At 70.4% G+C, this 57,671-nt stretch carries 53 protein-coding genes and 1 pseudogene (2 of these 54 cut by a window edge); 29 read left to right on the forward strand and 25 right to left on the reverse strand.

The features are described 5' to 3' along the window. Together MMF94_RS08710 and MMF94_RS08715 are read left to right on the forward strand one after the other, a co-directional pair. A protein-coding gene (locus tag MMF94_RS08710) for a PhoX family protein (RefSeq protein ID WP_241036021.1) crosses the window boundary here: on the forward strand, positions 1–184 show its final stretch. The gene continues 1,880 nt to the left of window position 1, outside the view; the window shows 184 of its 2,064 coding nt (coding positions 1,881–2,064); its start codon lies beyond the left edge, outside the window; it ends in the stop codon at positions 182–184. 845 nt (positions 185–1,029) lie between these two features. Beyond that, a complete protein-coding gene (locus tag MMF94_RS08715; RefSeq protein ID WP_241035795.1) occupies positions 1,030–2,145 on the forward strand; it encodes a sodium-dependent bicarbonate transport family permease in 1,116 nt (371 codons plus the stop codon). 126 nt (positions 2,146–2,271) lie between these two features. Here MMF94_RS08715 and MMF94_RS08720 read toward each other — a convergent pair whose 3' ends face one another. The 6 genes and pseudogenes from MMF94_RS08720 to MMF94_RS08740 form a co-directional block, all read right to left on the reverse strand. Then, positions 2,272–3,093: a VldE C-terminal domain-containing protein gene (locus MMF94_RS08720; RefSeq protein ID WP_241035796.1), complete on the reverse strand. Its 822-nt coding sequence runs from the start codon at positions 3,091–3,093 to the stop codon at positions 2,272–2,274. A gap of 202 nt (positions 3,094–3,295) precedes the next feature. Then, entirely contained in the window at positions 3,296–4,063 is a 768-nt protein-coding gene (locus tag MMF94_RS08725) for a VldE C-terminal domain-containing protein (RefSeq protein WP_241035797.1), read from the reverse strand. A gap of 278 nt (positions 4,064–4,341) precedes the next feature. Next, entirely contained in the window at positions 4,342–4,728 is a 387-nt protein-coding gene (locus tag MMF94_RS08730) for a VOC family protein (protein ID WP_277398687.1), read from the reverse strand. Continuing rightward, positions 4,708–4,971: pseudogene (locus MMF94_RS43285) on the reverse strand (VOC family protein); the annotation flags it as partial. The gene MMF94_RS08730 and the pseudogene MMF94_RS43285, both read right to left, overlap by 21 nt. 72 nt (positions 4,972–5,043) lie before the next feature. Continuing rightward, a complete protein-coding gene (locus tag MMF94_RS08735) occupies positions 5,044–5,796 on the reverse strand; it encodes a carbonic anhydrase family protein (protein WP_241035798.1) in 753 nt (250 codons plus the stop codon). Between the two features lie 122 nt (positions 5,797–5,918). Then, a complete protein-coding gene (locus tag MMF94_RS08740; protein WP_241035799.1) occupies positions 5,919–6,893 on the reverse strand; it encodes an AraC family transcriptional regulator in 975 nt (324 codons plus the stop codon). A gap of 144 nt (positions 6,894–7,037) precedes the next feature. Between MMF94_RS08740 and MMF94_RS08745 the strand changes: the two genes are divergently transcribed. The 11 genes from MMF94_RS08745 to MMF94_RS08790 all read left to right on the forward strand — a co-directional run bounded on the left by MMF94_RS08745 (position 7,038) and on the right by MMF94_RS08790 (position 17,051). Further along, positions 7,038–7,922, forward strand: a complete 885-nt coding sequence (locus MMF94_RS08745) for an NAD(P)H-binding protein (RefSeq protein WP_241035800.1) — start codon at positions 7,038–7,040, stop codon at positions 7,920–7,922. Beyond that, a complete protein-coding gene (locus MMF94_RS08750; protein ID WP_241035801.1) occupies positions 7,919–8,395 on the forward strand; it encodes an anthrone oxygenase family protein in 477 nt (158 codons plus the stop codon). The genes MMF94_RS08745 and MMF94_RS08750 overlap by 4 nt, the downstream gene beginning before the upstream one ends. Before the next feature lie 156 nt (positions 8,396–8,551). Further along, positions 8,552–9,724, forward strand: a complete 1,173-nt coding sequence (locus MMF94_RS08755) for an acyl-CoA dehydrogenase family protein (RefSeq protein ID WP_241035802.1) — start codon at positions 8,552–8,554, stop codon at positions 9,722–9,724. Between the two features lie 89 nt (positions 9,725–9,813). Then, entirely contained in the window at positions 9,814–10,590 is a 777-nt protein-coding gene (locus MMF94_RS08760) for a S1 family peptidase (RefSeq protein ID WP_241035803.1), read from the forward strand. 486 nt (positions 10,591–11,076) lie between these two features. Then, positions 11,077–11,610: a hypothetical protein gene (locus MMF94_RS08765; protein ID WP_241035804.1), complete on the forward strand. Its 534-nt coding sequence runs from the start codon at positions 11,077–11,079 to the stop codon at positions 11,608–11,610. Beyond that, a complete protein-coding gene (locus MMF94_RS08770; protein WP_241035805.1) occupies positions 11,607–12,116 on the forward strand; it encodes a hypothetical protein in 510 nt (169 codons plus the stop codon). Before MMF94_RS08765 ends, MMF94_RS08770 begins: the two co-directional genes overlap by 4 nt. Before the next feature lie 353 nt (positions 12,117–12,469). Next, positions 12,470–12,604: a hypothetical protein gene (locus MMF94_RS43290; RefSeq protein ID WP_277398679.1), complete on the forward strand. Its 135-nt coding sequence runs from the start codon at positions 12,470–12,472 to the stop codon at positions 12,602–12,604. An 81-nt stretch (positions 12,605–12,685) separates the two neighbouring features. Beyond that, positions 12,686–13,855 carry a sensor histidine kinase gene (locus MMF94_RS08775; protein ID WP_241035806.1) on the forward strand — a complete coding sequence of 390 codons (1,170 nt, stop codon included), beginning with the start codon at positions 12,686–12,688 and terminating at the stop codon, positions 13,853–13,855. Then, positions 13,852–14,529, forward strand: coding sequence for a response regulator transcription factor (locus MMF94_RS08780; RefSeq protein ID WP_241035807.1), 678 nt, complete (start codon positions 13,852–13,854; stop codon positions 14,527–14,529). Before MMF94_RS08775 ends, MMF94_RS08780 begins: the two co-directional genes overlap by 4 nt. A 57-nt stretch (positions 14,530–14,586) precedes the next feature. Beyond that, positions 14,587–15,459: an alpha/beta fold hydrolase gene (locus tag MMF94_RS08785; protein WP_241035808.1), complete on the forward strand. Its 873-nt coding sequence runs from the start codon at positions 14,587–14,589 to the stop codon at positions 15,457–15,459. Between the two features lie 173 nt (positions 15,460–15,632). Continuing rightward, a complete protein-coding gene (locus MMF94_RS08790) occupies positions 15,633–17,051 on the forward strand; it encodes an MFS transporter (RefSeq protein WP_241035809.1) in 1,419 nt (472 codons plus the stop codon). Positions 17,052–17,067: 16 nt separating this feature from the next. Here MMF94_RS08790 and nicT read toward each other — a convergent pair whose 3' ends face one another. From nicT to MMF94_RS08805, 3 genes are all read right to left on the reverse strand, one after another. Next, positions 17,068–18,201, reverse strand: coding sequence for a Nickel transporter NicT (gene nicT / locus MMF94_RS08795; protein ID WP_241035810.1), 1,134 nt, complete (start codon positions 18,199–18,201; stop codon positions 17,068–17,070). Positions 18,202–20,187: 1,986 nt separating this feature from the next. After that, positions 20,188–20,922 carry a CbtA family protein gene (locus MMF94_RS08800; RefSeq protein ID WP_241035811.1) on the reverse strand — a complete coding sequence of 245 codons (735 nt, stop codon included), beginning with the start codon at positions 20,920–20,922 and terminating at the stop codon, positions 20,188–20,190. A gap of 13 nt (positions 20,923–20,935) precedes the next feature. Then, a complete protein-coding gene (locus MMF94_RS08805; RefSeq protein ID WP_241035812.1) occupies positions 20,936–21,157 on the reverse strand; it encodes a CbtB domain-containing protein in 222 nt (73 codons plus the stop codon). A gap of 82 nt (positions 21,158–21,239) precedes the next feature. On the opposite strand from MMF94_RS08805, the gene MMF94_RS08810 reads away from it, so the two are divergent. Next, positions 21,240–21,821 (forward strand): histidine phosphatase family protein, encoded by a 582-nt coding sequence (locus tag MMF94_RS08810; protein WP_241035813.1) that lies wholly within the window; start codon positions 21,240–21,242, stop codon positions 21,819–21,821. Positions 21,822–21,876: 55 nt separating this feature from the next. Here MMF94_RS08810 and MMF94_RS08815 read toward each other — a convergent pair whose 3' ends face one another. Genes MMF94_RS08815 through MMF94_RS08825 form a run of 3 tightly spaced genes read right to left on the reverse strand, consistent with a single transcriptional unit; the run spans position 21,877 to position 23,959 of the window. After that, the gene (locus MMF94_RS08815; RefSeq protein WP_241035814.1) at positions 21,877–22,584 is read right to left on the reverse strand and encodes a DsbA family protein; all 708 of its coding nucleotides are present in this window, start codon (positions 22,582–22,584) and stop codon (positions 21,877–21,879) included. Continuing rightward, a complete protein-coding gene (locus MMF94_RS08820; RefSeq protein ID WP_241035815.1) occupies positions 22,584–23,105 on the reverse strand; it encodes a MauE/DoxX family redox-associated membrane protein in 522 nt (173 codons plus the stop codon). Before MMF94_RS08820 ends, MMF94_RS08815 begins: the two co-directional genes overlap by 1 nt. A gap of 5 nt (positions 23,106–23,110) precedes the next feature. Next, complete coding sequence (locus MMF94_RS08825) at positions 23,111–23,959, reverse strand: zf-HC2 domain-containing protein (protein WP_241035816.1); 849 nt, start codon at positions 23,957–23,959, stop codon at positions 23,111–23,113. Between the two features lie 65 nt (positions 23,960–24,024). Between MMF94_RS08825 and MMF94_RS08830 the strand changes: the two genes are divergently transcribed. After that, positions 24,025–24,591 carry a sigma-70 family RNA polymerase sigma factor gene (locus MMF94_RS08830; RefSeq protein WP_241035817.1) on the forward strand — a complete coding sequence of 189 codons (567 nt, stop codon included), beginning with the start codon at positions 24,025–24,027 and terminating at the stop codon, positions 24,589–24,591. A 49-nt stretch (positions 24,592–24,640) separates the two neighbouring features. Continuing rightward, positions 24,641–25,597 (forward strand): MerR family transcriptional regulator, encoded by a 957-nt coding sequence (locus MMF94_RS08835; protein WP_241035818.1) that lies wholly within the window; start codon positions 24,641–24,643, stop codon positions 25,595–25,597. A 113-nt stretch (positions 25,598–25,710) separates the two neighbouring features. Here the strand turns inward: MMF94_RS08835 and MMF94_RS08840 are convergent, their stop codons facing one another. Further along, positions 25,711–26,835, reverse strand: coding sequence for an inorganic phosphate transporter (locus tag MMF94_RS08840; RefSeq protein WP_241035819.1), 1,125 nt, complete (start codon positions 26,833–26,835; stop codon positions 25,711–25,713). 684 nt (positions 26,836–27,519) lie between these two features. Here MMF94_RS08840 and MMF94_RS08845 point away from each other — a divergent pair. Further along, complete coding sequence (locus MMF94_RS08845) at positions 27,520–28,905, forward strand: MFS transporter (protein WP_241035820.1); 1,386 nt, start codon at positions 27,520–27,522, stop codon at positions 28,903–28,905. A gap of 28 nt (positions 28,906–28,933) precedes the next feature. Here MMF94_RS08845 and MMF94_RS08850 read toward each other — a convergent pair whose 3' ends face one another. Together MMF94_RS08850 and MMF94_RS08855 are read right to left on the reverse strand one after the other, a co-directional pair. Further along, entirely contained in the window at positions 28,934–30,685 is a 1,752-nt protein-coding gene (locus MMF94_RS08850; protein ID WP_241035821.1) for a sulfatase-like hydrolase/transferase, read from the reverse strand. 27 nt (positions 30,686–30,712) lie between these two features. Beyond that, on the reverse strand, positions 30,713–31,459 hold the full coding sequence (locus MMF94_RS08855; RefSeq protein WP_241035822.1) for a CDP-alcohol phosphatidyltransferase family protein: 747 nt from the start codon (positions 31,457–31,459) through the stop codon (positions 30,713–30,715). A gap of 78 nt (positions 31,460–31,537) precedes the next feature. Here MMF94_RS08855 and MMF94_RS08860 point away from each other — a divergent pair, with 78 nt between their 5' ends. From MMF94_RS08860 to MMF94_RS08880, 5 genes are read left to right on the forward strand one after another with little or no spacing between them, the layout of a single operon-like run. Next, positions 31,538–32,509, forward strand: a complete 972-nt coding sequence (locus MMF94_RS08860; protein WP_241036023.1) for a zinc-dependent alcohol dehydrogenase — start codon at positions 31,538–31,540, stop codon at positions 32,507–32,509. Positions 32,510–32,530: 21 nt separating this feature from the next. Beyond that, entirely contained in the window at positions 32,531–32,929 is a 399-nt protein-coding gene (locus tag MMF94_RS08865; protein WP_241035823.1) for a 6-pyruvoyl trahydropterin synthase family protein, read from the forward strand. A 20-nt stretch (positions 32,930–32,949) separates the two neighbouring features. Continuing rightward, positions 32,950–34,032 (forward strand): glycosyltransferase family 4 protein, encoded by a 1,083-nt coding sequence (locus tag MMF94_RS08870; RefSeq protein ID WP_241036024.1) that lies wholly within the window; start codon positions 32,950–32,952, stop codon positions 34,030–34,032. A gap of 17 nt (positions 34,033–34,049) precedes the next feature. Continuing rightward, positions 34,050–34,886 (forward strand): class I SAM-dependent methyltransferase, encoded by an 837-nt coding sequence (locus MMF94_RS08875; RefSeq protein WP_241035824.1) that lies wholly within the window; start codon positions 34,050–34,052, stop codon positions 34,884–34,886. Further along, positions 34,886–36,511 (forward strand): histidine phosphatase family protein, encoded by a 1,626-nt coding sequence (locus MMF94_RS08880; RefSeq protein ID WP_241035825.1) that lies wholly within the window; start codon positions 34,886–34,888, stop codon positions 36,509–36,511. Before MMF94_RS08875 ends, MMF94_RS08880 begins: the two co-directional genes overlap by 1 nt. A gap of 4 nt (positions 36,512–36,515) precedes the next feature. On the opposite strand, the gene MMF94_RS08885 is transcribed toward MMF94_RS08880, so the two are convergent. Genes MMF94_RS08885 through MMF94_RS08895 form a run of 3 tightly spaced genes read right to left on the reverse strand, consistent with a single transcriptional unit; the run spans position 36,516 to position 38,819 of the window. Next, positions 36,516–37,295 carry an FkbM family methyltransferase gene (locus tag MMF94_RS08885; protein WP_241035826.1) on the reverse strand — a complete coding sequence of 260 codons (780 nt, stop codon included), beginning with the start codon at positions 37,293–37,295 and terminating at the stop codon, positions 36,516–36,518. A gap of 46 nt (positions 37,296–37,341) precedes the next feature. After that, complete coding sequence (locus MMF94_RS08890; RefSeq protein WP_241035827.1) at positions 37,342–37,800, reverse strand: DUF2231 domain-containing protein; 459 nt, start codon at positions 37,798–37,800, stop codon at positions 37,342–37,344. 44 nt (positions 37,801–37,844) lie between these two features. Next, entirely contained in the window at positions 37,845–38,819 is a 975-nt protein-coding gene (locus MMF94_RS08895; protein WP_241036025.1) for an NAD(P)-dependent alcohol dehydrogenase, read from the reverse strand. A gap of 141 nt (positions 38,820–38,960) precedes the next feature. Between MMF94_RS08895 and MMF94_RS08900 the strand changes: the two genes are divergently transcribed. Beyond that, positions 38,961–39,617: a TetR/AcrR family transcriptional regulator C-terminal domain-containing protein gene (locus tag MMF94_RS08900; RefSeq protein WP_241035828.1), complete on the forward strand. Its 657-nt coding sequence runs from the start codon at positions 38,961–38,963 to the stop codon at positions 39,615–39,617. A gap of 46 nt (positions 39,618–39,663) precedes the next feature. Here the strand turns inward: MMF94_RS08900 and MMF94_RS08905 are convergent, their stop codons facing one another. The 3 genes from MMF94_RS08905 to MMF94_RS08915 form a co-directional block, all read right to left on the reverse strand. Further along, a complete protein-coding gene (locus MMF94_RS08905; protein ID WP_241035829.1) occupies positions 39,664–41,151 on the reverse strand; it encodes a hypothetical protein in 1,488 nt (495 codons plus the stop codon). Between the two features lie 688 nt (positions 41,152–41,839). Further along, positions 41,840–42,694 carry a hypothetical protein gene (locus MMF94_RS08910; RefSeq protein WP_241035830.1) on the reverse strand — a complete coding sequence of 285 codons (855 nt, stop codon included), beginning with the start codon at positions 42,692–42,694 and terminating at the stop codon, positions 41,840–41,842. Positions 42,695–42,891: 197 nt separating this feature from the next. Then, entirely contained in the window at positions 42,892–47,325 is a 4,434-nt protein-coding gene (locus tag MMF94_RS08915; RefSeq protein ID WP_241035831.1) for a CHAT domain-containing protein, read from the reverse strand. 27 nt (positions 47,326–47,352) lie between these two features. Between MMF94_RS08915 and MMF94_RS08920 the strand changes: the two genes are divergently transcribed. From MMF94_RS08920 to MMF94_RS08940, 5 genes are all read left to right on the forward strand, one after another. After that, positions 47,353–47,691: a hypothetical protein gene (locus MMF94_RS08920; RefSeq protein WP_241035832.1), complete on the forward strand. Its 339-nt coding sequence runs from the start codon at positions 47,353–47,355 to the stop codon at positions 47,689–47,691. Then, positions 47,688–48,569: a hypothetical protein gene (locus tag MMF94_RS08925; protein ID WP_241035833.1), complete on the forward strand. Its 882-nt coding sequence runs from the start codon at positions 47,688–47,690 to the stop codon at positions 48,567–48,569. Before MMF94_RS08920 ends, MMF94_RS08925 begins: the two co-directional genes overlap by 4 nt. Before the next feature lie 178 nt (positions 48,570–48,747). After that, positions 48,748–50,217: a leucine-rich repeat domain-containing protein gene (locus MMF94_RS08930; RefSeq protein WP_241035834.1), complete on the forward strand. Its 1,470-nt coding sequence runs from the start codon at positions 48,748–48,750 to the stop codon at positions 50,215–50,217. A gap of 396 nt (positions 50,218–50,613) precedes the next feature. Then, positions 50,614–51,675, forward strand: coding sequence for a hypothetical protein (locus MMF94_RS08935; RefSeq protein ID WP_241035835.1), 1,062 nt, complete (start codon positions 50,614–50,616; stop codon positions 51,673–51,675). Beyond that, positions 51,672–52,235: a hypothetical protein gene (locus MMF94_RS08940; protein ID WP_241035836.1), complete on the forward strand. Its 564-nt coding sequence runs from the start codon at positions 51,672–51,674 to the stop codon at positions 52,233–52,235. The genes MMF94_RS08935 and MMF94_RS08940 overlap by 4 nt, the downstream gene beginning before the upstream one ends. A gap of 11 nt (positions 52,236–52,246) precedes the next feature. Here MMF94_RS08940 and rox read toward each other — a convergent pair whose 3' ends face one another. The 3 genes from rox to MMF94_RS08955 all read right to left on the reverse strand — a co-directional run bounded on the left by rox (position 52,247) and on the right by MMF94_RS08955 (position 55,546). Further along, a complete protein-coding gene (rox, locus tag MMF94_RS08945; RefSeq protein WP_241035837.1) occupies positions 52,247–53,674 on the reverse strand; it encodes a rifampin monooxygenase in 1,428 nt (475 codons plus the stop codon). Positions 53,675–53,936: 262 nt separating this feature from the next. Beyond that, a complete protein-coding gene (locus MMF94_RS08950) occupies positions 53,937–54,878 on the reverse strand; it encodes an LLM class F420-dependent oxidoreductase (RefSeq protein ID WP_241035838.1) in 942 nt (313 codons plus the stop codon). A 233-nt stretch (positions 54,879–55,111) separates the two neighbouring features. Then, positions 55,112–55,546, reverse strand: a complete 435-nt coding sequence (locus tag MMF94_RS08955; RefSeq protein WP_241035839.1) for a nuclear transport factor 2 family protein — start codon at positions 55,544–55,546, stop codon at positions 55,112–55,114. A gap of 435 nt (positions 55,547–55,981) precedes the next feature. On the opposite strand from MMF94_RS08955, the gene MMF94_RS08960 reads away from it, so the two are divergent. Then, on the forward strand, positions 55,982–56,881 hold the full coding sequence (locus MMF94_RS08960; RefSeq protein ID WP_241035840.1) for a universal stress protein: 900 nt from the start codon (positions 55,982–55,984) through the stop codon (positions 56,879–56,881). Between the two features lie 43 nt (positions 56,882–56,924). Here the strand turns inward: MMF94_RS08960 and MMF94_RS08965 are convergent, their stop codons facing one another. Continuing rightward, a protein-coding gene (locus MMF94_RS08965; protein ID WP_241035841.1) for a GMC family oxidoreductase crosses the window boundary here: on the reverse strand, positions 56,925–57,671 show its final stretch. It continues 864 nt past the right edge of the window; only the last 747 of its 1,611 coding nucleotides appear in the window; its start codon lies off the right edge, out of view; it ends in the stop codon at positions 56,925–56,927.

Below are 57,671 nucleotides of genomic sequence, written 5' to 3' on the forward strand. Positions count from 1 at the left end.
TGGCCCGGTCATCTACGACGAGTTCGTGCTGATCTCCGTGCAACACCCGGGCGATCTCGACGACGCGAGCCCGGAGTCGCCCAAGTCGGTGTTCCCCGACGGCCCTGGCACCCAGCCGCGGCCGTCGGTCGTGAACATCTGGAAGGGAGGCGACACGGGTGCACCCGGACGCATCGGGCAGTAATGGTCTTTCCGGGGAGCCGGACGCGTCCTCGTGCATTTCCACGGCTGTGCCGTCGTAGCCGAGCGACCTGACCGAGCGAGAACGGCACCCCCGGCGCTGATCGAGCGAATCCTTTGATAACAGCGGTGTGACGATTTTCACGCTCCTTGCGGGTGCGATTAGGTGATCGGTCGCAAAGTACTCCCTGGGTCGCCCGGTTTAGCCTTAATCTCATCGGTATGTAGGGCTCGGCGAGCTTTCGATGTAGTTGATCGGTCGATCGCGGCCCGGTGACGGCTGTTTGACAAATTGATCTTCCAATGGTGGGCTTGCAGGCCTTGGCAGATGTATCGCGCATGTGCAGCGATGATGATGTGGCCGCAATATTGGAGTGAGCATGGTGGATTCGGGTGGCTGGCCAACATTTCGGCAGAAACTGCTCGATCTGCGATCGTCCGTTGTGTGGCGGGCGTCCCCGACCGGAAGTGCGGCCTCGCTGTGCAGCCCGGCGCGGTCGGAGCTGACGGTCCGGATGGCGCGACTATTTTCAGCGGCGTCCGCAAGCGGAACTCAGCGCCCTTGCCCGCATGTCCGGAAAGAACAGGATGGCGCCCGCCGGATGCACGCGTCCTGGTCGCACTGAAAGCTCAGCGCCGTGGGTGTGGGTGGCCACCTCGGCGTGATGGTCGATTTCGAGAAGACCGCGACCCTGGCGAGATCGTTCCACCGGGGCCGCGATGTTCGGGCCGCCCTTGGTGTGCGGTGATTGTGGCGGGATCGACGCGGTCGTGAGCGGGGCGCGCGACCCGATGTTCGGTCTCCGGCGCTGACAGATCGTTGCCCAGTGACCCGTCGCAGGAGTTTGAATGCTTCATGAGTTCGGGCAGAACTTCATCCACAACTTGTTCACTCCGCTGCTGTTGTTCTTCTACTTCGGGTTCCTGATTCCTATCCTGAGGGTGCCTTTCGAGTTCCCCAGGGTGGTCTACCAGGCGCTGACCATGTACCTGCTGCTGGCCATCGGCTGGCAGGGTGGCGAGGAGCTCGCGCAGATCAGCCCGGCGGACCTCGGGCACATCGTCGGATTCGTGGTCGTGGGCTTCGTTCTGAATTTCGTGATCGGGATCATCGCCTACCTTCTACTCAAACCCGTGACCGCAATTCGGCTCATCGACAAGGCGACGATCGCCGGGTATTACGGGTCCGACTCGGCAGGGACCTTCGCCACCTGCGTCGGCGTGCTCACCAGTCTCGGCATCGCTTTCGACGCCTACATGCCGATCATGCTGGCTGTCATGGAGATTCCCGGCTGTCTGGTGGCGCTCTATCTGGTGGCGCGGCTGCGCGTCCGGGGATTGGACACCGCTGGCAACATGCCGGGTGAGCCCGAATACGCCCCGCTGGAGACCGTCAAGGTGGGGCCCGGTACGGCCGCGCGGTCGGAACTCGTGCACCACACTGCCGGGACCACGCTGAGGGAGGCTCTGCTCAATCCCGGGGTCTGCCTGCTGATCGGCGCCGTCATCGTCGGCTTCGTCAGCGGGCTGCAGGGCCAGAAGGTGATTCACGACTACAACACCTTCTTCGTTACGGCATTCCAGGGTGTACTCAGCGTATTCTTGCTCGAAATGGGTATGGCGGCCTCCCGCAAGCTGAAGGACCTGAAGTCGGCAGGCTACGGGTTCGTCGTGTTCGCCCTGGTGGTACCGAACCTCTTCGCGGTGCTGGGGATACTCGTCGCCCGCGCCTATTCCGTCGTCACCCACACCAACTTCCAGCCGGGAACCTACGTGTTGTTCGCGGTGCTGTGCGCTGCCGCGTCCTACATTGCTGTGCCGGCGGTGCAGCGAATGGCGATCCCCGAGGCGAGCCCGACGTTGCCGTTGGCGGCATCGCTGGGTCTGACGTTCACCTACAACGTCACCATCGGGATATCGCTCTACATCGAGATCGCCCGGGCCATCGGGCCGTACAGTCCGTAGCCAGATCGCGGAGCGACGGACGCGGTGCCTCGGCGTTCGACCCGCCGTCGGCACTTTCTGGCCCGGCGCGCTCTCCGGCGCCGCGATCAGCCTGCCGTCGTCCGGTGCTCCCGCCCGGCGGCGGTCCTACTTGCAGCGCTCGGCCACCGGGTCGCCGTCCGGCACGCGCTTCTCGAACGAGATGTGCACGTGGTCGAGGTGGTTCTCGGTGGCGCTGCCCCGGTCGGACATGTGCTCCCAGCCGTCGCCGTAGTTCACCCGCTGCTCCCAGATCACGTAGCTGATCCCCAGCTCTTCCTGGTTGCTGAGCGCACAGGCGGCGATCCGGTCGCCGCGCTCGCCGCGGACCATCAGGTCGAGGGCGAGGCCACGCGGGTGGTCCGAGACGCGGCCGCGCTGTCCCACACCGATGAGGCGTGGCTCGTCGTAGAGGCAACTGAGGAACGCGGCGGCGTCGCGCACCCACGGCTTCACCCGGCCCAGGCCGCCGAGGTCGGCGGCGCACTTCGCCCTGGCGGCTCGTTCCTCATCGGCCCGGCGCGCCACGTCGGCGAGTCCCGCGGCCTTGATGAGCTCGGAGACGTCCACCTGGGAGGGCTCGGGTTCGTCGGGTTCGCTCGTCACCGGGACGACGGCGCTGCGTGCGCGACTGATCGTGGTGCTGGGCTCGTCGCCTTGCTCCCCGTCGGCGGCGAGGAACACCACGGCCGACTCGTCGGCGGCGGCCGGGGCGGGGCCGGTGGCGATCGCGGCGGCCGGCATCACGACGGCGAGGGCGCCGCCCGCGGCAGCGGCGGCGGTCATGCCGTTGCGCACGGCGGCCTGGGTGGCTGCGCGGTGCCGCGCGCCGGAGCGGCGGGGCGATCCGGTCAGCGCACCGGGGAACGCGACCGTGGGTTCGGGTCGCGGGTGCGCGTACCGGCGACCGGGGGAGCGGTGCCGAGACACGACCTGCCTTTCGGGATCGTGCGACCCGGGCGGCGTCCGGCTGGGGATCCGGTGGATCGGGAAATCCATGTCCGCTGGGGAGCCAGGTCACTGCTGATCCGCGACTGACAGTAGCGAGTGATCACGCTCCGAAACGGAATTCTCACTCAACGTGAGACGGACGTGCTGGGGGATGCGGCGAGCGGGCGTGTCGGCGCGACGGTCAGCAGCCGCGGAGCCGACCGCCTCCGCCGGACCCGAACGAGATGTGCACGTGGTCGAAGTGGTTGGCGGTGACGCCGCCGCGGTCCTCCATCGGCTGCCAGCCGCTGCCGAAGTTGATCTGCTGCTCCCAGATCACGTACGAGATGCCGAGCGCGTCCTTATTCTTCAGGGCGCAGGAGGCCAGCGCGTCGCCCGTGGCGCGGTCGACCATGAAGTCCACCGCCTTCCCGCCCGGATGGTCGGACGTGCCGGCCCGGCCGGCCACGCCGTACATGGTCGGCTCGCCGAACCGGCAGCCCAGAGTCTCGGCCGCGGACCGGACGAAGGACTTCACGGCACCGAGCCCGGAGGTGTCCATGTCGCAGTCCGGCGAACCCGACGCGACGGTGGCGGCGATCTTCTCCGCGGCCGCCTGCTTCTCCCGGGCAGCGCGCTCCTCGGCGGCCGCCTGTTCGGCCGCCCGGGTGGCGAGCTGCTGCTCGATGAGCTGCACCGCCTTGACGAGCTCTTTCGCGTCGACCACGTCAGGGTCTGGTGGGACGGGCTCCATGGAGGAGCGCAGCACCACGTCCTCCCCGGTCTCGACGGGAATGGACAGCGCCACGGGCGCGGCGGCGGTGTCGACCACCACCGGAATCATGGACGCGGCCCCCACGAGGGAGAACGCGCCACCTGTGACGGCGACAACGGCGGTGCCCCGCCGCAGCGGGGTGGAGACAGAGCCTTGCGCGGCGTGTGCCGGCGCCTGACGGCCGAGGGCCGTCAAGTGCGGGCTCTGGTGCGCGCGCCGGCTCCGGGGGGAGCGATGCCGAGCCACGACTTGCCTCCGGATCGACGGCTCCGGGTGGACGTCCGGTCGGGGGGTCCGGCGGGTGGGGAGTCCCGTGTCCTGTTTGTGACCGTGCCGTCATCGATCCGAGAGGCAACGTAGGCAACCCGAGACGGACTTGGGCGTCGGCTCGCGGACGAATGGGTCGAATGTGTCCTCGGCAGCGACGAATGGTGCGAAACACTGCTTGTGGGGGACCTGGGCCGTTCGTCGCGTCAGGGAGCGAACACGCAGAATTCGTTGCCCTCGGGATCAGCGAGGACGTGCCAGCCGATGTCGCCGTCGGGCGGGCGCAGGAGGCGCGCACCGGCGGCGAGCAGCGCCTCGAGATCGTCGCTTGTCACGTCGATGTGCACGCGGTTCTTGGCGGTCTTCGCGTCGGGGCTCGGGTTGACCACGAGCCACTCGAAGGGCGCCCCGGGGACCTCGCCCAACGCCCAGCTGCTCCCGTCGTCGGAGGTGAGCCTGCCTCCGAGCAGCCGCGCCCACCACGTCGCCACGGCGCGAGGGTCGTTCGCGTCCAGGACCAGCTCGTAGAGCCGCTGGCCGGGTGGTTCGGCCCGGACGAACGCGCAGAACTCCCCGCCGCCCGGGGCGGCCATCACGGTCCACGGCAGCGTGTCGTCGAGCACCGAGGCGCCGAGCTCCACGAGCTCGGCGACGGATCCGGTGTGGATGTCCAGGTGCAGACGGTTCTTCGCGGTCTTCGGTTCGGGGACCGCGCCGATCCACACCGTCTGCTGGGGGTCCGCGCCCGAGAGGCGCACCACCGAATCGCTGTGCGGGTGGCTCTCGAGTCGCAGAGCCGCCGACCAGAACCGGCCCGCTCGCCCGAGATCCCCGGTGTCGAGGGAGAGATCCTTTAGGCGGCGAGCGGGCCGGTGGTCATCGTCGAACGATAAGGCTCCGACCGGAGGTCAGCGCTGCTTGCGGTAGTGCACGGTCCGGTCGTTCAGCGGCTGCAACTCACGCGCGTTGCCCTTGGGGAAGAGCTCCTCGAGGCCCTCGACGGACGAGTCCGTGACCGCACGGTGCTGGCGCAGCACCAGCCAGGACACGCCCTCGGTGTAGGGGGCGGTGGTCAGGGAGCCGTCGTAGCGGAACGTGGAGAGGTCGTCGGGGAACGCCCTGCTGAGATCGACGCTGACCTCGACCTCCTTGCCGCACTCTTCGGGGAGTGTGTGCAGCACGGCGTCCTGCAGCGTGCCGCCGCGTCCGCCGCCAGTGAGGAACAGGCCGACGACGAGTGTCTCCCCCTTTGGTCCACGGTGGACGAAGTGCTGCTCGATCGGGAAGTGGTGGTCATCCAGCACGTGCTCGGAGGGCGTGTGGAAGTGGAACTGCAGCAGTTCGTAGCGCACGCCGTCGAGGTGCACCGCCGCGGTACCGGCCGGCACCTCCGCCTCCACCGTCTCCTCCGGACCGCGGGTGGTGCAGCCTGCCGGGTCGTCGGCGTCGCGGCTGATGTAGTGGACGCGCAGGTCGACGTGATCCGGGTAGTCGACGACGAGCTCGGGAAGCTCGGGGGCGTCGACGGCGGAGCGGGATCGGATGGCGATCGGGGTCTGGTGGGGCTGGCCCGCCAGCGCCACGGATGTGGACGAGGCGATCATCGCCGCCGCGGCGACTCCGGGCACGCCGATCAGGAACGACCGTCGGGAGTGGGTCACGTTTCTGTTCCTCCAGATAGGTGAGGTTCGCCCTTGTTCGCCCGTTTGGAGGATACCCAGTGTGCGACGTGCAACATCGATCTTCCACCGGTTGGGGGAATCGACCCCTTCCGGCGTGTGGGTCAGATGCCGGGACGTGTGGCGCTCACCGGAGCGCGATCCCGTGCCGACGCGCTGGGTGGAACGCCGATGACCCGCTTGTATGCGCGGCTGAACGCGGCCTCGGACCGGTATCCCAACCGCCCGGCGACCTCGGCGACGGTGGCGCCGTCCTCGGCGAGGAAGGTGCGGGCGGTCTGCATCCGCCACCGCGTGAGGTACCGCATCGCGGGCTCGTCGACGAGCTCGGTGAAGCGTGCCGCGAAGGCCGAGCGCGACATGGCCAGCTCGTTCGCCAGTGACGCCACGGTCCAGTCGCGGGCAGGGTCACGGTGGATCAGTGAGATCGCCCGTCCGATCTGCCGGTCGCGCAGCGCTCCGAGCCAGCCGCGCTGGGCCGCGGGGTCGGTCTCGATCCAGCTGCGCAGGGCCTGGATGACGAGGACGTCCGACAGCCGCGTGATGATCGCCTCTCCGCCCGGCCGCATCTCGGCGGCCTCCGCCGCGACCAGCCGCAGGGTGCTCTGCATCCACTCCGCCTGCGGGGAGGCCGACGGACCCAGGTGGATCACCACCGGCAGTACGGGGAGGATGTGGTGCGCGGCCGGATGGTCGAGCCGCACGGCCCCGCACACCAGCGTGGTCGCGGCGCCTCCGCCACCGTGGCGCAGGATCGCGTACCGGTTCTGGAACTCGTGTTCCAAGCCAGTTACGTCCGGCGTGATGACGCCCGGTCCGCTGCGCAACACGTGCCCTCGCCCGTTCGGCACGAGGGCCAGGTCGCCCTGCTGCAGCCAGCGCGGCTCCGCCCCCTCGACATCCAGTCGGCAGCGGCCCGCGGTGACGACGTGGAACCACATGCAGTCGGCCCACGCGGGCATGGTGAGGCCCCACGGCTCGGTGAGCTCCGAGCGGCAGTAGAAGCTCCCGGTGACGCGCAGGAAGTGCAGCGCCTCCCCGAGTGGGTCCTCGGCATGGAGGCGGTCGTCGAACGGCACGGGCCGAGTGTGCGGCGCCCCACGTCCCATCGTCCAGACGATCTGGACGAACGAGCACGGATCGGCGACTCATGAGCATGGAAGGTCCTGCAGCCCTCCCCGAGAGTGGACGAACAAGCACAACGGGCTCAATGGAGGGCAATCATGATCACGGTGATGGGGGCGACCGGGCAGGTCGGCCGGCAGATCACGCAGCGACTGCTGGAGGCGGGGGAACAGGTCCGTGCCATCGGCCGCAACCCCCGTGCACTGGCAGCGCTGGCCGCGGCCGGCGCCGAGACATGGGCGGGAGACGCGGCCGACGCCGAGTTCCTGGCGCGTGCGTTCCGCGGCGCCGACGCCGTGCACACGCTGCTTCCCTACGACCCGACCTCGGCGGACTTCCGAGCGGAGCAGCAGCGACTCGGTGAAGCGATCGTCGCGGCGGTGCAGGGGGCGGGGGTCCGGCGTGTCGTGGCACTGAGCAGCATCGGTGCCGACGTCCCGACGGGCACGGGGTTCATCGCGAGCCTGCACGACCAGGAGCAGCGCCTGCGTCGGCTGACCGGGGTCGATCTGCTCTTCCTGCGGCCCGGCGTGTTCTTCGAGAGCATCACGGCCGCCGCGGACACGGCCCGGACCCTCGGCGTCAACGCGGATGCCGTGGCGCCCGAGGTGCCGGTGCCGATGATCGCGACCCAGGACGTCGGGGCGGCGGCGGCCGCGGCGCTCGTGGCGCGGGACTGGCGCGGAGTGCAGGTGCGTGAGCTGCACGGCCCGTGCGACCTCACCTACACCGAGGCCACGAGCATCCTCGGCGCGGCGATCGATCTCCCCGGCCTGCAGTACGTCCGGCTGCCGGATGCGGAGATGGCGGACGCGCTCGTGCAGGCCGGCTTCTCACGGGACTGTGCCGAGCTGCACGTGGAGATGGGGCGCGCCTTGTCCGACGGGACCATCACACCTCTCGCGGCCCGCACCCCGGAAACCATCTCCCCCACCCGATTCGAGGCGATTGTCGGGGATCTGGTCCAGGATCGGGCGGCATGATGATCGACTCAGTGCCTCCCGGTGCCACCGTGGTCGCCGCCGTCGGGTCCGGTCTGATGGCCGGCCTCTTCTTCGCCTTCTCCGCCGCGGTCATGCCCGGGCTGCGCAGGTTGCGGCCCGAGGTCGGCGCCGCTGCCATGCAGGCGATCAACAGGGCGATCCTCAACCCGGTGTTCGGCGTGGTCTTCGGTGGAACACCGCTGCTGTGCCTCCTGCTGGCGGTGGCCGCGCCGTTCTCGGCCCGGACCGGCGCCGGGTGGATCGTGGCGGGTGCCGTGCTCCACGTCGTCGGTTCCTTCGTGTTGACCATGGTGGCGAACGTCCCCCTCAACAACCGGCTCGACGCTGCCGACCCGGACAGCCCGGCCGGTGCCGCGGTCTGGGCCGACTACCTCGTGCGATGGACCGCGTGGAACCACGTCCGCACGGCTCTGTGCACAGTGGCCACGGCGGCGCTCGCACTCGCGGTGTGAATTGTCCAATCCGCCGCGGCCCCGGCGCATAGCGACAATAGGTGGCAGAATTGCGCCGCCGATCTCCTGTTAGTCTGATGATAGGAGATCGGCGCGCGACGATTTTGTGAGGGATGGGCCGGTTGATATGGTGTGCCGGAATCAGCGGAGTCGTCGATGAGTGACCGCTTCGGACTCGTATCCTGCGCGGAAGCTCTCCGGCCGCTGCTTTCGAGCAACGCCGCGCAGGGAGCAGCCGAACGTCGCATCACCGATACCGGCATCAGAGCTCTCGCGGAAGCCGGCCTGTTCAAGGTGACGCTGCCCGCGCGGTACGGGGGTCACGAGGCCGGTATCCGCACGCTGCTCGAGGTGGCTGCGGCGGTGGCGCACGGCGACGGCGCGGCGGGCTGGGTGGTGTCACTGGCCAATGTCTGCGGCTGGATCGTGGCCCTGTGTCCCGGCCGCACCCAGGACGAAGTGTTCGGGGCCGACCCGGAGGCACGGATCTGCGGCTCCGTCGCGCCGGCCGGCAGCGGCGTCGCCGCGGAGGGCGGAGTACGGCTGTCCGGCCGCTGGTCCTATGTCTCCGGCTCGCTCCACGCGCAGTGGGCGCTGCTCGGGTTCAACCTCGTCGACGAGAACGGCGAGATCGTCGATGGCCGGATCGCCCTCGTCCCCGCGACGGACTACGCGGTCTCGGACACGTGGTTCATGGCCGGGATGCGGGCCACGGGAAGCAACACCGTCACCGCGGAGGACGTGTTCGTGCCGGCGCACCGCGTGCTGTCGCGGGCGAGATTGGCCGAGGGCGACTACCCCACCGAGTACGAGGACGAGGTGCCCTATCGCTCGTCCTGGTCCCCGATGCTCAGGATGGCGCTCCTCGGCCCGGTTCTGGGGATGGGGCGTGCGGCACTCGATCACGTGCGGGACGCCGCGGGCACGAAGGGAATGTTCGGCACCGTGTTCACCCGGCAGGCCGACTCCGCCGGGTTCCAGATGCAGCTCGCCGAAGCCGCGCTACGGATCGACACCGCACACCTGCACGCGCGACGAGCGGCCGACGACATCGAGGAATACGCCGCACGCGGGGAGCAGCCCGCGTTCCCGGCGCGGGCGCGGATGCGGGCTGACATGAGCCTGGCCGCGAGCCAGGTGGTCGAAGCGATCAACATGCTGCTCAACGTGCACGGTTCCGCCGGCTTCGCCGACGCCAGCGCGCTGCAGCGGATCTGGCAGGACGCGAACGTCGCCGCGCGGCACGCGTCGCTCCTGCCCGGCATCAGCTACGAGGTCTACGGCAAGGCACTCCTGGGCGTCACGAACGACGTTGCAACCACCGTCTAGGCCCGCGGCTCGCCTCTCCGAACCGCTGACCTGCTCCCCTTCCCGGCGATACGTGAGGAACGATCATGTGGTTGAGCTCGCGTGCCTCCATGGCACGCACCATCGGACTGGCACTGCTCGCGTCGGCCGTCGGTGCGGTGACCATGGCGGGCCCGGCGGACGCGATTTCCCACGGGGAGGAGGTGCCGAACGGGGCCTACCCGTTCTCGGTCTCGCTGTCGATGCCGAAGATCGTGCAATCCAACGGCACCTCGTACGCCAGCGCTTGTTCGGGTGCCCTGATCGCTCCACAGTGGATAATCACGGCGGGCCACTGCTTCCACGACGGTGAGCGCAACCGCGTCAGCGGACCACCCCGCTACTCCGTGGCAGCCACGGTGGGGCAGGACACCTTGTCGGGCGACAACGGAACCACGCTCGATGTCGTCGACGTCGTGCAGAACGAGCACGCCGACGTGGCGCTCGCCCGGCTCGCGAAGCGGGTGCAGAACGTGGAGCCCCTCCAGATCAGCGGGAGCGCACCGGCCCCCGGCGACATCGTCCGGCTGGTCGGATGGGGAGCGACCGACGCCGACGGCGACGTGACGACCCGGCCCGACTACAAGCAGACCGGCGTGTTCACCGTGTCCCGGGTGTCCGACACCGAGGTGTTCATGAAGGGGAGCAGCCCCAGCCCGTTGACCACCGCGTGCTCCTACGACTCCGGTGCGCCCTACTTCAGCGAAGGCAAGGGCGGGTCGTACCAACTGGTGGCCACCGAGATCGGCGGGCCCCCGTGCCCCCACGAGTCCGATGAGACCACGGCCCGCTCCGACGTACTCCAGAGCTGGATCCAGGACGAGATCGCCGCAGACCGAACGCAGTAGCCACCCGCGAGCAACCGCGTTCCAGCGCGAGCCGCCCGGCCCAGGCGCAGGTCGCTCGGCCGGGATTCGCGCGAGTCGCCCCGTTCCAGCGCTCGAATTCCCCTTATGTCAGTGTGCGAATTGCCCGGTCGGCGGGGGCGACTCGCTCGGGCGGCGTTGCGCGCGTCGCCCTGTTCCGGTGCGCGATCGCCCTTTTCGGGTGCGTGAGCCGCCCGGCTAGGTGCGCGAGTCGCCCGGCCGAGTTGCGCGGGTCGCCCTGTCTCGGTGCGCGAATTTCCTGACCTGGCTGCGCGACCCGCCCGATGCCAGTGAGCGAATCGGTGCACCGGGCTGCATGAGTCGCCCGATCCCGGGTGCACGCCCGGGCCGGTACTGGCGGCCGGCCCCCGGGAGTACGCGCGGGCAGCCCGACTACTCCCTCGGGTGCAGCCGCATCGCCGACCAGGACGGGACGACTGCGGGCGCCTCGAACCGCACGATGCGTCCATGTCCGCACCGACCATCACTCCCGCGGAGCGGGCGCCGGTCTCCCGCGCTCGCGTCCGTCTGACCGGACGGCGACGCCGGGTGCTGCGCGCCGTGCACGTGGCCGTCGGCGTCGGCTGGCTCGGACTGGCCTGCGCGATGCTGACCCTCGGCCTCAGCGCCGCGCTCACCCGCGAGCCCGGCCTCGCCGGCGCCGCATACATGCTGATGGGCTACGTCGGCACGCGCACCATCGCGGGAATGGCGATCGCGACTCTGCTCTCCGGCCTGGTGCTCTCGCTCGTCACTCCGTGGGGGCTGGTCCGGCACTGGTGGGTCGTCGTGAAGACCGTGCTCACGCTGGTCGTGATCGTGTCCGCCGTCGGGATCACGAACGGGTGGGTCGAGCGCGCCGCGGCGGCAGCGAACGACCCGGGTGGGCCCACGGCATGGCTGGTGGTCACCGGTTCGGTGGGGCACCTGCTGCTGCTGGCCGCGGCCACCCTGATCTCGGTCGACAAGCCGTGGGGGCGAACGCGGAAGGAGCAGCGGTGACGACAGCGACGAGGACCCGTCCACGGGCGCAGGTCGGCCGGGGAACGCGACGCGCGCTGCTCGTGGCGCACATCGTGGCCTCGGGGGCGTGGATCGGGATCGACGTCGTTCTCGGCGTCCTGGTGTTCACCGCGCTGTCGGCCGACCCGGCCGCCGCGGCCCTGTGCCTGCAGGTGCTGCCGCTGCTGTTCTGGCCGGTGCTCATCGCCGGCCTGGTCAGCCTCGTCACCGGGATCGCGCTGGGGCTGGGCACCCGCTACGGGCTGCTGCGGTACTGGTGGGTCGCGGTCAAGCTGGTGATCAATCTGGTTCTCGTTGTGCTCGTCGCGCTCGTCCTGCGTGGTGGCCTCGACGAGGCGGCCGTCCGCGGTGCCGCTGGTGGCCCGGACGCTGTGGAGGGCCTGGACACGCTGGCCTTCCCACCGGTTGTGTCGATCACTCTGCTCGTCACGGCCACGGTGCTCGCGGTCGTCAAGCCGTGGGGCCGGATTCGCCGATCCGCCTGACGGGCCGGCGGCACCGGAGCATGACGACGTCCCGGAGGCCCTGGCAGTGTGGGGCGGCCTGACGAAGGGGGACTCGTGAACGCAGGCGCGGACGTCCCGTCGGAAATCCTCACGCGGCTGCGGGCTGTCTGCTTCGCCCTGCCGGAGACCAGGGAAGAGGCGGCGTGGGCCGGTGTGCGCTGGCGGGTCCGCCGGCAGACCTTCGCCCACGTCGTCACGATCGAGGCGGGCCGGCCACCGGCCTACGCTCGCGCGGCGGGGACCGACGGTCCGAGCACCGTGCTCACGTTCTGGTCGGGTGGGCCCGAACTCGAGGTGCTGCGGCGCACGGGCCATCCGTTCTTCGGTCCGCCGTGGGGCCGGACGTCGTCGGCATGGTGCTCGACGAGAGCCCCGACTGGGACGAGATCGCGGAACTGCTCACGGAGAGCTTCTGCACACGCGCACCCACGACGCTGGCCCGAACCGTGGTGCGCCCCGGGCCCTGAGCTCCGGTACCGCAGCGGGAGTACGGGAACGTCGTCTCGACGAAGGACGCCGGGACGGGTCGCGATGGCTACGTTTGCCCGGTGTCGTTCACGTCGAGGCCGTGGCACTGGTCCGCCACGGTGTGGGTGCCGGCCTCCGCCGCGTCGATCCTCGTGATCACCCTGATCGGCACCCGGTTCGCGGCGCTGGACCAGCCGACCGCGCGTCCGCTCGACGTGCTCGGCGTCGCGCTGCTGGTGGCCGGTCCGGTGGCGCTCGTGGCGCGCAGGCGGTTCCCGCCCGCGGTGCTGATCGCGACCGTCGTGGTGGTCACCGTGTACCTGGCCGCCGGTTTCCCGTTCGGCCCCGTGTTCCTTGCCCCGCTGGTTGCCCTCTGCTCTGCGGTGCTCGCCGGTCACCGGTGGGTGGCCTACCTGACGACCGCGGCGGCGGTACTGGTGCTCGTCGTGGTGCACATGCTGCGCAACCCGGGGGCGCTCCCGCTCGCGGGCGCGGCGGCATGGGTCGCGGTGCTGGCCGCGGTGATCGCAGCCTGCGAGGGGTGGCGGGCCCGGCGGGAACGGCTCGTGCAGGCAGCGGCGGCCCAGGAGCAGGCCGCACTGCGCAGGCGCAGTGACGAGCGGCTCCGCATCGCGCAGGAACTGCACGACGTGCTCGGTCACCACGTGTCGCTGATCAACGTGCAGGCCGGGGTCGCCCTCTACCTGATGGACGACGACCCCGAGCAGGCCCGCTCGGCCTTGACGGCGATCAAGCAGTCCAGCCGCGATCTGCTGCGCGAGATGCGGGCGACCCTCGGCGTGCTCCGCGGGGTCGACACCGAACCTCCGCACCACCCGGTGCCGGGCATCGCGGATCTCGGCGCGCTCGTGACGGACGTCCGGAGCGCAGGCCTGCCCGTGGAGATGCGAGTGGAGGGCGATGTGGCCGATCTTCCGCCCGCGGTGGACCGCGCGGCCTACCGGATCGTGCAGGAAGCGCTGACCAACACCCGCCGCCACGCCGGCCCGGCCACCGCGACCGTGCTGCTGGTGTACGCCGCCGATGAGCTGACCGTGCAGGTCGAGGACGACGGGTCCTGGCCGGTGTGGGCGGGCGAGGACGGCGGCGGCAACGGAGTGGCCGGGATGCGGGAGCGTGCGCAGGCGCTGGGCGGGTCGAGCGAGATCGGGCCCCGTCCGGAGGGCGGGTTCCGGGTGCGGGTGCACCTTCCGGTGCCGGCGCGGCGGGACACGGGGGTGGGACGATGATCAGGGTGCTGCTGGCTGATGACCAGGCGCTGGTGCGTTCGGGCTTCCGCGCGTTGCTCGACGCACAACGTGACATCGAGGTGGTCGGCGAAGCCGAGGACGGCGCGGTGGCCGTCGCGCAGGCGCGCAAGCTGCGTCCCGACGTCGTGCTGATGGACATCCGGATGCCCGGCCACGACGGCCTGACCGCCACCCGGGAGATCACGGGCGACCCGGGGCTCGAAGCCACCAAGGTGATCGTGCTGACCACCTTCACCGACGACTCCTACGTGTTCGACGCGATCCGCTTCGGCGCCAGTGGCTTTCTCGTGAAGGACAGCGAGCCCGCGGAGCTGGTGCAGGCGATCCGGGTCGTGCACGGCGGGGAGGCGCTGCTCGCGCCGGCCGTCACCCGCACACTGATCGCGGAGTTCGCAGCGCGCGCCCGTCCCACGCGCACCGACCGAAGGCTGGCCGCGCTCATCGCGAGCCTCACGCAGCGGGAGCGCGAGGTCGTCACGCACGTCGCCGCAGGTCGTACCAACGACGAGATCGCCGAGGTCCTGTTCCTCAGCCCGACCACGGCGAAGACCCACGTCAGCAGGGCGATGACCAAGCTCGGGGCGCGCGACCGCGCTCAGGTCGTCGTCATGGCGTACGAGAGCGGCCTCGTCCGGCCCGGTTGGGACGGATGATCGCGTGGGGCGGTGACGGCCCCCGTGAGGCGTCGTGCGGTGGTAGTGCTGTAGATCATGACCTCACTCGATCTGGCCAACGGCCGGAGCCTGGAGTACGTCGTCGCGGGGCCCGAGGACGGCACGCCGTTGGTGCTCCACCACGGCACACCCTCGGCGGCCCTGGTCTTCGGGCCGTGGCGGGAGTCGGCGGCGAAGCACGGGCTCCGAATGGTGATGTACTCCCGTCCTGGGTACGCGGGGTCGAGCCCGCGGCCGGGGCGTGCGGTGGCCGACGCCGCCGGTGACGTCGCTGCGCTGCTGGACGCACTCGGCGCCGAGCGCTTCGTGACGGTGGGCTGGTCGGGTGGCGGCCCGCACGCACTGGCCTGCGCGAAGTTGTTGCCGGACCGGTGCGGTGCGGCAGCCCTGATCGGCGGAGTGGCGCCCTACGCGGCCGACGGCCTGGATTTCATGAGCGGCATGGGGGTCGAGAACGTCGAGGAGTTCGGCGCGGCGCTCAAGGGCAAGGCGGCGCTCACGAGCTATCTCGACACGCAGAGCGCCGCTCTGGCCCACGTGCAGGCCGGCGACATGGCCGCCGCCTTCGGAGACCTGGTCTCCGACGTCGACCGGGCGCAGCTCACGGGCGAGTTCGCCGACTATCTGGCGGAGTCGTTCCGGACGGCGCTGCAATCCGGTACGGCGGGCTGGCGCGACGACGATCTCGCCTTCGTGACGGACTGGGGCTTCCGGCTCGACGACGGTCAGGTGCCGGTCGCGGTGTGGCAGGGCGGTCAGGACCGGATGGTGCCCTACACCCACGGCGAGTGGCTTGCCGAGCACGTGGCCGGCGCCGAGCCGCACCTGCTTCCGGACGAGGGACACCTGTCCCTTGCGGTCGGCGCGGTCGAGGAGATCATCGCCGATCTCGTCCGACTCTCCCGCTGACGCTCCGGCGCGCACGTCCGCCGTGTGTCTCCCGAATGTGGTGTCCGTCGCGGCGACTCCGAGATCCCGTCAGTGGCGCTCCCGGCGCAGAGTTGAGGGGCCAGCGCTGTCAGCCGGACCTAGTGTCGCGGAAGCGAACCTCGTTTCCTCGGCACGAGCAACGGGAGTACGGCATGCGCAAGTGGTGGCCTCTGACCGCGGTCGGTCTCGGCGCGTTCATGCTGCTGATCGACGTCACGATCGTGAATGTCGCATTGCCGGACATGACAGCGGACCTCGGTGCCTCGTTCGGCGAACTGCAGTGGGTCGTGGACATCTACGCACTGACCCTGGCCGCGTGTCTTCTCGGCATCGGCTCGCTGGGCGACCGGCTGGGGCATCGCCGCGTGTACATCGCCGGGCTCACGCTATTCGGACTGGCGTCGCTGGGCTGTGCCCTAGCGCCGTCGACGGCGTTGCTGATCACGGGCAGGGCTGTGCAGGGCGTGGGGGCGGCGGCGATGTTCGCTGCCAACCTCGCCCTGCTCAGCACCGCCTACCAGGGCCGGGACCGCGCAGTCGCGTTCGGCGTCTGGGGTGCTGTCAACGGGGCTGCCGCGGCGGCGGGCCCGATCATCGGCGGGTTGCTGACCCAACACTTCGGCTGGGAATGGATCTTCGCGGTCAACGTGCCGGTCGCCGTCGTGGCCATCGTGATCACCTGGCGCACCATCGCCCAGGATCACGGCTCGCGCTACCGCCGGCTCGATCTGCCGGGTCTCGCCGCATTCACGGTGACGGCAGCGGGGCTGACCTACGGCCTCATCCGCAGCAGCGAGGTCTCCTGGACCGATCCGCAGGTCTGGGCACCACTGGTGCTCGCCGCGGTGGCGTTGGGGGCCTTCATCGCCGTCGAACACCGCGTGGGCGCGCCGATGCTGGACCTCGCCCTGTTCCGCAACCGGACGTTCGTCGGCCTGGTCACCGCCGCGGCCCTGCTGTCGGCGGGGGCGTGGGCGATGTTTCCGTACGCGTCGCTGTGGATGCAGAGCAGTCTGGGCCTCGGCCCGGTCGCGACCGGCCTCGTGTTCATGCCGATGAGCCTCGTGTCCTTCGTGGTGCCCCTCCTCATGGGGAAGTTCGGGCACGCGATCGCACCGCGCTACTCGGTGTCGCTGGGGCTGCTGTTCATCGCCGTGGGCGCCTTCCTGCAGGCCCGGGTGCATCCCGATTCCACCGCAATCGTGCTGATCCCCGGGATGGTGTGCATCGGACTGGGCGCTGGCCTGTCGCTGCCGCCGCTGTCGTCGGCGGTGATGGGAGCGGTGCCGCACGAACGGGCCGGCATGGCGGGTGGCGCCCTGAACTCGGCCCGCCAACTCGGCCTCGCGATCGGGGTTGCGCTTCTCGGGGCAGTGTTCTCGGCGCTGGCGCCCGGCGGCATCACCGGCCCGGGCCCGTCCGTCGCGGCCGCACTGAACACGAGCTACGCGGTAGCGGGAGTCATCGCCTTCGTGGGCGCGGTCCTGGTGTTCACGCTCGTCCGCACGCCGCGACCGCGAACCGAGGACCGACGATCCGTGGCCAAGGGCCGGTCGGCGCGGTCGTACTAGCCGTATCGACGTTCGCTCATGCGGTGTCGCGGAGGTGGGTGGACCACTTCTCCTCGACCCGGCCGAGCCGCCACACCGCCAGCGCCACCAGCCACGAGATGAAGAACAGCGCGACGATGCCGTAGCCGGCGTAGTCGAGGGGAATGGATGCGATCGCGGCGAGCGGTCCGGAGCTGATTCCCGCCTGGTCCACGATCACCGACACCAGCTCGATCGTTCCGATGATGAGTGCCACTGCCACCGAGATCGCGGTGATCGTGATGTTGTAGAACACCTTGCGGACCGGTTTGGCGAACGCCCAGCCGTAGGCGAAGTTCATGAAGATGCCGTCCACGGTATCCATCAGGCACATTCCGCCTGCGAACAGGATCGGCAGTACCAGAATCGCGTAGAAGGGCAGGTTGAACGCCGCTGCCCCACCGGCCAGCACCAGCAGGCCGACTTCGGTGGCGGTGTCGAATCCGAGCCCGAACAGCACGCCCACGGGATAGATCTGCCATGGCTTGGTGATCGACCTGGTCAGGCCCCCGAGGAACCGGTTCATGAGACCACGGTTGTTGAGCTGCTCCTCGAGCTCGCGCTCGTCGAAGTCGCCGCGGCGCATCCGCCGGAAGATCGCGACGATGCCGGCGAGGACGACGAGGTTGATGACGCCGATGACCCACAGGAACACCCCGGAGACGGAGGCGCCGATGATCCCGGTGATCGAATGCAGCTCGGAGGAGTCGTCCTCCACCTGCCCGGCGAGTGCCCTGACGCCGACCGAGAGGAGGAACGTCAGGAGGAACACGATCGTGGAGTGGCCGAGGGAGAACCAGAAACCGACGGAGAGCGGGTGGCGCTCCCCGCCCGCTCGATCCGCCAGCAGCTTGCGGGTGGTGTTGTCGACGGCCGCGATGTGGTCGGCGTCGAAGGCATGCCGGAGGCCGAAGGTGTAGGCCAGGACGCCGATGCCGACCGTGTAGATCCCCGACTCGCCCAGATCGAAGCGGGCGGGAACGACGAATGCGAACAGCACCCCGAAGCCGATGACGTGCAGCAGTATGATGAAGCCGCCCATTCCCAGCACGGAGCGGCGATCCTGACGATTCAGAGCGCCGCTGATGCGTGACCAGCGCGACGTCGCGGGGGAGACGCCTTCAATTGTCATGCCGGCCTTTCCGGACACGGGGGCGTGGGGGAGTCACGAGCGCGGTTCTGGATGGACAGTGCTCGTCGGAGCCGAAGTTACGACCAGGCTCCACGCTTCTGCAAGTAGTTGGTGATTGCCATCCCACTGCGGATGGCCGCCGATTTGGGCGATATACACCTTAATGCGACTTATTTCTTTTTGGTTCAATAAGACCTATCTGCACCCGGCGTCCCGTCGCCACTGCTACGTAGTTGCCAGTAACTTGCAACATGGGTCGGTTGCTGGCAGCATCGACTGCACTCCGGTGATCGTTCTGGCAGCTCGACATCGGATCGGGTGCGGGGCTCGTCGCATGGCGGCGGGCTCCGCGCACTCTGCGGTGGCTTGGTCGGGCAGGTGCTCCCCGGCGTGAGCCGGCCCGCCCCACCGTGGCCGATCGGGCGGGGAGCACCGCACCTCGCTCCCGGAGTTCTGTGCTGCCGGTTACCAGCGTGGTCGCGGGGTTAGCTGGCGAGCGGTGCGAGTCATGATCACTGTTTCGGGACCTGTGGCCGTTACTGGCGCGGCTGGGCGTCCCCAACCGGTGATCATGCGGTGATCGCGCTACTGGGGGCGTGCCCTGGCTTGCCGGTAGCGGTGCCTGGCCCGGAGGGTGGTCGCGGGGTGGGCGGGCGAGCGGTGCGACCTCCGTCGGAGGCGGCGTGGTGTGGCCATGATCATCGTTTCGGGGTCGGGAGCCGTCCATGGTGCGGCTGGACGTCCCCAACTGGTGATCATGAAGGGCTGCGAGCGGCGGGCCGGGTGCGGATCCGCCGCCTCAGGTCATGATCACTGTTTCGGGACCACCAACCGCTGCTAGCACGGCGGAGTGTTCCCAACCGGTGATCATGAGGAGTTGAGGCCGCAGGCCGGGCGAGGCGGGTGGGCCGGGTATGGATGCGTGGTCGGGGGCGGTGTCGGATCCGCCGGTGGGTGCGGGTGCGGTGTGACCAGCTCGACACGCGGCACCCGGCGGGGTCCCGGGAGGTGGCGGTCGCGGCCTCGAGTCCCGCTCGCGGGCGCGGCGTGGTGCGGCCATGATCATCGTTTCGGGGTCGGGAGCTGTCCATGGTGCGGCTGGACGTCCCCAACTGGTGATCATGAAGGGCTGCGAGCGGCGGGCCGGGTGCGGATCCGCCGCCTCAGGTCATGATCACTGTTTCGGGACCACCAACCGCTGCTGGCACGGCGGAGTGTTCCCAACTGGTGATCATGAGGAGTTGAGGCCGCGGGGCGGGCGGGCCGGGTATGGATGCGTGGTCGGGGGCGGTGTCGGATCTGCCGGTGGGTGCGGGTGCGGTGTGACCAGCTCGACACGCGGCACCCGGTGGGGCCCCGGAGGTGGCGGTCGCGGCCTCGAGTCCCGCTCGCGGACGCGGCGTGGTGCGGCCATGATCATCGTTTCGGGGTCGGGAGCCGTTGCTGGCACGGCTGGACGTCCCCAACCGGTGATCATGAGGTAATCGCGCTGTTGGCGGCGTGCCCTTGGCTTGCCGGCGGTGGTGCGGGGCTCCGGGGCGTGGTCGCGGGGTGGGCCGGCGAGCGGTGCGAGTCATGATCATTGTTTCGGGACCTGCAGCCGCCGCTGCGGCTGGGCGTCCCCGGTGATCATGAGTCTGCTCGTGCGGGCGATCCGGGTGCGTGTAGCTAAGGGTGTCGGGATCCGCAGGTGGGTGCGGGTGCGGAGCGACCGGATCCACGCGTGGGGCACCCGGCGGCGGTGGTCGCCGCCGCGCGGTCCGACCCTCCGCCGGAAGCGCTCCGTCTCAGGTCATGATCACCGTTTCGGGGTCGGGAGCTGTCCATGGTGCGGCTGGACGTCCCCAACTGGTGATCATGAAAGGCTGCAGGCGGGGCCGGGTGCGGACCGGCCGCCCCACGCCATGATCACCGTCTTGGGGCCGGGAGCCGTCCAGGGCGCGGCCCGGCGTCCCCAAATCGATGATCATGAGGGCACACTCCGGCTCAGCGGACTGCCGGCGCCTCGCGGGAGGCCGGTTGTGTGGCGCGGTGGACCAGCGCGGCGAACACGAGTGCCAATGCCGTCCAGAGCACGACGTGCCCGCCCAGCGAGGCGACGCGGAACCCGTAGAGCGCGGTGGCGGGGAAGTCCGGCGGCGTTTCGACGAAGGTCGGCATCAGGGAGGCGACCAGGCTCACCAGCACTACATAGGCGCCCGCTGCGACGAGCACGGCGTTCCACCAGCCGAGGGTGGGGGCGAGTCGGCGGGACAGTGCCACGGAGGCCGCTGCGAGGGCCACCGACACCGCGAGCAGGACGACGAAGAGCCCGGTGCGCACGCCGATGGTCTCCGGGAGCGTGGAAGCGGGCGGGTTGAACGGGTATTTGAGGAACGGCACCAGCACCGCGGAGACGAACCCGACGAGCGCCACGACCACGGCCGTGCCGCGCGCGCCCAGCAAGCCGAGCCGGCCCTGGGCCGTGGCGTAGACCAGCGCGAGGATGCCGCCGACGGCGACGCCGTAGATCAGGTAGGCCACCGCGAGTCCGATGTTGCTCTGCACGCCCCGGCTGACCAGTTCCTCGCCGCCGTGCTCGCCCGCCGCGTGGGCGGCGCTCTTCTCGAACGCGAGGCCGCCCTCGAGGGCCGGCTCGCCGAACACCCGGGCGAAGAAGAACGCGATCAGTCCGGCGACCAGGCCGGCCAGCATCCCCCGGACCAGCAGTGACCTCACCATCGCCGCCTGCCGATCAGTGGCAGGGGAAGCCGAGCAGGTGCCGGCCGTCGTGGACGAACTCGTGCAGCATCTCGCCGGGGAACACCGACGTCGCCCCCTGGTCGAGGCCGACGAGGTAGAGCAGCGCCACGAGGATCACCCCACCGAACAGCGCCCACGGGGCGATCTCGCGCAGTGGGATCGGCGCGGGGACGACACCGGTGACCGACGGGCGTTCGGCGGCGGCCTGCGTCATGGGTGCTCCTCCTTGGCGATCATTTGCACATCTGATGAACTGATCAGGTGAGTGTTCTGCCGCCGTTGCGAGGTGTCAAGACGTGGGGGTGTTGAGACGTCGTGCCACGTTCCTCACCTCGGCCCCCACCGCCGCCACGGCGGCTGCCGCGTTCTCCGGCGACGAGCCGCTCGACGGGCGCGGCCGGGTCTGGGCCGAGGCGGGGCGGGGGCACTCGCCACGCTCCGACCGGGTGCGCCACGGACCGGAACGGGCCTGCCGTGAGACCTGCTCCATCCTCGGTCTCGACGGCACGGTGGATCCGCTGCTACGGGACTGGGACCTGGCGTCGTGGTCCGGCCGCGCGCTCGACGACGTGGCCGCCGAGCGCCCCGACGACGTCGCCGCCTGGCTGACGGACCCGGGCGCCGCGCCACACGCAGGAGAGACGCTCACGGTGTTCCTGGCCCGCGTCCAGCAGTGGATGGTGGGCCTGCCGTCGGGGCACACGCTCGCCGTGTGCGCGCCCGCCGTGGTGCGGGCCGCGGTCGTCACGGTGCTGGGCGCTCCGGCCGTAACGTTCTGGCGGATCGACCTGGGGCCGATGACCCTCACCGACATCCGTGGCGGCGGCGATCGGTGGACGGTGCGCGCCACGGCCGTCCCGCTGGGCCGAGCGCCCTGAGCGCCGGGGGACGCGGCCACGGATGCGGTGCTCACGTGACCTGCCCGGTTTCACCTCAGCGCTGAGCCGCCGCCACCGCAGCCGTCAGAGCGTCGGTGCTCATGCCCACGTCCGTGCCGTTGACCTTGATGGTCGGCGTGCCGTTGACCCCGGCTCTGGACGCGTCGTCGGTGACCGACTTCGTCCAGTTCGCGTAGTGGTTGTCCTGCACGCACTGCGCGAAGTCGCCCCCCGCCCCTGCCTGCTGCCCGAGCGAGACCAGTTGGTTCTCGGGAAGGCCGTTGCCGTTCTCGGGTGGCTGGTTGGCGTAGAGGAGCGTGAGGTACTGCGGGAACACCTTCGCGTCGGCCGCGCAGGCGGACGCCGCGGACGAGCGACTCGAGTACTGCGCGGAGGAGAAGCGGTCCAGGAAGGCTACCGGGTGGTAGACCACCTTGGCCTGCCCCGCTGCGACGAGTTTGTCGATCGTGGGGCCGGTCTGCGTCTCGTACTGCTTGCAGACCGGGCACTGGAAGTCGAGGTAGATGTCGATGGTCGCGGGAGCGCTCGCCTGCCCGACGGTGATGCTGGTGCTCGTCCCGCCTACCGGGACCGGGACGTCGCCGGAGCCGCGCTGGGTGCGGTAGATGCCGAACCCGACGGCGCCCGCGAACAGGACGAGCACGACGACGGCGATGATGATTCCGGTGGACGGCCCGCGGCGTGCGGCAGCCACGCTCCCGCGGGCCGGCCGGTTGCGCCGGCTCGCGCTGCCCGATGGCATCAGGCGGTCTCCTTCCGGGCCGTGAGCAGCCCGTCGAGGGCGATCCGGCTCCGTGGCCGGATCACGAGCAAGAGCGAGACGAGCAGGAGCGCGCCGTCGCGGGCGAGTTCCCAGCCGTAGGTGGGGTCTGCGCCGGCGGCGAGCTCGCCGCCCGAACCGAAGCATCCGCAGTCGATCCGGAGCCCCCGCGCCCATGCGGAGGCGATCCCGACGACGAACGCCGCCATCAGTACCGACGATACGACTGCCGACGCCCGGATGCCGATGCCCACGACGAGCAGGATGCCGAGCAGGATCTCCACGAGCGGGAGACCCGCGCCGATCACCTGCGCGGCGATCTCGGGCAGCAGCCGGTACGCGCGCACCGCCCGCACCGAGGCGTCCAGGTCCGTCACCTTCGCCACACCTGCGGCTATCCACACGCCGCCGACGACGAGGCGACCCACGGTGAGCAACCAACCGACAACGGGCTCGCCGGACGACCAGAGGGAGCGGTCGGGCCGCTCAGTGGGATTCGACACGTCTGTCATGCCGCGCGACGACCCGTCGGTTCCAGCCCTTGCCCGCTGCGACCGTCGGGCCCGCGAACGGGGATGAGCGATCCGAAGAGGTGACCGGGGGCGCGACCTGCTTCGCCGCCTGCGCCGGTGGCTCTGCCGCCGTCGTCGCGGTGGAGGGCCCGGAATACCAGCAGCAGCACCAGCCCGATGACGACGACGCCGTGCCCGACCAGCCGACTCGGGTCCACGCGGCCGGCGACGAGGTCCGGAACGCTCAACGCGGTGAGTACGCCGACGAACGCGGCGATCATGGGAACGAGCCCGGCGCTGGGCCGGAACCGGCCCAGCGCGACCCAGCCGAACGCGACACCGAGCGCGAGGTTCCAGGCAGCGCTCTCGTGCGAGAAGTGGGCTGCGCTGGCGCCGCTCAGTCCCATGCCGGGCATCGCGACGTGGATCTCGTCACTCCGGGTGGCGACGATGCTCGCCCCGGCGAGGCTGAGCTGCCCGAGCGCGACCAGACCCAGCCCGGCGCGGACGACGTCCATCGCCCATCGTCGTCTGCGGGCATGGCGTCTGCGCTCCGCGGCCGCTCGCTCCCGCACCGGCGCGGCGTCCGTCCACGCCTCGAGCAGCGCGGGCGTGAGGTCGACGACCTCCTCCACCGGCCGGGTGCGCGCCAGCCGCGTGATGTGCGCGGCATCGTCGACGAACGCGCGGCACGCAGAGCAGGTCGCCAGGTGCGCTTCCGCTCGCTCGGCTCCGGCGGCGCCGCCGGGCGGATCCTCCCCGTCGAGCCGGGCCGAGACCACCTCGCGGCACTGCCGGCAATCGAGGTCGGATTCCTGGGCGCCCGATCGCCAATCCGTTCCCATGCAGTCAATGGTCGCTGCCGAGGGCCGCGTGGTTCCCGTGAGACTCGCCATCTACGGTGCGAGGCGTGGCGGATCGGGCGGACGACAGCGAGATCACCGCATGGGCGCTGGCGGCCGGACAGGGCGACGCCGACGCACTTGCGGCGTTCGTCCGTGCCACCCAGCGGGACGTACATCGCTTCCTGAGCCATCTGAGCGGCCCGGCCGATGCCGAGGACCTGCGTCAGGAGACGTACCTGCGAGCGCTGGGATCGCTGCACCGCTTCGCCGGAGACGCGCCTGCCCGCGCCTGGCTCCTGTCGATCGCCCGCAGGGCCGCAGCCGACGCGGTTCGCCGCGCGCGGCGCCGCCCGCGGACCGACGGGATCGAGATGTGGGAGGCGCTGGGCGACAACCCGGTGGTGGTGCGTGGCCCCGCCGAGGGCGAGATCCTGCTCCGCATCCTGGTGGCGGCGCTGGACCGCGACCGCCGGGAGGCCTTCGTGCTGACCCAGGTGCTCGATCTGAGCTACGCCGAGGCCGCGGAGGTGTGCGGCTGCCCGATCGGCACGATCCGGTCGCGCGTCGCACGGGCCCGGGAGGACTTGGTGGCGGCGCTGCAGACGCATCCACGCAGGCGCAGCGGCAGCTGAACCGGAGCTTGACCCTCCCACTGTGTGAGGCCCTCTACTCGGAGCCGTCATGTTCACCATCGGAGACTTCGCCGAGCACGGCCGGGTGTCGGTCCGCATGTTGCATCACTACGACGCCATCGGGTTGCTGCGTCCCGCGTACGTCGATCCGGCCAGCAGCTACCGCTACTACCGGGCCGAGCAGCTCTCACAGCTCAACCGCATCGTCGCGCTGAAGGAGCTCGGCTTCGGGCTCCACCAGATCAGATCGATCGTGCACGACGACGTGAGCGCGGAGGAGCTGCGCGGGATGCTGCGGCTGCGGCGGGCGGAACTCGAGACGGCGTTGGCCGAGGCGACTGCCCGGCTGGCCATGGTCGAGGCGAGGCTCCGGACGATCGAGAGCGAGAACCTCGTGCCCACCGACGCCGTCGTCGTCAGGAGCCTTCCTGCCCTACGCGTGGCCGAGCTGACCGGTACCAGCGGGAGCTTCGATCCGCGGGAGCTCCGGCCGGTCGTCGACGCCCTCTACGACGAACTGCGCAGCTGCCTGGACGTCGCCGGCGTGGTGGCGGCCGGGCCGCCCGTCACCCGGTACGAGGACGTGCCGGGCAGCGGCGCGGTCGTGGTGCACGCGGGGCTGCCGGTCGCGGCGGACGTCGACCGTGCCGGGGCCGCCGGCCTGGTCGACCTGGCCGGGGTCGCCCGCGCCGCCACCATCGTGCACTGCGGCTTCCCGGACGACGTGCTGCCCACCGTGCAGGCGCTGGCCCGATGGCTCGACGCCAACGATCATCGCATGACGTCGCAGCACGCGCGTGAGCTCGCGCTAGCCTGTCCGCCGGACCGTGCAGAGTGGGTGACCGAGCTGCAGGTCCCCATCGGGGTGTCAGGCAGCCACGATGAGGTAGAGCCCGTACAGGACGATCGCCGAAGCAGCGGTGAGGCAGATTCCGGCGACGGCCGTGCTGGCGCCTGCGCCGATCCGGGTCGAGGCCTCTCCAGCACCTGCCTTCTCGCGGGCTGACAGCGCGACCAGCGCGAAGGACACCAGCAGCACGACCGCGACCGCGGCGGCGAAGGACACGACGAAGACGACCAGTATGGAATCCCAGGCGATGTGCATGGTGGCTCCTCCGGCTATGCGGCGGTGGCGGCGGCGGGCTGCGGTGCCGGGACGTCGTTGACGTTGTGGGCGTTGACGGGACGCAGGCGCGACGCGGCGTAGATACCTGCGGAGATGGCGACTCCGACAACGGCGACGACGATCGTGCCCAAGGTGCCGCTCGCGGCCACCCACGCGGCGACGGCCCCCATGATCGCGGCGGCGGGCAGCGTCATCACCCAGGCCGTCACCATCCGCCCGGCCACGCCCCACTGCACGGATGCCAGCTTCCGGCCCGCGCCGGCGCCGAAGATCGAGCCGGTGCAGACCTGCGTGGTGGACAGTGCGAATCCGAGGTGGGCCGAGGTCAGGATGACGGCTGCGCTCGAGGTCTCGGCCGTGAATCCCTGTGGGCTCTGGATCTCGCTGATCCGCTTGCCCATGGTCTGGATGATGCGCCACCCACCGAGCGCGGTGCCGACGGCGATCGCAACGGCGCACGAGAAGATCACCCAGAACGGCGGGCCCGAATCGGACGGCAACAATCCGGCCGTGATCAGGGTGAGCGTGATGATCCCCATCGTCTTCTGAGCGTCGTTCGTGCCGTGGGCGAGCGCGACCGTCGAGGCCGAGACGATCTGTGACAACCGGAATCCGCGTTTGACGGTGCTCTCCTTGGCCCGGCGGGTGATCCGGTAGGCGAAGTAGGTGCCTGCCAGGGCGATGACACCGGCGATGATCGGTGAGAGAACGAGCGGGAGCAGAACCTTGCTGATCACGTTCGCAAACTGAATGGCATTCGCTCCGGCCGCCACCCAGGTGGCTCCGATCAGGCCCCCGAACAGGGCGTGTGAGGAGCTGGACGGCAGGCCGAGCAGCCAGGTCAGCAGATTCCACAAGATCGCGCCGACCAGACCTCCGAAGATCACCACCGGAGTGATCTGGGTGTCGTCGACGAGTCCGCTGGAGATCGTCTTGGCGACCTCCACCGACAGGAATGCGCCGATGAAGTTGAGGACGCCCGCGAGGATCACCGCGACCTTGGGGCGCAGGGCCTCTGTCGCGATCGAGGTCGCCATCGCATTGGCCGTGTCGTGGAAGCCGTTCGTGAAATCGAACAGGAGAGCGGTTATCACCACTGCGATGACGATTGTCGACATGGCACGTCCTTCGTGGATCAATACCGCGGCCGAGGGTTGGCAAACGGTACGACGAGCAGGTTAACGGAACATGAACAGAAAGCGAACGAACGTGGCTGTGCTGCTGCTAGGGGTGGCATTCCACCGTATGTCGAAAGGTGCCGCGTTCAACGACACTGAAAATGGATCACGGGTCGAGGCGACAAGATGGTTCGTCGTGGTGTTAGCAATCACTGTGGCGTCGCCCACTGCATGAGACTGCGCTGTCCCTACTCCTCTGTCGTCAGGGCCTGCGGGCATCCGCTCTACCGGCTGGCAGGAACCCGTGCTGGGTGCCAACCCGGCCCCGAGCGGTCGGGGTGTCCCGACGTGGCCTGCGGTCTCGATCCTGGTTCAGGGCCGCTGTGGTTGGCGGATCGTGATCGAACTGCCGGACCGGACGCGCGGGAGATTTCCACGTTCTGTCGAAATTCTCCTGAGCGGTGAAGGATTTTACTGCGTTGACCTTGTACTCTGCTCGTCGTTCCACGGCTTTCGGCAAGGATTCTCGTAATCGTCGAACCTGGAAGAAAGGGGGCTGTTGACGGTAACCGGACAAGCGGCGTATCAGGGGTTCAGGCATTTGCGGTCGTGAAGTTGCTCAGTACACTGAGTAGCTCAGCACGGGGGAATCACTCACACCGATCGATCGTGGAGGGATCTGTCATGTCCGATGCAGTCGAGGGGGCCGGTCGCGCGGGGGCACCAGGACGTCGGAGGCCGCTCGGATCCGGAGAATCGGCACGTCCCTCGCCTCAGGCGCGCCGCGCCGCCGCCGCGAGCCTCATCGGCACGGCCATCGAGTACTACGACTTCTTCCTCTACGGGCTCGCCGCGAGCGTGGTGTTCGGCCCGCAGTACTTTCCGTCGTTCTCCCCGGTCGCGGGCACCCTGGCCGCGCTGGGCACGTTTCTCGCGGGATTCCTGGTCCGTCCGATCGGCGCGCTGGTGTTCGGCCACTTCGGCGACCGGATCGGCCGCAAACGCCTGCTCGTGATCTCCTTGCTCACCGCAGGCGGCGCCACCTTCGTGATCGGATTGCTGCCCACCTACGCCACTATCGGCGTCGCCGCCCCGATCCTGCTGGTGGCGTGCCGAGTCGTACAGGGATTCGGGTTCGGTGGGGAATGGGGCGGGGCGGTTCTCATGGCCGTCGAGAACGCTCCGTCCCGGCGCCGCATCGTCTACGGCTCGCTGCCACAGATGGGAAACCCCGCCGGACTCATCCTGGCCACCGCCATCCTGCTCGCCTTCACCACGCTGCTGCCCGCCGACCAGTTCCAGGCCTGGGGCTGGCGCATCCCGTTCCTGCTCTCGGCCGCCCTGATCGTCACCGGGCTGATCATCCGCGTCCGGCTGCGGGAGAGTCCCGCATTCACCCATGCCCGCGAAACCCGCGCGCTTGCCCGGTTTCCTCTCGGTGAGCTCCTGCGTGCCCACCCTCGCGAACTCGTGCTCGGCACGTTGGTGGTCACCGCCTCACCGTCGGTCGGGCTGCTGCTCTACGTCTATCTGATCCCCTACGGCCAACAGGTCCTGCACCTGCCGGTCACCACCATGCTCATCCTGGCCGGCATCTCCGGAATCGGGCTGATCCTCGGCATCCGCATGTCCGCCGTCGCCGCCGAACACCTCGGAGTCCGCCGCCTGAGCGTCTGCGGTCTGCTGGCCATGGCTGCCTGGGCGATCCCGTTCTTCCTGCTCTTCGACACCGGCTCGCTGCCCGCCGCAGTGATCGCCTTCGCCCTGTTCGGCCTCGCCGTCGGCGTGGCCAACGGGCCCCAGGCCACGTTGCTCGCCGAGCTCTACCCGATTCAGGTCCGCTACAGCGGCGCATCCCTGGCCCTGCAGCTGGCCGGCGTGCTCGGCGGCGTCATCGCCCCCGTCGCGTCCACGGCCCTGCTCGCCGCCACCGGCAACGGCCTCTACATCGGGATCTGGGTCATCGCCATCTCGCTGATCAGCCTCGTCTCGCTGGTCTACCTCCACACCGGAGCCGGTGTCGACGCGAGCGAGAGTGAGCAGGGCGCCGCACTGACCGGTGCCGCGTAGCAGTGGCGGCCGGTGCGGCGCGGCGCCGTCAGTGAATGCGCGCTTCCTGCGGTCCGAAGGCGGTGAGGAACCGGTCGCGGAAGGAGTCCATGCGCCAGACCGGGGCCTGTGGGCCCGGCTTCAGGCCGTCCTGCCAGCCCCATCCGGAGATCCGGTCCATCACGGTCTTGTCCCGGGCGACGATCGTGATCGGGACGTCGTGGCTCGCGCCCTCCCCGGTGACGAGCGAGAGGGGCTGATGGTCGCCGAGGAAGACGAGCACCGTGTTGTCGTCCCCGTACTTCTCCAGGTAGGAGACGAGGGTGTTGATCGAGTACTCGATCGACTGCCGGTACGCGGCGCGCACGGCCTCGGTGCCCTTCGCCCACACGGCGTCACGTGGGCCGGCGCCTGCGGCCAGCGCCGTGTAGACCGAGCCGTCGCCGACCTTGTCCCAGTCGATCACCGGCGGGATGAACGGCCAGGGTGCGTGGCTGGAGACGGTGGCGATCTCCGCCATCACCGGCGGGTGGCCCGGCTTCGCGAGCTCCGAGCGTTGGAGTGCGGCAAGGGTGTACTGGTCGGGCACGGTGGCCCAGCCGAGGTCCGGGCCGTGGTAGGCGAGCTTCGGGAAGTCGTACACCTCTTCGTGGCCGTAGAAGTTCCCCTCGGGCCAGTCACCGGTGGTGCCCGGCATGACGGCGACGGTGCGCCAGTTCGCGCGCTGGAAGGCGCTGGTGAGGGTCAGGCGGTCGCTCGAGATGAGGGTGTCGTAGCGCTGCTGGTTGTCCACCCACAGGCCGGACAGGAACGTGGCGTGGGCGAGCCAGCTGGATCCGCCCGACGTCGACGAGGTGAGGAAGGCGCTGCGCGCGCTGAACCCGGCCGCGGCCAACCGGCGGGTGCCGTCGTCGAGCACGGCGTCGACCTGCGGCGCGAGATCAGGGTCCTCCACGGCGCTGCGCCCGTAGCTCTCGACGAAGGCGAACAGCACGTTCTTGCCGCGCAGCGCCGTCAGAAGCTGGTCGGGCGGGGTGTTCCGGAAGGGGTCGGCGGCCACCTGCTCGGCGAACGCCTGCTGGTCGAGAAGGCCCGCCCGCACCTCGACGGCATGGTCGTAGGCGAGGGCCGTGGCGCTCGTGCCCGCGAGCGGTACGCCCGGGACGATCTGTGTGCCGAGCAGGGCGCAGGTGATCCACGCTGCAGCGAACACCGTGACGGTGCGGGCCGCGATGATCTTGCGCCGCACCACGAGCCCGGACAGGCGCAGCACGGCCATCGTCATGAGAACGAGCAGGGCGACCGCGAGAACAACGGCTGCCGCCACGGTGCCGATCGCGCCGATCTCACCGAGCGAGCCCGTGACGAAATCGAGGCCCGCGCCGACCAGCGGCCAGTCGATCACGGGGTTGAACGGCCGGGCGAGCACCGCGTTGAAGCCCATGTCGATGATCTTCAGGATGGTCAGCAGGCCGAGGGCGACGCCGGCGATCGCCGCTACCGGCCGCCGAACCCGCGCCGGCAGGACGAGGAGAAGAGCGACACCGACGAGTGCCTCCACCGGGATGCGCACGAACGAGCCGGGCGTGAGGCCACCGAGCTGGTTCGGGACGACGAGGGCGGCGAACACGAGCACAGCGGCCAGTGCGGTGAGTGCTCCGGCCACCACCCGGCGGCCACCTCCGCGGCGCCGGGCTTCCGGTGCCGCTTCCCCCTGGGGACTGACGGCCTCGTCGGCTCCGCCGTCGTCGTGCAGAGGAGACCCGGCGGGGTCGTCATCCGATGTCAGGTCGTCCGGCAATGAACTTTCCTTCTGTACGCGTGTGGGTCAGACCGATTGGCGCCGCGGCTCCGGTACCTGGGGGACGTCGGCGTGACGCCACAGCCACACCACGTCCCGCCCGAAGGACCAGACCAGCGACGCCAGGGCCGACGACACCACCACGATGGCGAGCGGCAGCAGCAGGACCTGGCTCGCGGCCACGACGAGGGCGATTCCCTGCCACGCGGCCACGGTCTTGGCGGAGTACCTCGTGGGCAGAGCCGACCGCATCCACGGCGCCATCCAGCTCGCCGCGACGAATGCATAGCGCATGACGCCGATGGCGAGCACCCACGGCCCCATGAGCGTGGCGACGTACACGCTCAGCACGAGGACGAGGAATGCATCGACCTCCATGTCGAAGCGGGCGCCCAGCGCGGAGACCGTACCGCTGCGCCGGGCGACCTGGCCGTCGACCGCGTCGAGAGCCAGCGCGACGGCGGCCAGGACGACGAGGAGCGCCACGGGCGTGTGGCTGCTCCGGAACAACGCATCCGCGACGATCGCGGTGACGGCTCCCACCAGCACTGCTCTTGTCAATGTGACGAGATCGGCCGGCCCGAGCCTGGTGGCTTCGGCACGGCGAACTGCGCCGGTCAGGAGCCCGCAGAGTCCCACGATGTACGCGAGACCGGCGGCCAGACCGGTCGGGCCGAGGCCTGCGCAGGCCGACAACGTGACGAGCAGGACGACATGCGCGCCTGCCGCCACGGCCTGCTGCTGGGTTGTCTGCGGCCGGTCTACGGTCGTCATCGAGCCTGTGTACACACCTCTCAGCACGGATCCCACGCGGTGGGGGTTCATCACCAATTGGAGGGATGCGTGGATCGCATAGCGCGCGCCTTTTGGCTTCGCGCCCCGGGCGAGGGTGAAATTCGCTCGATCGAGGTGCCCCGGCCCGGCCCCGATGACGTGGAGGTCCGCACGTTGTACTCAGGGGTGAGCCGCGGCACCGAGACGCTCGTGTTCCGCGGTGGTGTGCCGGAGAGCCAGTTCGCGGCGATGCGGGCCCCCTTCCAGGACGGTGAGTTCCCCGCGCCGGTCAAGTACGGCTATCTGAACGTGGGGACGGTCGAGCACGGGCCACCTGCGCTGCTGGGTCGCACGGTGTTCTGTCTCTATCCCCATCAGACCCGATATGTGGTGCCCGCCGCTTCCGTGACCGCAATACCCGACGACGTTCCACCCAAACGGGCAGTGCTCGCCGGCACACTCGAGACCGCGGTGAACGCGCTGTGGGATGCGGCCCCTCTCGTCGGCGACCGGATCGCCGTCGTCGGGGCGGGGATGGTCGGCTGCAGCGTGGCTGCGCTGCTCGGGCGCTTTCCGGGCGTCAGGGTCGAACTGGTCGACGTGGATCCCGCGCGTGCTGCCGTCGCCGACGCACTCGGGGTCGGGTTCGCCACGCCGGAGAAGGCTGCAGGGGACTGCGATCTGGTGGTGCACGCCAGCGCCACGGAGGCGGGGCTCACGCGGTCACTCGAACTGCTCGCCGACGAGGGCGAGGTCATCGAGATGAGCTGGTACGGCGACCGGCCCGTGCGCGTGCCGCTCGGTGAGTTCTTCCACCCACGCCGGCTGGTGATACGCAGCAGCCAGGTGGGGGCGGTGGCGCCCGCACGGCGTGCGCGCCGCAGCTTCGGAGACCGGCTGGAGCTGGCGCTTCGCCTGCTCGCGGACCCGGTGTTCGACACGCTCGTCACGGACGAGAGGCCCTTCGAGGATCTGCCCCGGCTGATGTCCGGTCTTGCCGGCGGTGAACTCCCCGGGCTCTGCGTCCGTGTCGTCTATGAGCACGACTAGGCATTTCCGGGAGGTTCGGACTTGTTCGGCATCACCGTTCGCGATCACGTCATGATCGCTCACAGCTTCCAGGGCGAGGTCTTCGGCCCTGCACAGCGTCTGCACGGGGCGACGTACGTGGTGGACGCAACCTTCCGCCGGCTCGATCTCGACGCCGACAACATCGTCGTCGACATCGGGCTGGCCACCAACGAGCTCGGCGCGGTCCTGGCCGACCTCAACTACCGCAACCTCGACGACGAGCCCGCTTTCGCCGGCGTCAACACGTCCACGGAGTTCCTCGCCAAGGTCATCGCCGATCGGCTGGCCGAGCGGGTGCACGACGGCGCTCTGGGGGAGGGTGCCCGCGGCCTCGCCGGGATCAGCGTGGTGCTGCACGAGTCGCACGTCGCCTGGGCGAGCTACGAGCGATCGCTGTGACGACCGGGGGCCGCACGGCCCTGCGCCCCGTGCACGTCGTCGTTCCGAGTGACATCGACGACGTCGCCGTTCCGAGCGGTGGCAACGCCTACGACCGCCGCGTGTGCGGCGGCCTGCCGGCCACGGGCTGGCAGGTGCACGAGGTTGCCGTCGCCGGAGGGTGGCCCCGGCCCGACGATGCCGCGCGGGCGGCGCTGGCCCGCACGCTCTCCGCGGTGCCCGACGGTGCCGTCGTGCTCATCGACGGGCTCGTGGCCTGCGGCGTCCCGGACGTCGTCGTCCCGCAGGCCCGGCGGCTGGCGCTCGTCGTCCTGGTGCACCTGCCTCTCGGCGACGAGGTCGGCGCGGAGCCCGCGACGGCGGCGGAACTGGCCGCTCTCGAGCGGGAGACCCTGCACGCCGCGAGCGCCGTCGTCGCCACCAGCCCGTGGGCTGCCCGCCGGATCGTCGCGCAGCACGAGCTCCCCGCGGACCGGGTGCACGTCGCCGCCCCTGGCACGGACCCCGCGCCGCTCGCATCGGGCACGGACGGCGCGAGCCGCCTGCTGTGCGTCGGGTCGATCACCCCGACCAAGGGCCAGGACGTGCTCGTCGACGCCCTCGCCGCCGTCGCCGACCTGACCTGGAGCTGCGACCTGGTCGGGCCGCTGCGCCGCGACCCGGCGTTCGTGGCTGCGCTCCGGGACGCCGTCGACGGTCACGGGCTCGGCGAGCGGGTCCGGCTCACCGGCCCGCGCACGGGCGCGGAGATCGCCACGGAATACGCCTGCGCCGACCTCCTGGTGCTGCCGTCCCGCGTCGAGTCCTACGGGATGGTCGTGACCGAGGCCCTCGCCCGGGGGATTCCCGTGCTCGCGGCGTCCACCGGAGGAGTGCCCGAGACCCTCGGCTACGCCCCGGACGCATCGGTGCCGGGAATCCTGGTTACCCCCGACGACGTCCCCGCGCTCGCCGGTGCGCTGCGGCGGTGGTTCGGCGAGCCGGCGCTGCGGGATGCACTACGCCGCTCCGCTCGTGAACGGCGAAGCACGCTCGACGGGTGGGAGGTGACGTCACGATGTCTGGCCGGAGTGCTGGAGCAGCTGAGTGGGACGCGCGGCTGAGCGTTCCCGGATCGCCCGTGTGCGCCCCCGACTGGCTGACGTTGCGCGAAGGCGCCGACGCCGCCGCCCGTTCGTCCGAGCTGGTCGAGCGGCTCCGCTCCCACCTGGAGACCACCGTCCCGGCGGGTGACGAGGCGATCATCACCGACCTCGGGTGTGGCACCGGCTCGATGGGCCGTTGGCTCGCCGGGCGGCTACCCGGTCCGCAGCGGTGGGTCCTGCGCGACCGCGACCCCGTGCTGCTCGCCCGCGCAGCCGCCGACATGCCGAGCGGGGCCGCCGACGGCGCTCCGGTCAGGGTGCGGACGCAGCAGGGCGACTTCACCGACCTGCGGGCCGAGGAGCTCGCGGGGACGTCGCTCGTCACCACGTCCGCCGTGCTGGACCTGCTGACGTCCGAGGAGATGGACGCGCTCGCCGCCACGTGTGTCGAGGCCGGATGCCCCGCGCTGCTGACGCTCTCCGTCATGGGGCGGGTCGAGTTCGATCCGTCCGATCCGCTCGACGCCCAGTTCGCGGCTGCGTTCGACGCCCACCAACGGCGCTCGGAGGGCGGTAGGCGACTGCTGGGGCCGGACGCGGGTCAGGCCGCCGTCGATGCCTTCGAGAAGCGGGGCGCCACGGTGGCGAGCCGGCTCAGCCCGTGGCGTCTGGGTGCGGGCCGAGCCGGTGGCGCCGAGCTGCTGGAGGAGTGGCTGCGTGGGTGGATCAGCGCTGCCTGCGAGCAGGAGCAGGGCCTCGTGCAGCACGCCTCGGCCTACCTGCGTCGCAGGCTCGACTCCTGTGCATCCGGTGAACTGAGCGTCGAGGTCGGCCACGTCGACGTGCTCGCGATCCCGTCGGGCAGGCCGTGATGCACAAGCTCTGGGGATATCTGCGGGTGCTCGTCGGCGTCGGCATCCTGGCGGCTCTCGCCGCACGCCTCGGCACCGCCTCGGTCCTTGACGGGCTGCGGTCGATCGGGCCGGGTGCGGTGCTCGCCGCGCTCGGAATCGGCCTGCTGACCACGGTGTTCAGCGCGTGGCGCTGGTGTCTGGTGGTGCGTGGTCTCGGCATGCGGTTGCCCTTGGCCACGGCGGTCGCGGACTGCTACCGGGCTGTGTTCCTCAACTCGGTGCTCCCCGCGGGTGTGCTCGGCGACGTCCACCGTGCGGTGAGCCACGGCCGCCAGTCGGGCGACGTCGGGCGTGGTGTCCGCGCGGTGGTGCTGGAACGGTCCGCCGGTCAGGTCGTTCTGCTGGTCGTCGGCGCCGGTGTGCTGCTCGCCCAGCCGACCCTGCTCGCGGCGGTGGTCGAACACATGGCCCCCGGGTTCGGGCTCGTCGCGGGGCTGCTCGCAGCCCTCGCCGTCGTCGTCGTGCTCGGGCTCTGCGCGGCGCGTGTGCCGCGAATCCGTGCTGCACTGCGCACGGTCCGCGCGGACACCCGCGCCGGACTGCTCTCCCGGGGCACCTTGCCCGGGGTGCTCCTGCTCTCGGCTGCGGCGCTGCTCGGCTACCTCGTGCTCTTCGTGGTCGCGGCACGGGTTGCGGGATCCGAGGCGACGATCGGCCAGCTGCTTCCCCTGCTGATGGTGGCGCTGCTCGCCATGGCTCTGCCGCTCAACATCGGCGGCTGGGGGCCGCGGGAGGCCGTCAGCGCCGTCGCCTTCGGGGCGGTGGGGTTCACCGCCGCACAGGGGCTCACCGTCGCGGTCGTGTACGGGGTGCTCAGCCTGATCGCGTGCCTTCCCGGCGTCGGAGTGCTGCTGCTGCGAGACCCGATCAGCAGGCGGCTGCGTCAGCGCGCGGAGGTGACTCCTGCCGCACCCGCAGGTGACACCTGTGCCGAAAAGGACGTCCAGCCGACTAATGTGGCGGGCGTGCTGATCCTTGTCCGGCACGGACAGACGGAGGCCAACGCTCGTGGGCTGCTCCTCGGCCGGGCCGATCCGCCGCTGAACGAATCCGGGTATCGCCAGGCGCAAGCACTGGCCGAGGCACTTCCCCGGGCCAGCCGCATCGTCTCCAGCCCGCTCCGGCGTGCGCGTGACACCGCCGCCGTGCTTGCAGGCACCGCGCGCGGCGCCACGGACGCCGGTGACGTGGAGGTCGACGCGCGGTGGATCGAGATGGACTACGGCGACCTGGACGGCCGCCCCGCCACGGCGCTCGACGAGCGGTCGTGGTGGACGTGGCGGCAGAACCCCGACTTCGTGCCCGCCGGTGGCGAGTCCCTCGCGGACGTCTGCACCCGGGTGCACGAGGCCTGCGCCGAACTGGCCGACGACGCCGCGAGCGGTGACGTGGTGGTGGTCAGCCACGTCTCCCCGATCAAGGCGGCCGTCACCTGGGCGCTGGGGGTGGGCGACGAGGTGGGCTGGCGGATGTTCCTCGGTGACGCCGCGATCTGCCGGATCGACACCAGCGGCCGGGTGCCGCTGCTGCTGGCCTTCAACGACCCGTGCCCGCTCGACAAGAGCGTGCGGGCCGAAAGCTGACGACTCAGCCCGCCGCTGTCCCGGCCTCGCGGGGCCGGGCGAGGCGGGCGTAGACGTCGCCGGAGCGGCCGAGCGGCCGGTAGCGCTCCAGCAGCTGCACCAGCCCGGCTGCGTCGAGCCAGCTGTCGCCTGCGAACCGCATGGTCTCGATCGGCGAGTAGTTGTACTCGTAGCCGCCCGCTGGTGCCCCGAGCCGTTCCACGAGGTCCAGAGCGGTGAGGGCGGCGTCGTGCGCGGGCGGGAGGTACTCGAACGACAGCGCGCGCAGCGGCCGCGTGAGCCCCGCCAGCACCTCCACCTCGAAGCCCTCGACGTCGATCTTGCAGAAGGCCGGCTCGCCGTGCGCCGCGATGAGGTCGTCGAGGGTGGCGACGTCCACCTCGACGGAGCGGTCCCACTTCACCCAGGAGAAGCTCTGGTCGGCGGTGACCGACTCGATCCAGTCCGGTGACATCGACGAGACCGTCGGCGTGGCGGTGGAGATGCCCAGCCGTGCCCGTCCGGCCCGCGCGCCGACGGCCTCCGGCAGGATGGTGACCCGTCGGTCGCGGCCGAAGAAGAGACGCAGGACGCGCAGGCAGTCGGGCTGCGGCTCCACGGCGATCACCCGCGCCCCCAGCTTCCGCCACGCGCGTACCCGGCTCCCCACGTGGGCGCCGATGTCGAATCCGATGTCCCCCGGTCCGAGGAACTCGCTGTAGAACTGCACCATCCGTCGGTGCCTGCCCGGCACTCCGTGGTACATGGCCAGGGATCGCACGATCCCCCGAGCGCGGCGGAGCATGCGGTGACCCTACTCGGGGCCTGTTCCCCCAACGATCCAGAACCACCTACCCCGCGACGTATCCCCACACGGCGTCCGAACCCGAATGCCCGGCGAGAACCGTGAAGGCGATCGCGACCAGACCCGAGACCGCGGACAGCGCCCCGACGAGCCGGATGCCCGAGCCACTCGGCCGGCGGCTGAGCGCGGCCACCACGATCGCGAGCACCGCGAACGGCCACGCCGCCACCATCGTGAACAGACCGAACTGCCCGTGCTGCGCGATCACCGGCGCGAACTCCGCGGTGACGTCGATCGCTGCCTCGAGCTGGTCGCCGGCGATCTTCGCCAACGTCGCCGCCACCGCACCCGCCAGCGCCCCGGCGGCGACGAGCAGCCCGTACGGCCGGATCCACGCGGGTCGCACCGCGAGGCAGACGGCGCCGAGCGCGGCGAGCGGGATGAGGACCACCACCGCGTGGACGAGGAGCGGATGCGCGGGGACGCCTGCGACGGTGATGAGCACGGCAGCATGGTGGACCATCGCGGCCGATCAGGGGAGGCGACGCGTCAGATCGTGACGACGACCTTTCCTCGGGCGCGACCGTCGGTCATGTACCGGATGGCTGCGACGGTCTCGTGGAGCGGGTACGTCCTGTCCACAACCGGTGTCACCGCCCCGGACTCGATCAGCTCGGTGAGAACGATCAGGTCCTTCGCGTTCTCCGAAGCCATGAAGGTGCCGAGCTTCTGACTGACGAACGGGGACAGCAGGAGGGCTCGGAGCTGGCGGTCGGTGCCTCCGAGCCACCGGCCGCCCGTCTCCGACCCGACGATCACGAGCGTCCCCCGATGGGTGAGGGCACGCCGGAGATGCGAGAGCGACCGATGCCCTCCGGTGTCGAGGATGACGTCATAGCGCTGCCCGTCGTCCGCGATGCCGGCTCGGGCGTAGTCGATGACGTGGTCCGCGCCGATGGACTGCACCATGTCGGTCTTCGCCGTGCTGCACACGCCGGTGACCTCCGCCCCGAAGGCCTTGGCGATCTGCACGGCGAACGACCCGACACCTCCGGACGCGCCGATGACCAGCACCTTCTGTCCGGGCTGGGCCCGTCCGTGGTCGCGCAGACCCTGCAGGGCGGTGAGGGCCGAGACGGGGACCGCCGCCGCCTGCGCGAAGGTGAGGTTCGTCGGCTTGGGCGCGAGCAGGTCCTGCCTGGCCGAGGCGTACTCGGCGAACGTGCCGTTGCCGATGCCGAACACCTCGTCACCGGGTCGTAGCCCGGTCGCACGCTCGCCGACCGCTTCGACGCGGCCCGCGACCTCCCGCCCACGCACGCGGGTTCTCGGTGCGCGGACCCCGTATCCCGCGAAGCGCACCGGGTAGGGCAGGCCGGTCGTGAGGTGCCAGACGCCCCGGTCCACACCTGTGGCGTGCACGCGGAGCAGAACCTCGTCGTCCCCGATCTCCGGCCGGCCGATCTCCTCGAGCCGCAGGACGTCCTCGGCCTCGCCGTACGTGTCCTGAACGATCGCCCGCATCGCGCTCGCCCTGGCCGTCATGTCCCGGGCCGGCGTCGGTGAGCCGGCCGGTTCGGTTGCCATCACATACCCCCTCGGTCTCGACTTACAGCGTAAGTATTACACTTACGCTGTAAGTCCGGTCAAGACGAAAGGTGCATAGTGGGCAAACCGTCCCCCAGGGCCTCCTTGGACCGGGCCCGGGTGGTGCAGGCCGCCATCGCCTTCGCCGACGAGAACGGGCTCACGTCACTCACCATGCGAAAGCTCGGTGTGACGCTCGGGGTCGAGGCGATGTCGCTGTACAACCACGTGGCCAACAAGGACGACCTGCTCGACGGCATGGTCGACAGCGTCTTCGGCGAGATCGAGCTGCCGTCCGGCACCGACTGGCGCACGGCCATGCGCATGCGGGCGGTCTCGGCCAGAGAGGTCTTGTCGCGGCACCCGTGGGCGACCAGGTTGATGGCGTCGCGGAAGTCGCCCGGTCCGGCCACGCTGCGCCACCACGACGCGGTGATCGGCACGCTGCGGCGGGCCGGCTTCTCGATCGTGATGGCCGCCCACACGTTCTCCGCCCTGGACAGCTACATCTACGGCTTCGCCCTGCAGGAGGCGAGCCTGCCGTTCGACACGGCGGAGGAGACGACGGATGTTGCGCGGCTGATCCTCGCGCGTCTCTCCGCCGAGGAGCATCCCCACCTCACGGAGATGACCGTCGAGCACGTCCTTCGGCCCGGCTACGACTACGGCGACGAGTTCGAGTTCGGGCTCGACCTTCTCCTCGACGCCCTGGACAGGGCCCGGCGCCCGACCTGACTCCCGACTGCCACAGTCCGGTGCCCACCGGGACCAGGGCGAGCGGTCAGTCCCAGGCCGGTGGCTCGCCTGCGCGTTCGAGCCCGGCGGGACGCCGGTTCCGCATCGCGCGGGCGCCTTCCTGGCGGGCGGACGGGCGTCGCCCGGGCCGGCCGGCGGGCTCGGAGCCCACCTCGCCCCGCTCACGTGCGATCTCCTGCCGCAGCGCGGTGAGGATCCGCTCGACACTGCCGCCGTCGCCGAACAGCTTGTGCATGTTGTCCCGCTGACGGAACCGCAGAGGGTCGGGGGTGCCGCCGACGAACTTCGCGGCCAGCTCGCGCACCTCCTCCACGGTGTGCGCCCTGTGCACGCCCTTGACGACCTGCTTGCCGATGGCGTTGAAGGGACGGTGCCCCTCGCGCTCGAAGAAGATCACCGGCTTGTCGAAGAGCTGGTACTCCACCAGCATCGACAACCCGTCGGTCACCATGACGTCGGAAGCGGCGAGGGTCGGGGCGTAGTCCGCCTCGGACAGCACCGCGGTGTTGGGCAGTGCAGTCCACTCGCGCATCCAGGCGTCGAACTCGGAGCGGCTGACGGGAGAGGCGTCCGAGTCGAAGAACGGCAGCAGCGCCGGGTGCGGCATGAACACGAACTGCGTGTCGGCGCAGTGCTTGGCCCACGCGAGCATGTCGTCGCGCATGAGGTGGAAAGCGCCGAAATCCGTCCAGCCCTGCGCGATGGTGTGGTGCGCGGACCAGACGATGCGGCCGGGCCGGGCGACGCCGCTCGCCGTGCCGTACACGGGCCAGTCGGGCGGTGCTGCCCGCAGGTGGTCGGCCTTGGGGTGGCCGACCACGCGGAACTGCGCCCCGCCACGTGCACCGTCGCGGACGGCCGTCTCGAGCATCATCTCGTTGGTGCAGAAGACCAGCCAGGCCGCGCGGTGGTACCCGCTGTCGACGGCGGTGTTGGACTCCCGGTGGTCCGGCACGTTGACGACGATGTTCATCGTCTCGTAGGGGACGAGGCACGTGCGGGCGAAGCCGAGCCGCTCGGTGCCCAGCTCGTCGGGGATGTCGGCGTCCCACTGGGACTGCCGGAAGATCACGTCGGGGTCGATCGCCTTGATCAGCCGGAGGACGTCCTGAGGGGCGCCGTCGGCGAAGCGGAGATGAGGCACGCCCCGAGAGGTGAGGCCCCGGTGCACGTCCTCCTCGCCCACCAGGCCGTCCGATCCGGCGAACCGGCGGGGGATGGACGCGACGATCGGCTCGAAGTCCTTGCTCGCGGCCATCGCTTCGACGAGCGCGTGATAGGCGTCCCAGGCGCCGAAGACGTGCACGAGGAACAGCACGCGGGTGGGCTTGCGCCGGAAGGCGGTGCGGCGGGCGGCGACGTCGACGGAGTCGCGCAGCTCGACGACCCCTTCCCGGGACTCGCTGACCGCCGCGAGCACCTGGGCGAGCCGGGACTGCACATCCCCGGTGTCGTTGCGGTGGGCGTGCAGCTCGGCGTCGATGGCGCCGAGGTGCCGTTCGAGCGCATCCATCCGGGGTGGCAGGTCCTTCGCCCACCGTAGGAGGGCGCGGGCCGTAGCGATCCTGGCCCGGAGGACTTCGCTCCGCTTCCGTACGCCCATCGTCGCCCCTGTTCGCGTTCGGCGCTTGCCGTCGTCGTGCGGGGCCGTCCTGTCCGTACGTTCGGCGAGGCGACCTGCCATCACCGGGCATTCGGACGATGAACGGCAAGAGCCCGTCTCCTGGCCCACAGGTGACAAGCACGTGAAACCGTGTCACTACGGTACGGGGGACGTGATGCACGCATCGGACGGGATGGATCCATACGGATCGACACGGATGCGTCACCCGGGCCCCGCGTCGCCGCACTCGATCACCCGGCGGCGGTCGACGAGCCGTCAAGTAGCATCGCGACCTGCGGAAACGCTTCGAGCATCGCGCAGCATGCCATCACCGGTCGCGACCGCCGCTCCGGCGCTCGGGCCGTTCGACCGGCTTGCGCTCCTGCGGGGGCCGAAGATCCTCTCGAGCGAGTGCACGGGCAGTGGCCCCGCGAGCCGGGCGTTTGATGCCGGATGCGTGTTCGGTCCGGAGAGCGTGCGGCACCGGAGTGGGCGGCCCTTGGCAGCGACCGGCTACGACTTGCTCACCGGCACCGTCGTCGGGCGTTGACCATCCACCCGAACGTGTGGTCAGCCTTTTGGTTCGGCGCCCGGCGAGTCAGGCGCGCGGGCGCCACCGCCACCGCCCGCCGTCGTCGTAGCGCTCCCAGGCGACCGGCTCTCCGGCCGGGGCGAGGAGGTCGGTGAGCCACAACGTGGCGTCGGGGTCCCAACCGGCGACGACCGTCGCGCCGCCCGCCACCTCCAGGGCCCGCCCAGGCGTGACGAGGTAGGCCGCGACGCTCAGGTGAACCGCATCGTGGTCGGCGGCGACGGCCTGCCAGTCGGGGACGAACCACCTGCCCACCCGTCCGGTGGTGTGCCACCAGTCGTGGCGGCGCGACCGGGACACCTCCAACGGATACCGGTTGACCAGGTCCACCCAGGCCTGCGGCCCGGACACCTCGTACACCCGTGGGGGGCGGACGAGCCCCAGCGGCCGCACGAGAGCCTGCGACCACCCCATCTCGTCCTCGACCAGCATCAGCTGGGTGGCACTCAGATCGGGCAGGGCGCGTGAAGTCGCAACGACACGCCGCTCCGCCGGTGTGGACCACCACGGCCCGCTGCCGGACGCCGCCGGGTCGCCCGGCCACTCCTGCGTTCTGCGCTCGGCCTCCAGCGTCTCCCGCCGCCATTCCCGAAGTCCCTCGGCTGCGCCGGTGACCCGCGGCGGGTCCGTTGCGTACTGGCCCGTCCACTGGACGTGGGCCTGCGCGTTCTCGGCGAGAGGCGATGTCCACCACCGCCACGTCGGCGACCCGACCACGGCCTGGGCCACCGGACGCAGTGCGGCGGCGACGACCGGGTCGGCGAGCAGGACGTCCGCCTCGTCGGGTGGCTGCCAGTACCGGGCGTGAGCCACCGCGTCGGCGAGGCACGTGAGAAGGGTGTGCTCGTCGAGGTCCGTCACCCGCCGTGTCCGCCAGGGCGTCGACCAGTCGCCGCCGGGCTTCGTCGGAGGGGAACCAGGCGGCCTCGTAGTACAGCCGCCTCAGGTCCTCGTGATTCGCGCACGCCACCTCGGCGCAGAACCGGCGACCGCGCGGGCCCGACAGCACGGCTGCCACTTCGTCCACCCGGTGAGGGTAGTGACGCCGCCGGGGCCGCTCAGGGACCGGCATGGATGTGGGCTGCCCACGCGGACGGCGCCAGGGGCTGGGCCGCCCGCAGCTCGCGCACCACGGCGTGCAATGCCTCCGCCGGGGATTCGCCTCGATGGTGCCGGTCGTAGAAGCCCTGCGTGAGCCGGGCGGCCGTGGCGTCGAGCACCGGCCAGAGCGTGCCGACGACGTGCCGGTAGCCGGCGAGCTGGAACGCGGAGGCGATGTGGATGGCCTCGTCGGCCAGTTGCGCGCTGCCGCGTGCGGTGGAGCATGCGGACAGGAAGGCGAGCTCGGCATCCTGCAGCCGGAGCTTGCTGATGTCGCGTACGGCGAGGGAGCGGTCGTAGAGCAACAGCCGGCTGTCGGACGGGCTGAGCGGATCACTGACCGCGTGGCAGGCGAAGTGCGCCCATCCGCAGTCGGCGAGCGCGGAGAGCACGGCGTCGTACCGGGCGTCGGCGTCCACGAGCTGGACGGCGCGCCCCGGCCCGCGCACCAGGGCCCCGGCCTCGGAGACCGTGGCGGGCAACGACTGCTGGTCCGGGGTCTCGGCCAGGGCGACCGCGAGAAGCGCGGGATCGGGCGCCGCGGGCCGGGAGCGGGCGTGCAGCAGCGCCCGCAGGGTCGGCGTGTAGGACGACACGACCCGGTCCAGTACGGCGCGCCCGTGCCCGTCGTGGTGGCCTGCCGCGTGCAGCGGCAGGAAGTTCAGCATCCCCGTCGGGGACCACCAGACACGCGGCCACGGCGCACCCGCGCGAGGGCTGCCGGTGTACCCGAGCGCGTCGAGCACCGGTCCCGCGATGACGTCCCACAGCCACGCGAGCGTCGCGCGCACGACCGCCTGTCCCTCCATGCGCTGGACGAGGTCACCCGTCTCCACCAGCTCCAACGCCTGCAGGAAGGCGCCCGTCCTGTCGGCGACGTCCGATGCGGCGAGCCAAGGCAGGGCAACCACCCGCACCCCGCCGGACGTCGCCACGAGGGCGTCGCACCGGAACTCGCTGACGTTCACCGTGATCACGGGGCCGAGCCGCGCGGCCGGGAGAAGGTCACCGATCGAGGGTGGAGCGCCGAACCGCTCGAAGCCCGGGACCGCGCGGATCCGGCGCAGCGTGGCGTCCCACCGCCCGGACAGCGCGTACCGGGTGTCGAGCACCGCGGCCGGGTCCTCCTCGGCCGGCAGCGGTTCGCCCACCGCGTCCAGCTCCTGGATGAGCTGCTGTACCTCGACTCCCAGCTCGGGTGCGGTGGCGTGCAGGTCCGTGAGCTCCGTGCGGGACTCGAGGGCGTAGGTCAACAGCACGCCACGTCCCTGCTCGAGAGCGGTCAGCGCGCCCGCCGCATCACCCGCCTGCACCGCGCAGGCCGCCGCGTCGACGTGCACGCCGTCGATCCCGGCGAGCTGGTGCTCGGCGTCGGCGCGCGTCAGGTTCCGGGGCGCCACGCGGGGGAGAAGACGCACGCCCTCGGTGAACGCCGCGGCGGCATCGTCCCAGTGCGACAGCGCGGCGGCGATCCGACCCCACACGCGGCACGCGCCGAGCCGGTTCGATGGCGGGCTCGTGGGCAGCCGGGCAGCGATCTCGGCGACCCGGCTCGCCTCCCGCAGCAGTGACCTGCTCGGTCTGCCGACCGCCGAGAGCGCGATGGCCAGGTTGAGCAGCCGGGGACCGCGTCCAGGATGGTCGTCGGGAGTGGCGGCGACGGCCTCACGCGCGGCCCGAACCGCGTCTCGTCCTGCACGCCGGGTCCCGGAGACCTCAACGAGCTTGAAGAGTGATACGGCGAGATTGCTCAGCCGCATACCCCGGTGCGGGTGGCCGGGTGGAGCGAGCTCGACGGCCCTGCGCTCCAGGGCAATGGCCTCGTCGAGGGCCGACCGCTCGCCGGTGCGCTCGAACTCGCGGGCGAACGCCAGCGCCAGGTTCGCCAGCCGGATCCCGAGCGCGGGATGGTCGGGCGCCGTGGCCGCGACGACCGTGCGACCCGTCTCGATCGCCTCGTCGAGGCTGCTCACCTCGCGAGTGCGGCTGTAGTGCTCCACGAGCTGCACGACGAGGTTGTTGCGCAGCCCGAGCACGGCCTGATGATCGGCCGGAAGCGCGAGCAACGCCTCCCGGCCCGCCGCGATCGCCGCCTCCAACGTGTCGAGGTCGGCGGAATGGGAGTACCGGGCCCGCAACGCGGCGGCCAGATTCATGAGGCGCATGCTCCGCGAGACCGGGGCGCCGGCCGCGCGCACGGCGGCGCGCAGGATGGCGATCGACTCGTCCAGCTCGGAGGCGCCGCCGAACCGGTTGTGGTGCATGCGCAGGATCTCGCCCAGGGCGCCGACCATGCGCGCGTGGTCGGCCGGGTATTCCGCGAGGGCCCGTCGGGCAAGGGCCAGCGCCTCATCGAGCTGCTCGTCGAGACCGAGCAAGTGGGCCAGGTGGGCCAACCGCTCGCCTTGTCCGTCGGGCGTTCCCTCCCCGGCCGTGACGGCGCGGCGGGCGGCGTCGATCGCGCCGGACAGGCCGATGCCGGTGCGTTCGTAGCGCAGCCGCCGGGCGACCCCGAGGTTGTGCCAGCTCGACGGCATGGCCTCCGGCGGCTCGCCGGCGTCGATCACGGCGCGAACCGCTGCCTCCGCACGCTCTGCCGTGCCGGGCTCCGCGAGGGCCAGCGCCAGATCCACCATGGTGGTGCTGTGCAGGTAACGGGTTCGTGCGCGGGTCGTCGGATCGAGCCCTGCATCGGCGAGCACGCCTTGCAGGATCTCCACCGCCTCGACCAGCGGCTTCCGCTCGCCGGTGAGCGAGGATCGTGTGCTGAGCAGGGCCGCGAGGTCGACGCAGCGGTCGTGGCGATCGGGAGAGAGCTCGATCAACGTGAGCAGACGGCGATGGACGTCGATGGCTTCGTCGACGATGCCGAGCTCGGGTCGCCAGTCGCACCGCTGCCGGAGCATCCGGGCCAGATCGGCCAGCCACATCGGCAGCAGCGCGCGGTTGACCGGTTCGGCCGCGATCGACCCGCGCAACGCAGTCATCGCGCGGTCGAGCATCTCCCGGTTCTCGGCCCGGTCCAACGGGTGCTCGGTGTCATCGGGTCCGGGCTCCTCGGCGATCGGGGGCTCGAACAGAGCCATGCTGTCCAGGATTCGAGATCTCTCCGCCGCCGACGGGGCCGCCGCTGCCAGATCCCTGGTCGCCTCGACCAGGATGGCGCGGACCCCGTCGTCGCTGCCTCTCGCCCACCGGCGGACGAGGGCGGCAGCGCGCACCGCCAGACACATGTAGTGGTCGGGGTCATCCGGGCCCGACGCGGCGGCCGTCTCCTCCGCCACGGCGGAGGCGAGGTCGAAATCCTCGTCGTCGAGCGGGACGACGGCGTCGAGCAGCAGCGTGTTGCGCAGCGTCGACAGCGCGGCCAGCCGCGCGTCCTCGGCCGGGGACAGCCCGCGGATGGCGTCGCACAGGAGCCGGACGGCCTCGCCGGTCGCAGTGGGGTCGCCACCGAGGGCGAGCGCCAGCCCCAGGTGGGCCGTCCGCACCAGGTGACGGGGATCGTCCGGCGTGCCGGCCAGCAGCGCTTTGCGGGCCGTTGCCACCACCTCGGCGGCGAAGCCGGGATCCATGGCGCGATCGGTCTGCGGGCGCCCGGCGCCCACGGAGAGGAGGAAGACAGCGAGGCCCAGCACCTCGTCCCGGTCCGCGGGTTCGGCGTCACGGAGAGCCGGCTGGAGCACGTCCACCGCCTCCAGCAGGGGAGCCGGGTCCTCGCTCCGCTCCGCCCTCAGCGCCAGGCATCGCCCCAGAAGGATCAACTGTGGCACGAGGTCCGGGCCGGTCGCGGGGGAGAGGCGGCACGCCTCTCGCGAGGCCTCGACCGCGCGCTCCAGATCGCCGCTGTCGCCTCCGGCTTCGTGGCGGCGGTACAAGACCTCACCCAGCAGCGACAGGTAGGCAAACCGCTGCGGGTCGTCGCCGGAGCTCGCCATGACCGCGGCGTCCAGGATCTGCACCGCCGGGTCGTAGAACACCGGCCGGTTGAGCTCGGCCGCGAGCGAGGCGAGCGCGAAACCGCAGTCGAGGTAGCGCCCGGCCTCGCCCGTCCCCGGGCTCCGGTGGATGTCGATCTGCTCGGTCAGCTGGGCGGGAAGCAGCGACCGGTCCACGAAGTACAGCGGCGTCAGCAACAGCTCGGCGATCTCGCCTGACCGGCGGCCCGCTTCGCCCATCGTCGACCAGCGGTTCCAGTGCACCATTCCGGCGAGGTACTGCAGGCGCATGTCGGGACCACCCGGGGTCCCGATGAGGTCCAGCAGCCGGTCGGCATCCGCGAGCGCCTCGGGGTCGGTCACCGCCGTGGCGTCACCGGCCGCCGAGGAGTCGATCCGGGCGGTCGCGCGCCGCATGAGGTCGTCGCGAGCGGCCGCGTCCTCGTGATCCACAGGGCCGATGCTGCCAGGATGATCCGGATGAATGCGGACGATCACCTCGCGGCCTTCTGCCGGACGCTGCCCCAGCTACGGGCTGCGGCCGGTCGGCAGGGTCTCGCCGGCGAGCTCGCCGCCGTCCTCGCCGACGTTCGGACGGGTTCGCCCGTCGCGGATCTGCTGCCACGCCTCGGGATCCCGGCCGACGCCCTGCGCGGGGGTTACCAGTCGGTGCCCGGGCTCCGCGGGCGGCCGACCGGCGAGGTCTACGCCTGCCCCTGGCAGGCGTGCGACCGGGCGGTGCGGCGGCAACCGGGAGGACCCGTCCCGGACGAACGGTGCTGGGTGCTCGACGAACCCCTGCGCCCGGGCCGCGGATGACGTCCTTCTTCGGGGAGCTGGGCAAACGGCTCGCCGAGAAGTGGATCTCGCTGCTGCTGTTGCCCAGCCTCCTGCTGGTCGCGGTCGCCGGTGTTGCCGCTGCTCTGGGCCAGTCGTCGGCGCTGGACGCCCGCCTGCTCGCCACCACGGTGGACACCTGGTTCCGGGCGGTCGGCGCGCTCCCCGTGGCGTCCCAGGTTCTTCTCCTGGGCGTGCTGCTCCTCGCGTGCAGCGGGATCGGGCTCACCGTCCGTGCGCTGTCGGGCCTGACCCAACGGCTGTGGCTGGGCGCGTGGGGACGCCCGGCGCGGCTCGTGAGCGATCGGCTCGTGGAACGGCGCCGGAGGCGATGGGACTCCGCTGACGCCGCCGCCTGGACAGCGGATCAGCAGGGCACCGTCGAGCAGTTCCACAGCAGCGCGGCACGTCGCAACGCGATCTCCTTGTCCCGGCCCTCCCGCCCCACCTGGATGGGCGACCAGCTCGCCGCTGTCGAGGCCCGTGTGCATCACCAGTACGGCGCCGACCTCGAATCGTGGTGGCCGCGGCTCTGGCTCGTCGTCGACGACTCGACGAGAAGCGAGCTGAGGGCGGCGCGGTCGGTGTTCGACGCTGCCGCGCTGCACGCCAGCTGGGCGGTGGGCTACCTCGTCGTCGCCGCCTTCTGGTGGCCGTCGGCCCTGATCGCGGTCGGGGTGTGGACCACGGGCCGGCTCCGCGGCCGCGCTGCCGTGCAGACCTACGCCACGCTGATCGAATCCGCCGTGGACGTGAACAAGAGTGCCCTCGCCCGCCGTCTCGATCTGCTGGAGGACGAGGAGAGCTTCGGCAGCGCAGTGGGGCACCGGGTCACCGACGTCTTCCGGAAGGCGACCTGACCCACCGTGTCGCCCCGCCGTCGTGGTGCTGCGCAGTGTTCATTTGACGGACCGTGATCTTTCCGCAAAGGTCCTGCCGCACCCTGCGTCCGCTGGGCGATGGTCCGATGCCTGGAGGTCCGCGGTTCCCCGCAGTCTGATCGTCGCGTCATGGGTCGTCGGCATCGCCGGGATCGCGGTGGCCGTGGCGCTCGCCCCGTACGACCTGTCGAGCAGGGCACTCGTGGTCGCCATGGCCTGCTCCCCGCTGATGACCACCCTCGCCGCGTCCGTCCGGAGCACCCGAGCGGGCGGCGCCGCGATCGTCGTCGCAGGCATCGTCATCGCCGGCGTGGGCGTCGCGACCACAGTCAGCACCGACGCGCTGCACCTGTTCCGCCTGGACTTCCCGCTCACACAGGTGGCCATGAACGCGGCGACGGTGCTGGCCCCCCTCGGGCTGGTGGTGGTCGGCGCCGTCCTGGTCGTGGCCGGGCTGGCTGCTCTGCTCCGTGACCGGTTGCTCGGCGCGATAGCCGCGGCGATCACGGTCGTCACTGCCCTGCTGTACGCGATCGCGCTGCTCGGGCTCGCCGTCCAGCCCCTGGCGTATCGCGGCGGAAGCGTCCAGAACGCCCCTATCGTGGCCGCGGCCGTCGTCGGCGTGGCTGCACTGCTGCTGGTGGTCGTCGCCACCCGGTGGTGGTCTCTCCCGGCCCGCACGAACGGTCCCCGCCCGGCAGCGCCCGCACTGGCGTCCGCCTCCGGCCGGCGAGTGGCCCGGTGGATCCTCGTGGGCGCGATCGTCCTGGTAGGGGCGGGCGCCGGTTGGGCCGGGTACTCGCAGGTGGGCAACCGCCTGGAGCTCGCGGAACTGTTCCCCGACCCGGCGCTCGCCGCCTGCGTCCGCTCAGCGGTCGACGACATGGGCAGCGATCGCGTGTCGGAGCGGGAGCTGAACAGCGTCTTCCACCTGGCGTGCAACGGCGACCTGCCACAGGGTGGGCGGATAGCGACCCTGGACGGGCTCGACCACCTGCCGAACCTGGTGGACCTGGACCTGTCGGGCAACGACGTCGGCGAGCTGTCCGGCCTGGCGCAGGCGCCGCAGCTGACGCGTCTGACACTGACGAACAACGCCGTCCGCGACCTGGGCCCACTGGCCGGCCTCACCTCGTTGCAGGAGCTGGGCCTGTCCGGCAACCAGGTGACCGACATCGCCCCGCTCACAGGACTGACCCAGCTCCGCTTTCTCGGGCTGTCGGGAAACGCGATCATCGACCTCGGGCCGCTGGCGTCACTGGCCGCCCTCACCGAACTCGATGTCAGCAACAACCAGGTCGCCGACGTCACCCCGCTCGCAGGGTTGTCCCACCTGGACAAGCTGCGGTTGGGACGCGACCTCATCACCGATCCGAGCGCGCTTCAGGCGCTGCCGGCCCTCACCACATTGGACGTGTCCGGCAACCGGATCCGTGACGCGGCCACGCTCGCCGGATGCCGAGCCGTCGAGGAGCTGTCGATCGGCGGCAACCCCCTGACCGACGTCGGCCCACTCCGGGACATGCCCGCGCTGGAGGGCGTCGACCTGTCGGAGAGTGATTCCACCCGGCTCACAGGAATCGAGGTCCTGCGCGCGAAGGGAATATTCGTCGGCGGCCTCGCGTGACAGCTCGAAGGCATTTCGTATCGCTGACCTGTGGAAATTCGAAAATGCTCTGGAAAAAGGCGGATCGGTACGGTCACAGCGCCGACACGCAGTGCGGCAATCCAGGACGGCTGTGATCCGGATCATGGCATGCGGTTGCGAGTCGTCTGGCAGGGTGGCCGGGTGCTGCTCGCCGGAGCAGGTATCGCGCAGCGGTCACTCGCTGAACACGCCACGATACGCAATGGCCGCGGCCACGGTGATTGTCGACTGCCGCTCCTCCCGGCGGGAGCGAGCGCTGGACGTGAGGAAGGGCCCCGCGTGAGCTTGCAGCGCATTCACAAGGGCGAGCTGGAACGCCCGGTCGCCCCGGCTCCGGCACTACGGCGGACAGGACCGCGCGGGTTGGCAGGTCTCGTGTTGCAGCTGCAGCGCACCGCCGGCAACGCCGCTGTCACGAGCTCATTGTCGGGCGGCGGAACGTTGATCCCCTCGGATCCGGCCGTGGAGGCAGCGGGAGAGACTGCGCGAGGCCGCCGCCGCCGGCCTCAGACGGAGACTGCGGGGCAGGTGGCGCAAGATCGACGCCGATCGCCTCAGGAGAAGTTCACCGGCGCGGTAGGTGCGCAGGACTGGGCGGAGGTCGCGCAACTGCTCTCCGACATTGCGCCTGTCGAAGGTGACGCCTCGTCCTGGCTGCTGGGGCATCCGTGGATGTTCGATGCGCTCGATGCGCTCACGGCCGACCAATTGCGCTACGTCGACGACGCCACCCGCCGGCTGGACCTCGATGTGTCCCTCCCACGTGAGGCGATCACGGTGGTGTTGATGGGGAAGGGCGTATTCGACGAACAGGCCGAGCCCGGCAGGGGCTACGGCGAGGTCACGGTGCAGCGGGAAGGACTGGTCCAGGACGGCAGGAGGGCGAGGGACGGTCGATACAGGTACGGGTTCCAAGTCGCCTTCCAGCCGAGCGACGCGGTGGACGCCGAGGAGATCGCCTTCATCCAGACCGTCCAGGTGATCGACTCCGATACAAAGGCCAACCTGAGCCCGAACAGCGAGACGCGGATGATCCGGGATCGCACCAAGATCGACCGCTTGAACGGCAAGGAGCAGGGCTGGTACGGCATGAAGGACGACGGGAGCGGCCAGGCCAACTTCACCCCGTGGGTGCGCGGCGGCACGACGCCGGCCTCGATGTACGACTATCCATCGTGGACTCAGCCCAGCTGTGAATGGTCGTTCGAGACGTCAGTGGTCTGCCGTAAAGGCGCTGATGCGGGGAAGGTCTACGCGGTGATCCATTGGGGCTTCACCGTGGCCGCGGACCTCAAGATCGCCCCCAAGCCGCATCAGATCTTCAACAAGCCCAGCCGAACGTTCGGCTCGGCCATCAACGCCTGGAACAGCCAGACCAAATTGTCTGCGGGAAGCCGCAACGCACCTGGTCAGAAACCGCTTCCGGAGCTGCGATGAACCGACTCGAGCGGCTGCTCGCCGACGCTCGGGTCGGCGTGCTTGCCGAAGAGTCCTCCGCCTTCCACGAGGCGCGCTTCGACAGCGCGCAAGAGCGTGAGACGGCCACTGACCTGCTTGCGGCCAGCCCAGGTCCGACCGCGCTGTTGCTGCTGCTCGCGCTGCGCCGCGAGGCACCGGAGGCCTACGCGGCCGTGCCGGCGTCGGCCCGTGCCGAGACGCTCGCGGCGGCGCTGCGCGAGTATGCCGTGCTCAACGACTTCGGCTACCTCGACGAGGACGGCAACAGCTTCGACCGGGAGGCCGCCCGAGCGCTGCTCGAACTCGGCACCGACGCTGTCCCGGCGCTGCGGCCGTTGCTGGACGACCTTCAACCCGGCCCTCTCGCCGGGTCGGAGGAGTCGACCATCGCCTACATACTCGGGCTGCGTCGCGCCGACTTCGCCTACAACTATCTCGCCCGAATCCTCGGTTGCCGCCCCGAGTTCGATCCCGATCCGATGATTCGCGACGACCATCTGGCCGCGATGCGCACCCGGCTCGACGCGGAGCGCCGCTGAGCAACCGCGTGTCAGCTGACGGGCGCGCCGAACCACGTGGGCAGATGGTTGTGCAGATCCTGCTGGTCCTCACCGACCCACGCCACGTGCCCGTCCGGCCGCAGCAGCGCCGCGGGCACGTCCAGTTCCTCGCTGACGTCGACGACGTGGTCGACCCGATCTGCCCAGCCCGCCACCGAGAGCCGCCCGGTCTGGTCGAGCAGCAGTCCGCGGCCACCGTGCGTCAGCTCGTAGAGGCGCCCCCGCTTCAGCCCCACGTCCCGCATCCGCCGGCCGAGCAGGTGGTGACCCTTACCGAAGTCGTAGCGGACCCCGATCGCGGTGAGCTTCTCGATCAGGTGCCGGTTCACCTGCTCGAAGTCCATCAGTTCCGACACCAGCCGGCGCACCGCCTGCGGACCCGGCTCGGGGGACAGCAGCTCCATCTGCGCGCGGGTGTTGTTCAGCACGTCGGCGGCCACTGGATGCCGTTCGGCGTGGTAGCTGTCCAGCAGCCCCTCCGGCGCCCAGCCGCCGACCTCGGCGGCCAGTTTCCAGCCGAGGTTGAACGCGTCCTGGATGCCGAGGTTGAGGCCCTGGCCGCCGGTCGGCGGATGGGTGTGCGCCGCGTCGCCGGCCAGCAGCACCCGGCCGGCCCGGTAGCGCTCGGCCTGCCGGGTGGCGTCGCCGAAGCGGGAGAGCCAGCGCGGCGAGTGCACGCCGAAGTCGGTGCCGGCGAACACCCGCAGCTGTTGCTTGAACTCCTCGAGGGTCGGCGGGATCGAGCGGTCCTCGGCTACTCCCTCGGCGGGCACGACGACGCGATACACCCCGTCCCCGGAAGTCCCGAGGCCGAACCGCTTGTGGGTCTTGCGGATCTCGGTCACCACGGCGGCCACCTCCTCCGGCGGCACGGCCACCTCCATCTCGCCCAGCAGCGTCTCCACCGTGGAGGGCTCGCCGGGGAAGCCGACGCCGACGAGCCTGCGCACCGTGCTGCGGCCGCCGTCGCAACCGACGAGGTAACGGGAGCGCAGCCGCGTGCCGTCGACCAGATCAGCGGTCACCCCGTGGTCGTCCTGGCTCAGCCCGACCACCTCGCAGCCACGCCGGATCTCGGCGCCGAGCTCGGTGGCACGTTCGGCCAGCAGACGTTCGGTGACGGGCTGCGGGATGCCGAGGACGTACCCGTGCGCGGTGTCCAGCCGCTCGGGCGACGGCTTGTCGATGCCGGCGAAGAAACCTCCGACCGGGTACCGCCGGCCCTGCGCGAGGAACCGCTCCAACAGCCCGCGCTGATCCATCACCTCGATGCTGCGCACGTGCAGGCCGAGCGCTCGGACATGCTTGGTCGGCTCTGGCTCCTTCTCCAGCACGACCACGTCCACGCCGTGCAGCCGCAACTCGCCGGCCAGCATCAATCCGGTCGGTCCACCGCCGGCAACGATCACATCAACCATGCAGCCCCCCATTCGACACACTTTGTTCCCGGCCGGTTCTCCGTGCGGTCCGGTGAACACCCGCACTTCCCGAATCCCTGATATCCGCAGGTCCGGGCTTCGGCCGGAGATTCTGCGGCACGACCCGGGTCTTGCCGCAAGGCCCCCTCTGCGCTATACGTTGACAGTGGCGGGGAGTGGAGAACTCCTCGCCTTTGTCTTGTGATCAACCGCCGACCGCGAGTCTCGTCGATCTGCCGTGGCGAGGTTTCGCGTGAGTAGCTCACGTCAGCTGTGGCAGGACCTGGTCGGCGAAGAACTCCCAGTGGTCCACGTCGTACTGCTGCGGCGTCTGGAGGTAGACGCGACTGACGCCGGCTTCCGCGAACAGCCCTATGCGGTCGACCACCTGTCCCGGAGAGCCGACCAGTCCGTGCTTCAGCATGCAGGACCGGTAGGACGGGTTCGCCCCGGCGTCGGAGCGGCGGGTGACTTCGGCGTCATCGCGGCCGCAGGCCAGCAGCAGGATCGCGGATCGGCGCAGGGTCGAGGGATCGCGGTCGATCTTCTCGCAAGCGGCATCCAGGCGGGCAGTCTGCGGCGGTATCTCCTCGAGTGCAGGGAAGTCGAAGTTGTACTCGTCGGCGTATTGCGCGGCCAGGCGCGGCGTCTTCTTCGGTCCGTGTCCGCCGATGATGATCGGTGGCCTCGGGCTCTGCACCGGCTTGGGCAACGCAGGCGAGTCGATCAACTGGTAGTACCTGCCCTGGTAGGTGAACGTCTCGCCCTCGGCGGTCTCCCACAGGCCGGTGATCACCGCGAGCTGTTCCTCGAACCGGTCGAAGCGTTCGCCCAGGTCGGGGAACGGGATGCCGTAGGCGCGATGCTCGGGCTCGTACCACCCGACACCGAAGCCGAAGTCCACACGCCCACCGCTCATCTGATCGACCTGGGCAACCGTGATGGCCAGCGGCCCGGGATACCGGAACGTCGCGGCGGTCACCAGGGTGCCGAGCCGGATGTAGCGCGTTTCCCCGGCAAGTGCACCCAGCGTCACCCAGGCGTCACTGGATCCAGGCAGCAACCCTGCGATGTCCCCCACCGCCCGATAATGATCAGATCGGAAGAAACCGGCCAGTCCACAATCCTCAGCAATCATCGCGGTCGTGACGAGATCTTTGTCGGTCGACCCTTGCTGGGGGTTGGTGAAAACGTGGCATTCCATGCAGAGAGCACCTCTTCGGGGGGTTGTATATCGACGAGCGCATGTGAGGTGGTGGACTTTCATCCGCGCGCTCTGACAGTAACAGTCCCGTGGGTGCTCTATCGCTGGTCAATATCCATTCGAGACCCGGTGGCCGCGCGCTGAACGTTCTCGTGGCGGGCGGAGCTGCCAGTACGTATCTGTTGGTATTTCTGCTGTTACTACTGGAACCCGGACCTGAGGAAGGAAAGCGGTTACGCCGGTGCGGACCGATCATCGGTGGCGAACGCTCTGGCCACGGCGAGGCTGTCCTCGTAGACGTGGTGACGCGTGATCAGTCCGTGCTCGACCGTCAGGTGCAGGGCGAAGGCCGCGACGTAGCGGCGGCCGGTCGTTTTCGCGGTGTTGTGGAACCTGCCCAGCACCATCGCGTCGGTTCCGTCGACGAGCACGGCGCCGACCGTCGCGGAGCTCTCGTCCGGAACGTGGTTCTCTGCGATGAGACGGAAGTGGTCGGCCACGCCCGCCGGGGTGGAGCGGTGCCGGATCCAGGGCACGGTCTGCGAATAGTCGCCATCGGGCCAGTCGAGCATCCAGTCCACGTCGTCGGCGTAGAGCTCTGCGATCTTCTCGATGTCGCCGGCCGCAACGCGGCGGAGCAGCTCGTCGACCGTCTCCCGGGTGTCCATGTGAACAGCTTTGCCGGGCAGCGGCGGCGGGTCGATGACCTCCCGGGTAATGCCGGACCGGCACAGGTGCGCCGATCGCATGATCGAAGGAATGCCGGCAATCGCCCGGTCGGTCCCTTATGTGCTGTTATGTGTTGGGCTGTGTCGATTGCCGTTGGGCCTGTAAGCATTCCGTCAGAAAGTGTGGATGAATCGTCCCTGATTGCAGCACGTAGGTATGGTGCGATGTGTCACACCGGACGTCATCTCGTGTTGATATCGCATATCGGACCACGCGGCCAATCGGGTCGCGACATTCTCATCTCGGCCGGGTGTATTCACGTATCCGTTTTGCGGTTGCGTCAGGGTAAATGAACGGAGAAACGGATCATGGAAGTAGGTAATGACGCCTCGTGCAACGTGATCGGCTCCCGGGGGTCGGCAAGTCGCAACGGCATGAATTACGTGGTTGCGTACTCACCGGGCAACGGTGGCAGGGCGGCGCTCGCTGCGGCCCGCCTGTTCTCCTCCGCGGACGTGTCGCTGACCGTGTGCACGATCATCCCGGAGGTGGAAGGCTATCCGAACACTTCCCTGTGGAGGGCCGCGGCGGAGGGGCTCGGCGAGGCGAAATCATTCCTCGGGGACGAGGTGAACGCCGTGTACATCACCCGCACCGCGAGCTCACCGGCCGAGGGGATCCTCGCGCTGGTCGCCGAACTCGACGCCGGCATGGTGGTCCTCGGCGCGGGCTCGGGTGGATCGATTCGCCGGTTCTCCACCGGGAGTGTCACCGGCGACCTACTACCTGCCACGCAGGTGCCGACGGTGCTCGCCCCGTGCGGCTACCACTCGGAGCACCGGGTGCGGTTGCGGCAGATCGTCTATGCGTACGACGAGCCGAGGCCGTCGCAGCCGGTGGTTGCCTCGGCGGCTCAACTCGCGGTGCGTCACGGGCTGACCCAGCCGATTCTGGTCACCGTCGTCGACGGGGACCGCCTCGGGACGATGCACTGGGAGCAGGGAGAGGTACAGCTCATCGGTTCCACCTCCCGCACCGACGCAATGAAGATCATGTGCAACGTGCCGGTGCCGACTGTCGTGGTACCCATTCGCGACCACGCTTCGAGCGAACAGAGGTTGTCGGCATACCACTGCATCACGTGCGAGATAGAGGGCCGCGACCTCGATCCCGAGCCGGCCTGCTGGAGTTGTGGGGGCCCGACCGTCGTCACCAGCCGTCCGCTCCTGCACACCTCCGGCCCATTGCCGGACAAGTCGAAGGTGACCCCGCGCAAGGCGCCGGCTGCGAATGTGCCCGGCGCGGCTGAAGCATCGCGGCGCGGGGCAACGTAGCCCGGCGTCGTGCAATCAAGCTGAGCGTTCAGTCCTGGTAGTTCTACCCGGATGCCGTCCAGCCAGTGATTCGGGACTCAGGAGTCGGATCGGTCCGGGCCTCACCCAGCAGTGCGACGCCACGTTCGCCGATCATCACCGACGGGGCGTGAGTGAAAGCGCGGGGCAGATCCGGCATCACCGACGAGTCGATGACGTGCAGGTTCGCCACCCCGTGCACCCTGAGGGCGGGATCGACGACGGATTCCGCGTCCCGTCCCGCTCGGCAGGTGCCCACTGGGTGGTTCATCGAGGTGATCAGCTCACGCGCGGAGTCGAGCAGGGCGGCGTCGTCGGTCGCGGCGGGCACCCCCAGCGGGCCCACCGAGGCTCCGAGAGTCGGGCTGGCGAAGATTTCCAGCGCGTGGCGCGTCCCGGCCACCATGGTCCGGCGATCGCGCGCGGTCTGGAGGTAGCACGGATCCAGAAGCGGCGCTGCCCGCGGGTCCGCCGATGCCAGCCGCACGGTGCCGCGGCTCTGCGGGTTCAGCAGGGTGACCAGGCAGGTCACGCCAGGGTCCTGGCCGCCGGTCATGTCGAACAGCATCGGGGTCGCCAGGATGTCGGGTGCGGGCGCGTCGTCCTCGCAACGGATGAATGCCGCGGCCTGGACCAGCGCCGCCAGCGGACCGCGGCGCTCCCGCGCGTAGAGCTCTTTGGCCTCGTCCGATTCGAGGTGCTCCAGCAGGGTGGTGCCCCGCGTCAGTGGCCACGAGGCCATGTTCATCGGGTGGTCCTGAAAGTTGCCGCC

It is taken from the genome of Pseudonocardia alaniniphila (assembly GCF_022524485.1).
GTDB lineage: Bacteria > Actinomycetota > Actinomycetes > Mycobacteriales > Pseudonocardiaceae > Pseudonocardia > Pseudonocardia alaniniphila.

Coding starts and splice junctions, on each gene's coding strand:
- MMF94_RS08745 (WP_241035800.1), top strand. CDS start 7,038: ATGATCACGGTGATGGGGGCGACCGGGCAGGTCGGCCGGCAGATCACG.
- MMF94_RS08940 (WP_241035836.1), top strand. CDS start 51,672: ATGAACCGACTCGAGCGGCTGCTCGCCGACGCTCGGGTCGGCGTGCTT.
- MMF94_RS08780 (WP_241035807.1), top strand. CDS start 13,852: ATGATCAGGGTGCTGCTGGCTGATGACCAGGCGCTGGTGCGTTCGGGC.
- MMF94_RS08805 (WP_241035812.1), bottom strand. CDS start 21,157: ATGACGCAGGCCGCCGCCGAACGCCCGTCGGTCACCGGTGTCGTCCCC.
- MMF94_RS08760 (WP_241035803.1), top strand. CDS start 9,814: ATGGCACGCACCATCGGACTGGCACTGCTCGCGTCGGCCGTCGGTGCG.
- MMF94_RS08730 (WP_277398687.1), bottom strand. CDS start 4,728: ATGGCCGCCCCGGGCGGCGGGGAGTTCTGCGCGTTCGTCCGGGCCGAA.
- MMF94_RS08905 (WP_241035829.1), bottom strand. CDS start 41,151: ATGGATGCGCTCGAACGGCACCTCGGCGCCATCGACGCCGAGCTGCAC.
- MMF94_RS08790 (WP_241035809.1), top strand. CDS start 15,633: ATGCGCAAGTGGTGGCCTCTGACCGCGGTCGGTCTCGGCGCGTTCATG.
- MMF94_RS08800 (WP_241035811.1), bottom strand. CDS start 20,922: ATGGTGAGGTCACTGCTGGTCCGGGGGATGCTGGCCGGCCTGGTCGCC.
- MMF94_RS08895 (WP_241036025.1), bottom strand. CDS start 38,819: ATGCGGGCGATCGTTCAGGACACGTACGGCGAGGCCGAGGACGTCCTG.
- MMF94_RS08750 (WP_241035801.1), top strand. CDS start 7,919: ATGATGATCGACTCAGTGCCTCCCGGTGCCACCGTGGTCGCCGCCGTC.
- rox (WP_241035837.1), bottom strand. CDS start 53,674: ATGGTTGATGTGATCGTTGCCGGCGGTGGACCGACCGGATTGATGCTG.
- MMF94_RS08835 (WP_241035818.1), top strand. CDS start 24,641: ATGTTCACCATCGGAGACTTCGCCGAGCACGGCCGGGTGTCGGTCCGC.
- MMF94_RS08880 (WP_241035825.1), top strand. CDS start 34,886: ATGCACAAGCTCTGGGGATATCTGCGGGTGCTCGTCGGCGTCGGCATC.
- MMF94_RS08785 (WP_241035808.1), top strand. CDS start 14,587: ATGACCTCACTCGATCTGGCCAACGGCCGGAGCCTGGAGTACGTCGTC.
- MMF94_RS08755 (WP_241035802.1), top strand. CDS start 8,552: ATGAGTGACCGCTTCGGACTCGTATCCTGCGCGGAAGCTCTCCGGCCG.
- MMF94_RS08825 (WP_241035816.1), bottom strand. CDS start 23,959: ATGGGAACGGATTGGCGATCGGGCGCCCAGGAATCCGACCTCGATTGC.
- MMF94_RS08925 (WP_241035833.1), top strand. CDS start 47,688: ATGACGTCCTTCTTCGGGGAGCTGGGCAAACGGCTCGCCGAGAAGTGG.
- MMF94_RS08840 (WP_241035819.1), bottom strand. CDS start 26,835: ATGTCGACAATCGTCATCGCAGTGGTGATAACCGCTCTCCTGTTCGAT.
- MMF94_RS08950 (WP_241035838.1), bottom strand. CDS start 54,878: ATGGAATGCCACGTTTTCACCAACCCCCAGCAAGGGTCGACCGACAAA.
- MMF94_RS08920 (WP_241035832.1), top strand. CDS start 47,353: ATGAATGCGGACGATCACCTCGCGGCCTTCTGCCGGACGCTGCCCCAG.
- MMF94_RS08765 (WP_241035804.1), top strand. CDS start 11,077: ATGTCCGCACCGACCATCACTCCCGCGGAGCGGGCGCCGGTCTCCCGC.
- MMF94_RS08885 (WP_241035826.1), bottom strand. CDS start 37,295: ATGCTCCGCCGCGCTCGGGGGATCGTGCGATCCCTGGCCATGTACCAC.
- MMF94_RS08960 (WP_241035840.1), top strand. CDS start 55,982: ATGAATTACGTGGTTGCGTACTCACCGGGCAACGGTGGCAGGGCGGCG.
- MMF94_RS08845 (WP_241035820.1), top strand. CDS start 27,520: ATGTCCGATGCAGTCGAGGGGGCCGGTCGCGCGGGGGCACCAGGACGT.
- nicT (WP_241035810.1), bottom strand. CDS start 18,201: ATGACAATTGAAGGCGTCTCCCCCGCGACGTCGCGCTGGTCACGCATC.
- MMF94_RS08715 (WP_241035795.1), top strand. CDS start 1,030: ATGCTTCATGAGTTCGGGCAGAACTTCATCCACAACTTGTTCACTCCG.
- MMF94_RS08815 (WP_241035814.1), bottom strand. CDS start 22,584: ATGCCATCGGGCAGCGCGAGCCGGCGCAACCGGCCGGCCCGCGGGAGC.
- MMF94_RS08955 (WP_241035839.1), bottom strand. CDS start 55,546: ATGGACACCCGGGAGACGGTCGACGAGCTGCTCCGCCGCGTTGCGGCC.
- MMF94_RS08855 (WP_241035822.1), bottom strand. CDS start 31,459: ATGACGACCGTAGACCGGCCGCAGACAACCCAGCAGCAGGCCGTGGCG.